Annotated in this window: 66 protein-coding genes (2 of these 66 cut by a window edge); 35 read left to right on the top strand and 31 right to left on the bottom strand. The window is 65.2% G+C overall.

What is annotated here, in order from left to right; genetic code table 11:
* Window positions 1-517 carry the 5' portion of a hypothetical protein gene (locus ACWW36_RS24540; protein ID WP_456138544.1) on the bottom strand. The gene continues 5 nt to the left of window position 1, outside the view, so 517 of the gene's 522 nt are visible here — the first part of the coding sequence; its start codon is at window positions 515-517; its stop codon lies beyond the left edge, outside the window.
* Between the two features lie 232 nt (window positions 518-749).
* Here ACWW36_RS24540 and ACWW36_RS24545 point away from each other — a divergent pair, with 232 nt between their 5' ends.
* On the top strand, window positions 750-1997 hold the full coding sequence (locus ACWW36_RS24545) for a cytochrome P450 (RefSeq protein ID WP_456138545.1): 1248 nt from the start codon (window positions 750-752) through the stop codon (window positions 1995-1997).
* 58 nt (window positions 1998-2055) lie between these two features.
* Here the strand turns inward: ACWW36_RS24545 and ACWW36_RS24550 are convergent, their stop codons facing one another.
* A complete protein-coding gene (locus tag ACWW36_RS24550) occupies window positions 2056-2337 on the bottom strand; it encodes a hypothetical protein (protein ID WP_456138546.1) in 282 nt (93 codons plus the stop codon).
* 131 nt (window positions 2338-2468) lie between these two features.
* Here ACWW36_RS24550 and ACWW36_RS24555 point away from each other — a divergent pair, with 131 nt between their 5' ends.
* Both ACWW36_RS24555 and ACWW36_RS24560 read left to right on the top strand, forming a co-directional pair.
* Entirely contained in the window at window positions 2469-3203 is a 735-nt protein-coding gene (locus ACWW36_RS24555; RefSeq protein WP_456142612.1) for an MmyB family transcriptional regulator, read from the top strand.
* Between the two features lie 41 nt (window positions 3204-3244).
* Complete coding sequence (locus tag ACWW36_RS24560) at window positions 3245-3667, top strand: lipoprotein LpqH (RefSeq protein WP_456138547.1); 423 nt, start codon at window positions 3245-3247, stop codon at window positions 3665-3667.
* Here the strand turns inward: ACWW36_RS24560 and ACWW36_RS24565 are convergent.
* Window positions 3633-4202, bottom strand: a complete 570-nt coding sequence (locus tag ACWW36_RS24565; RefSeq protein ID WP_456138548.1) for a PadR family transcriptional regulator — start codon at window positions 4200-4202, stop codon at window positions 3633-3635. The two genes, ACWW36_RS24560 and ACWW36_RS24565, sit on opposite strands and share 35 nt — an antisense overlap.
* A gap of 32 nt (window positions 4203-4234) precedes the next feature.
* Here ACWW36_RS24565 and ACWW36_RS24570 point away from each other — a divergent pair, with 32 nt between their 5' ends.
* From ACWW36_RS24570 to ACWW36_RS24580, 3 genes are read left to right on the top strand one after another with little or no spacing between them, the layout of a single operon-like run.
* Window positions 4235-4648 (top strand): nuclear transport factor 2 family protein, encoded by a 414-nt coding sequence (locus tag ACWW36_RS24570; protein WP_456138549.1) that lies wholly within the window; start codon window positions 4235-4237, stop codon window positions 4646-4648.
* Window positions 4649-4696: 48 nt separating this feature from the next.
* A complete protein-coding gene (locus tag ACWW36_RS24575) occupies window positions 4697-5419 on the top strand; it encodes a FadR/GntR family transcriptional regulator (RefSeq protein WP_456138550.1) in 723 nt (240 codons plus the stop codon).
* Window positions 5416-6081, top strand: coding sequence for a sterol desaturase family protein (locus tag ACWW36_RS24580; RefSeq protein ID WP_456138551.1), 666 nt, complete (start codon window positions 5416-5418; stop codon window positions 6079-6081). The genes ACWW36_RS24575 and ACWW36_RS24580 overlap by 4 nt, the downstream gene beginning before the upstream one ends.
* Window positions 6082-6084: 3 nt before the next feature.
* Here ACWW36_RS24580 and ACWW36_RS24585 read toward each other — a convergent pair whose 3' ends face one another.
* A complete protein-coding gene (locus ACWW36_RS24585) occupies window positions 6085-6846 on the bottom strand; it encodes a L,D-transpeptidase (RefSeq protein ID WP_456142613.1) in 762 nt (253 codons plus the stop codon).
* Between the two features lie 186 nt (window positions 6847-7032).
* Window positions 7033-8343, bottom strand: coding sequence for a DUF7159 family protein (locus tag ACWW36_RS24590; protein ID WP_456138552.1), 1311 nt, complete (start codon window positions 8341-8343; stop codon window positions 7033-7035).
* A 546-nt stretch (window positions 8344-8889) separates the two neighbouring features.
* Here ACWW36_RS24590 and ACWW36_RS24595 point away from each other — a divergent pair.
* Window positions 8890-9156 carry a hypothetical protein gene (locus ACWW36_RS24595; protein WP_456138553.1) on the top strand — a complete coding sequence of 89 codons (267 nt, stop codon included), beginning with the start codon at window positions 8890-8892 and terminating at the stop codon, window positions 9154-9156.
* On the opposite strand, the gene ACWW36_RS24600 is transcribed toward ACWW36_RS24595, so the two are convergent.
* The gene (locus ACWW36_RS24600) at window positions 9127-10074 is read right to left on the bottom strand and encodes a threonine ammonia-lyase (RefSeq protein WP_456142614.1); all 948 of its coding nucleotides are present in this window, start codon (window positions 10072-10074) and stop codon (window positions 9127-9129) included. The two genes, ACWW36_RS24595 and ACWW36_RS24600, sit on opposite strands and share 30 nt — an antisense overlap.
* Window positions 10075-10127: 53 nt before the next feature.
* Here ACWW36_RS24600 and ACWW36_RS24605 point away from each other — a divergent pair, with 53 nt between their 5' ends.
* From ACWW36_RS24605 to ACWW36_RS24630, 6 genes are all read left to right on the top strand, one after another.
* Window positions 10128-10547, top strand: coding sequence for an acyl-CoA thioesterase (locus ACWW36_RS24605; protein WP_456138554.1), 420 nt, complete (start codon window positions 10128-10130; stop codon window positions 10545-10547).
* The gene (locus ACWW36_RS24610) at window positions 10544-11218 is read left to right on the top strand and encodes a class I SAM-dependent methyltransferase (protein WP_456138555.1); all 675 of its coding nucleotides are present in this window, start codon (window positions 10544-10546) and stop codon (window positions 11216-11218) included. Before ACWW36_RS24605 ends, ACWW36_RS24610 begins: the two co-directional genes overlap by 4 nt.
* On the top strand, window positions 11202-12233 hold the full coding sequence (gene speB, locus ACWW36_RS24615) for an agmatinase (RefSeq protein ID WP_456138556.1): 1032 nt from the start codon (window positions 11202-11204) through the stop codon (window positions 12231-12233). The genes ACWW36_RS24610 and speB overlap by 17 nt, the downstream gene beginning before the upstream one ends.
* Before the next feature lie 147 nt (window positions 12234-12380).
* On the top strand, window positions 12381-13364 hold the full coding sequence (locus ACWW36_RS24620; protein WP_456138557.1) for an NAD(P)H-dependent flavin oxidoreductase: 984 nt from the start codon (window positions 12381-12383) through the stop codon (window positions 13362-13364).
* 11 nt (window positions 13365-13375) lie between these two features.
* Window positions 13376-13753, top strand: coding sequence for a thiol-disulfide oxidoreductase DCC family protein (locus tag ACWW36_RS24625; RefSeq protein WP_456138558.1), 378 nt, complete (start codon window positions 13376-13378; stop codon window positions 13751-13753).
* A 22-nt stretch (window positions 13754-13775) separates the two neighbouring features.
* Window positions 13776-14273 (top strand): N-acetyltransferase family protein, encoded by a 498-nt coding sequence (locus tag ACWW36_RS24630; RefSeq protein ID WP_456138559.1) that lies wholly within the window; start codon window positions 13776-13778, stop codon window positions 14271-14273.
* 6 nt (window positions 14274-14279) lie between these two features.
* Here the strand turns inward: ACWW36_RS24630 and ACWW36_RS24635 are convergent, their stop codons facing one another.
* Both ACWW36_RS24635 and soxR read right to left on the bottom strand, forming a co-directional pair.
* The gene (locus ACWW36_RS24635; RefSeq protein WP_456138560.1) at window positions 14280-14831 is read right to left on the bottom strand and encodes a hypothetical protein; all 552 of its coding nucleotides are present in this window, start codon (window positions 14829-14831) and stop codon (window positions 14280-14282) included.
* A gap of 12 nt (window positions 14832-14843) precedes the next feature.
* Entirely contained in the window at window positions 14844-15317 is a 474-nt protein-coding gene (gene soxR, locus ACWW36_RS24640) for a redox-sensitive transcriptional activator SoxR (protein WP_456138561.1), read from the bottom strand.
* A 47-nt stretch (window positions 15318-15364) separates the two neighbouring features.
* On the opposite strand from soxR, the gene ACWW36_RS24645 reads away from it, so the two are divergent.
* Together ACWW36_RS24645 and ACWW36_RS24650 are read left to right on the top strand one after the other, a co-directional pair.
* Window positions 15365-16084, top strand: a complete 720-nt coding sequence (locus tag ACWW36_RS24645; protein ID WP_456138562.1) for an SDR family NAD(P)-dependent oxidoreductase — start codon at window positions 15365-15367, stop codon at window positions 16082-16084.
* Window positions 16081-17145 carry an S-adenosylmethionine:tRNA ribosyltransferase-isomerase gene (locus ACWW36_RS24650; protein WP_456138563.1) on the top strand — a complete coding sequence of 355 codons (1065 nt, stop codon included), beginning with the start codon at window positions 16081-16083 and terminating at the stop codon, window positions 17143-17145. The genes ACWW36_RS24645 and ACWW36_RS24650 overlap by 4 nt, the downstream gene beginning before the upstream one ends.
* Here ACWW36_RS24650 and ACWW36_RS24655 read toward each other — a convergent pair.
* A complete protein-coding gene (locus ACWW36_RS24655) occupies window positions 17123-17755 on the bottom strand; it encodes a TetR/AcrR family transcriptional regulator (protein WP_456138564.1) in 633 nt (210 codons plus the stop codon). The genes ACWW36_RS24650 and ACWW36_RS24655 overlap by 23 nt on opposite strands.
* Window positions 17756-17812: 57 nt before the next feature.
* Here ACWW36_RS24655 and ACWW36_RS24660 point away from each other — a divergent pair, with 57 nt between their 5' ends.
* Complete coding sequence (locus ACWW36_RS24660) at window positions 17813-18667, top strand: alpha/beta fold hydrolase (RefSeq protein WP_456138565.1); 855 nt, start codon at window positions 17813-17815, stop codon at window positions 18665-18667.
* Here ACWW36_RS24660 and ACWW36_RS24665 read toward each other — a convergent pair.
* On the bottom strand, window positions 18654-19538 hold the full coding sequence (locus tag ACWW36_RS24665; protein ID WP_456138566.1) for a cyclopropane mycolic acid synthase family methyltransferase: 885 nt from the start codon (window positions 19536-19538) through the stop codon (window positions 18654-18656). The genes ACWW36_RS24660 and ACWW36_RS24665 overlap by 14 nt on opposite strands.
* Before the next feature lie 171 nt (window positions 19539-19709).
* On the opposite strand from ACWW36_RS24665, the gene ACWW36_RS24670 reads away from it, so the two are divergent.
* On the top strand, window positions 19710-20621 hold the full coding sequence (locus ACWW36_RS24670) for a bifunctional helix-turn-helix transcriptional regulator/GNAT family N-acetyltransferase (protein WP_456138567.1): 912 nt from the start codon (window positions 19710-19712) through the stop codon (window positions 20619-20621).
* Here the strand turns inward: ACWW36_RS24670 and ACWW36_RS24675 are convergent.
* A complete protein-coding gene (locus ACWW36_RS24675) occupies window positions 20618-21592 on the bottom strand; it encodes an esterase family protein (protein WP_456138568.1) in 975 nt (324 codons plus the stop codon). The two genes, ACWW36_RS24670 and ACWW36_RS24675, sit on opposite strands and share 4 nt — an antisense overlap.
* Window positions 21593-21734: 142 nt before the next feature.
* Here ACWW36_RS24675 and ACWW36_RS24680 point away from each other — a divergent pair, with 142 nt between their 5' ends.
* A complete protein-coding gene (locus ACWW36_RS24680) occupies window positions 21735-21959 on the top strand; it encodes a DUF1918 domain-containing protein (RefSeq protein ID WP_456138569.1) in 225 nt (74 codons plus the stop codon).
* A 43-nt stretch (window positions 21960-22002) separates the two neighbouring features.
* Window positions 22003-22209 carry a hypothetical protein gene (locus ACWW36_RS24685; protein WP_456138570.1) on the top strand — a complete coding sequence of 69 codons (207 nt, stop codon included), beginning with the start codon at window positions 22003-22005 and terminating at the stop codon, window positions 22207-22209.
* A gap of 8 nt (window positions 22210-22217) precedes the next feature.
* Here ACWW36_RS24685 and ACWW36_RS24690 read toward each other — a convergent pair whose 3' ends face one another.
* Window positions 22218-22445: a hypothetical protein gene (locus tag ACWW36_RS24690; RefSeq protein ID WP_456138571.1), complete on the bottom strand. Its 228-nt coding sequence runs from the start codon at window positions 22443-22445 to the stop codon at window positions 22218-22220.
* A gap of 332 nt (window positions 22446-22777) precedes the next feature.
* On the opposite strand from ACWW36_RS24690, the gene ACWW36_RS24695 reads away from it, so the two are divergent.
* A complete protein-coding gene (locus ACWW36_RS24695; RefSeq protein ID WP_456138572.1) occupies window positions 22778-23344 on the top strand; it encodes a chorismate mutase in 567 nt (188 codons plus the stop codon).
* A 5-nt stretch (window positions 23345-23349) separates the two neighbouring features.
* Here ACWW36_RS24695 and ACWW36_RS24700 read toward each other — a convergent pair whose 3' ends face one another.
* The gene (locus ACWW36_RS24700) at window positions 23350-23637 is read right to left on the bottom strand and encodes a putative quinol monooxygenase (RefSeq protein WP_456138573.1); all 288 of its coding nucleotides are present in this window, start codon (window positions 23635-23637) and stop codon (window positions 23350-23352) included.
* Window positions 23638-23727: 90 nt separating this feature from the next.
* Between ACWW36_RS24700 and ACWW36_RS24705 the strand changes: the two genes are divergently transcribed.
* Window positions 23728-24048, top strand: coding sequence for a hypothetical protein (locus tag ACWW36_RS24705; RefSeq protein ID WP_456138574.1), 321 nt, complete (start codon window positions 23728-23730; stop codon window positions 24046-24048).
* Here ACWW36_RS24705 and ACWW36_RS24710 read toward each other — a convergent pair.
* The 3 genes from ACWW36_RS24710 to ACWW36_RS24720 all read right to left on the bottom strand — a co-directional run bounded on the left by ACWW36_RS24710 (window position 23990) and on the right by ACWW36_RS24720 (window position 26391).
* Window positions 23990-24877 (bottom strand): cytochrome c biogenesis CcdA family protein, encoded by an 888-nt coding sequence (locus tag ACWW36_RS24710; protein ID WP_456138575.1) that lies wholly within the window; start codon window positions 24875-24877, stop codon window positions 23990-23992. The genes ACWW36_RS24705 and ACWW36_RS24710 overlap by 59 nt on opposite strands.
* Window positions 24878-24890: 13 nt before the next feature.
* Window positions 24891-25394, bottom strand: coding sequence for a protein disulfide oxidoreductase (locus ACWW36_RS24715; RefSeq protein ID WP_456138576.1), 504 nt, complete (start codon window positions 25392-25394; stop codon window positions 24891-24893).
* Between the two features lie 121 nt (window positions 25395-25515).
* On the bottom strand, window positions 25516-26391 hold the full coding sequence (locus ACWW36_RS24720) for a TIGR03854 family LLM class F420-dependent oxidoreductase (protein WP_456138577.1): 876 nt from the start codon (window positions 26389-26391) through the stop codon (window positions 25516-25518).
* Window positions 26392-26465: 74 nt separating this feature from the next.
* Here ACWW36_RS24720 and ACWW36_RS24725 point away from each other — a divergent pair, with 74 nt between their 5' ends.
* The 3 genes from ACWW36_RS24725 to ACWW36_RS24735 all read left to right on the top strand — a co-directional run bounded on the left by ACWW36_RS24725 (window position 26466) and on the right by ACWW36_RS24735 (window position 28681).
* The gene (locus tag ACWW36_RS24725) at window positions 26466-26879 is read left to right on the top strand and encodes a DUF6188 family protein (RefSeq protein ID WP_456138578.1); all 414 of its coding nucleotides are present in this window, start codon (window positions 26466-26468) and stop codon (window positions 26877-26879) included.
* A gap of 83 nt (window positions 26880-26962) precedes the next feature.
* Entirely contained in the window at window positions 26963-28198 is a 1236-nt protein-coding gene (locus tag ACWW36_RS24730) for a serine hydrolase domain-containing protein (protein ID WP_456138579.1), read from the top strand.
* Between the two features lie 21 nt (window positions 28199-28219).
* On the top strand, window positions 28220-28681 hold the full coding sequence (locus tag ACWW36_RS24735; RefSeq protein ID WP_456138580.1) for an SRPBCC family protein: 462 nt from the start codon (window positions 28220-28222) through the stop codon (window positions 28679-28681).
* On the opposite strand, the gene ACWW36_RS24740 is transcribed toward ACWW36_RS24735, so the two are convergent.
* Together ACWW36_RS24740 and ACWW36_RS24745 are read right to left on the bottom strand one after the other, a co-directional pair.
* Window positions 28678-29139, bottom strand: coding sequence for a hypothetical protein (locus ACWW36_RS24740; RefSeq protein WP_456138581.1), 462 nt, complete (start codon window positions 29137-29139; stop codon window positions 28678-28680). The genes ACWW36_RS24735 and ACWW36_RS24740 overlap by 4 nt on opposite strands.
* A 166-nt stretch (window positions 29140-29305) precedes the next feature.
* On the bottom strand, window positions 29306-30265 hold the full coding sequence (locus ACWW36_RS24745) for an alpha/beta hydrolase (RefSeq protein ID WP_456138582.1): 960 nt from the start codon (window positions 30263-30265) through the stop codon (window positions 29306-29308).
* 84 nt (window positions 30266-30349) lie between these two features.
* Here ACWW36_RS24745 and ACWW36_RS24750 point away from each other — a divergent pair, with 84 nt between their 5' ends.
* The gene (locus ACWW36_RS24750) at window positions 30350-30853 is read left to right on the top strand and encodes a nuclear transport factor 2 family protein (RefSeq protein ID WP_456138583.1); all 504 of its coding nucleotides are present in this window, start codon (window positions 30350-30352) and stop codon (window positions 30851-30853) included.
* Here the strand turns inward: ACWW36_RS24750 and ACWW36_RS24755 are convergent.
* Window positions 30850-32763 (bottom strand): flavin-containing monooxygenase, encoded by a 1914-nt coding sequence (locus ACWW36_RS24755; protein WP_456138584.1) that lies wholly within the window; start codon window positions 32761-32763, stop codon window positions 30850-30852. The two genes, ACWW36_RS24750 and ACWW36_RS24755, sit on opposite strands and share 4 nt — an antisense overlap.
* 87 nt (window positions 32764-32850) lie before the next feature.
* On the opposite strand from ACWW36_RS24755, the gene ACWW36_RS24760 reads away from it, so the two are divergent.
* Entirely contained in the window at window positions 32851-34134 is a 1284-nt protein-coding gene (locus tag ACWW36_RS24760; RefSeq protein ID WP_456138585.1) for a cytochrome P450, read from the top strand.
* Here ACWW36_RS24760 and ACWW36_RS24765 read toward each other — a convergent pair.
* Window positions 34097-35419, bottom strand: a complete 1323-nt coding sequence (locus ACWW36_RS24765) for an FAD-dependent oxidoreductase (protein WP_456138586.1) — start codon at window positions 35417-35419, stop codon at window positions 34097-34099. The genes ACWW36_RS24760 and ACWW36_RS24765 overlap by 38 nt on opposite strands.
* 55 nt (window positions 35420-35474) lie before the next feature.
* On the opposite strand from ACWW36_RS24765, the gene ACWW36_RS24770 reads away from it, so the two are divergent.
* Complete coding sequence (locus tag ACWW36_RS24770; RefSeq protein WP_456138587.1) at window positions 35475-36125, top strand: TetR/AcrR family transcriptional regulator; 651 nt, start codon at window positions 35475-35477, stop codon at window positions 36123-36125.
* Between the two features lie 29 nt (window positions 36126-36154).
* Here ACWW36_RS24770 and ACWW36_RS24775 read toward each other — a convergent pair whose 3' ends face one another.
* Entirely contained in the window at window positions 36155-36859 is a 705-nt protein-coding gene (locus ACWW36_RS24775; RefSeq protein WP_456138588.1) for an HAD family hydrolase, read from the bottom strand.
* Window positions 36856-37287 carry a hypothetical protein gene (locus ACWW36_RS24780; protein ID WP_456138589.1) on the bottom strand — a complete coding sequence of 144 codons (432 nt, stop codon included), beginning with the start codon at window positions 37285-37287 and terminating at the stop codon, window positions 36856-36858. Before ACWW36_RS24780 ends, ACWW36_RS24775 begins: the two co-directional genes overlap by 4 nt.
* 158 nt (window positions 37288-37445) lie before the next feature.
* Between ACWW36_RS24780 and ACWW36_RS24785 the strand changes: the two genes are divergently transcribed.
* A complete protein-coding gene (locus ACWW36_RS24785; protein ID WP_456138590.1) occupies window positions 37446-37808 on the top strand; it encodes a ClpX C4-type zinc finger protein in 363 nt (120 codons plus the stop codon).
* On the opposite strand, the gene ACWW36_RS24790 is transcribed toward ACWW36_RS24785, so the two are convergent.
* From ACWW36_RS24790 to ACWW36_RS24815, 6 genes are all read right to left on the bottom strand, one after another.
* Window positions 37801-38211, bottom strand: a complete 411-nt coding sequence (locus ACWW36_RS24790; RefSeq protein WP_456138591.1) for a cupredoxin domain-containing protein — start codon at window positions 38209-38211, stop codon at window positions 37801-37803. The genes ACWW36_RS24785 and ACWW36_RS24790 overlap by 8 nt on opposite strands.
* Window positions 38212-38312: 101 nt before the next feature.
* Complete coding sequence (locus ACWW36_RS24795; protein WP_456138592.1) at window positions 38313-39542, bottom strand: acyl-CoA dehydrogenase family protein; 1230 nt, start codon at window positions 39540-39542, stop codon at window positions 38313-38315.
* 14 nt (window positions 39543-39556) lie between these two features.
* Window positions 39557-39727, bottom strand: coding sequence for a hypothetical protein (locus tag ACWW36_RS24800; RefSeq protein WP_456138593.1), 171 nt, complete (start codon window positions 39725-39727; stop codon window positions 39557-39559).
* A 101-nt stretch (window positions 39728-39828) separates the two neighbouring features.
* The gene (locus tag ACWW36_RS24805; RefSeq protein ID WP_456138594.1) at window positions 39829-40572 is read right to left on the bottom strand and encodes an LLM class flavin-dependent oxidoreductase; all 744 of its coding nucleotides are present in this window, start codon (window positions 40570-40572) and stop codon (window positions 39829-39831) included.
* Entirely contained in the window at window positions 40569-41900 is a 1332-nt protein-coding gene (locus ACWW36_RS24810; protein WP_456138595.1) for a glutamine synthetase family protein, read from the bottom strand. The genes ACWW36_RS24805 and ACWW36_RS24810 overlap by 4 nt, the downstream gene beginning before the upstream one ends.
* Complete coding sequence (locus ACWW36_RS24815) at window positions 41897-43336, bottom strand: APC family permease (RefSeq protein ID WP_456138596.1); 1440 nt, start codon at window positions 43334-43336, stop codon at window positions 41897-41899. Before ACWW36_RS24815 ends, ACWW36_RS24810 begins: the two co-directional genes overlap by 4 nt.
* A 171-nt stretch (window positions 43337-43507) precedes the next feature.
* Here ACWW36_RS24815 and ACWW36_RS24820 point away from each other — a divergent pair, with 171 nt between their 5' ends.
* Both ACWW36_RS24820 and ACWW36_RS24825 read left to right on the top strand, forming a co-directional pair.
* Entirely contained in the window at window positions 43508-44260 is a 753-nt protein-coding gene (locus ACWW36_RS24820; RefSeq protein ID WP_456138597.1) for a MetQ/NlpA family ABC transporter substrate-binding protein, read from the top strand.
* Between the two features lie 60 nt (window positions 44261-44320).
* Entirely contained in the window at window positions 44321-44872 is a 552-nt protein-coding gene (locus tag ACWW36_RS24825) for a winged helix-turn-helix domain-containing protein (RefSeq protein ID WP_456138598.1), read from the top strand.
* A gap of 3 nt (window positions 44873-44875) precedes the next feature.
* On the opposite strand, the gene ACWW36_RS24830 is transcribed toward ACWW36_RS24825, so the two are convergent.
* From ACWW36_RS24830 to ACWW36_RS24840, 3 genes are all read right to left on the bottom strand, one after another.
* Complete coding sequence (locus ACWW36_RS24830; protein ID WP_456138599.1) at window positions 44876-45268, bottom strand: hypothetical protein; 393 nt, start codon at window positions 45266-45268, stop codon at window positions 44876-44878.
* Between the two features lie 102 nt (window positions 45269-45370).
* Window positions 45371-46477, bottom strand: coding sequence for a glycosyltransferase (locus ACWW36_RS24835; protein ID WP_456138600.1), 1107 nt, complete (start codon window positions 46475-46477; stop codon window positions 45371-45373).
* A 91-nt stretch (window positions 46478-46568) separates the two neighbouring features.
* Entirely contained in the window at window positions 46569-47480 is a 912-nt protein-coding gene (locus ACWW36_RS24840) for a dienelactone hydrolase family protein (protein WP_456138601.1), read from the bottom strand.
* An 18-nt stretch (window positions 47481-47498) separates the two neighbouring features.
* Here ACWW36_RS24840 and ACWW36_RS24845 point away from each other — a divergent pair, with 18 nt between their 5' ends.
* The 5 genes from ACWW36_RS24845 to ACWW36_RS24865 all read left to right on the top strand — a co-directional run.
* On the top strand, window positions 47499-48422 hold the full coding sequence (locus ACWW36_RS24845) for an SDR family oxidoreductase (RefSeq protein ID WP_456138602.1): 924 nt from the start codon (window positions 47499-47501) through the stop codon (window positions 48420-48422).
* A 241-nt stretch (window positions 48423-48663) separates the two neighbouring features.
* A complete protein-coding gene (locus ACWW36_RS24850) occupies window positions 48664-50109 on the top strand; it encodes a PE-PPE domain-containing protein (protein ID WP_456138603.1) in 1446 nt (481 codons plus the stop codon).
* Between the two features lie 125 nt (window positions 50110-50234).
* Entirely contained in the window at window positions 50235-52025 is a 1791-nt protein-coding gene (locus ACWW36_RS24855) for an N-acyl-D-amino-acid deacylase family protein (RefSeq protein ID WP_456138604.1), read from the top strand.
* Between the two features lie 16 nt (window positions 52026-52041).
* Window positions 52042-52458, top strand: coding sequence for a nuclear transport factor 2 family protein (locus ACWW36_RS24860; RefSeq protein ID WP_456138605.1), 417 nt, complete (start codon window positions 52042-52044; stop codon window positions 52456-52458).
* A gap of 9 nt (window positions 52459-52467) precedes the next feature.
* Window positions 52468-53514: the 5' portion of an N-acyl-D-amino-acid deacylase family protein gene (locus tag ACWW36_RS24865; RefSeq protein WP_456138606.1), read on the top strand. Its footprint extends 717 nt past the window's final position; the window shows 1047 of its 1764 coding nt (coding positions 1-1047); it begins with the start codon at window positions 52468-52470; the stop codon falls past the right edge of the window.

Consider the following 53514-nt stretch of genomic DNA (forward strand, 5'->3'; position numbering starts at 1 on the left):
GCGTCGGCGCCGCCTCGAGCGGGATCGGCGGCGTCGGATTCGCGGGCATGCCGGGCGGCGGCGCCGCATTCGCGTTCATGGGCCGCTGCGTCAGCAGCAGAAGCGCATCCTTGCCGCTGACTTCCTGCGTCTGCACCGCATGCCACAGGTCACGCAGATATCCCAGGCGGGGCTGAGCCGGGTCGACCGGAGTCTCGGTGGTGCCGGGCGGCAGGTTCTCGGGGCTCGGCAGGTGGGGTACCCCGTCCGGCGGCGTCGCGGGATCGGTGCCCGCGGCCTGGACCGTCGTGTCCTGCGGCGCCGGGGCGGCAGCGGCCGGGGCAGCAGCGGCCGGGTCGGCCGGCGCGGGGGGCGGCAATGGGACCAATGGAGCGGCAGCCACCGGATCGGCAGGCGCGGGAGGCGGTAGTGGGATGACCGTATCGGCCGAGGCGGGCGAGGCGAATATCAATGCCGCCACGACCCCCAGCCCGCCAACCACCACGGACAGTGCCTTCTTGTCGATGTCGATCGTCACCGATGCCCCTTTCGGTTACCGCGATCACGCGGCGCTATTGGGTGCTTCAGTCTGGGCAGCAAAATTGTTACACCTGTGCCCCTTGTGACCAAGCGGTCAATATAAGGAGGAGGGCCGGAACACGTTTCACTTCCGACTTTCGAGGACTTTCTGCAACCCGCCGCACCGGCCCCCATCAGTGGTGTAGCAATGGCGTATCGGTACTAGACAACGTCATATGAGGATTGCATCGATGCCGACTCCAAACCTTCCGCCCGGATTCGACTTCACCGACCCCGATATCTACGCCGAACGGCTACCTGTCGACGAATTAGCGCATATGCGCAAGGTCGCGCCGATCTGGTGGAACGAGCAACCGGCCGGCGTGGGCGCATTCCGCGACGGCGGCTACTGGGTGGTGACCAAGCACAAGGACGTCAAGGAGATCTCGCGCCGAAGCGACGTGTTCTCCAGTAACGCGAAGACCGCCTTGCCGCGGTACCGCGAGGACGCCGACCCCGAGTCGTTGGAGCGCGGAAAGGTGGTCCTGCTGAACCAGGACGCCCCCCACCACACCCATCTGCGCAAGATCATCTCGCGTGCGTTCACCCCTCGGGCCATCGAATGCCTGCGTGCGGAGCTCGACCAGCGCGCGCAGAACATCGTCAAGACGGCCGCGGCCGAGGGCTCCGGGGATTTCGTCGAGCAGGTGTCGTGCGAACTTCCGCTACAGGCCATCGCGGGGTTGATGGGCGTGCCGCAGGAAGACCGCAAGAAGCTGTTCGACTGGTCGAATCAGATGGTCGGCGACCAGGACCCGGAGTTCTCCACCAACGACCCGATGGCGGCCTCGATCGAGCTGATCATGTACGGGATGCAGATGGCCGCCGAACGGTCGAAGAACCCCGGCGACGACCTGGTGACCAAGCTGGTGCAGGCCGACGTCGAGGGCCACAAGCTCTCCGACGACGAGTTCGGCTTCTTCGTCATCCTGCTGGCGGTGGCGGGTAACGAGACGACGCGCAACTCGATCACCCAGGGCATGATGGCGTTCACCGAATTCCGCGATCAGTGGGAGCTGTTCAAGAAGGAACGCCCGGCCACCGCGGCCGACGAAATCGTCCGCTGGGCAACGCCTGTCACGTCGTTCCAGCGCACCGCGCTCGAGGACACCGAGCTGTCGGGAGTGAAGATCAAGAAGGGCGAGCGCGTCGTGATGTTCTATCGCTCGGCCAACTTCGACGAAGAGGTGTTCGAGGACCCGTACACATTCAACATTCTGCGAGATCCCAACCCGCACGTCGGTTTCGGCGGCACGGGTGCCCACTACTGCATCGGGGCCAATCTCGCCAGGATGACGATCGACCTGATCTTCAACGCGATCGCAGATCAGATGCCGGACATCACCCCGATTTCCAAGCCCGAACGGCTACGGTCCGGCTGGCTCAACGGCATCAAGCACTGGCAGGTGGACTACACCGGCGCCAGCGCTCGCGGATAACCGCTTGTGGGTTGTTTCCCGCGCTCAGCGCGGGTAGGTGCACAGAAGTCAGCGCTCGCTAATGCGGGTAGTCGATGATCGAACGCCAGTAATCCTCTGGAATCTCGGCGTTGGATCGTAGGACCATCGCCAGTCCAGCGGCCATCGCGATGCCGAGCAGGCCGAGCCAGAGCCCGGCGAGGCCGATGACGATCCAGAGCACCGCGGTGACCGCCGGCCACGGCGAGAGCACGGCGAGCAGCGGTGCGAAAAAGAACCCGGTCCCGACGTACCAGGCGGATCCGGTGCGATCGGAAATCAGAACGAAGCGCAGCCACCGGGGTATTGCTTGCTTGCCCATGACTCAACAGTGCCCCTCGGGGGTAAAGGGCACAATTACCTCAGGCGTAGTGGTCTCGCCCCCAACATTCCGCCACACTGGGGCGCGTGACCACCGCAGCACCTGTACAGAACCCGCCATTCGGTTTGCTGATGCGGGAGTGGCGCCAGCGGCGCCGGCTGTCTCAGCTTGATCTGGCGATCGAGGCGGAGGTCTCCCCCCGCCATGTGAGTTTCATCGAGACGGGGCGATCCACACCGAGCCGGGCGATGGTGTTGCGACTGGCGGGCGTCCTCGATGTGCCGCTGCGCGAGCAGAATCAGCTGCTGATGGCTGCGGGGTTGGCTCCGGTGTACCGCGAACGCTCCCTCGATGATCCCGACATGGCCCCGGTACGCGAAGGCGTCGAACGGGTTCTCAACGCATACAACCCATTTCCGTGTGTCGTGGTCGACCGGGGATGGCAGATCCTTCAGGCCAATGCCGGCGCCGCGGTACTGCTCGACGGGGTGGCACCGCACCTCCTCGAGCGGCCGAACGCGCTGCGCATCGCCGTACACCCTGACGGAATGGCACCACGCATCTGCAACCTCGCGCAGTGGCGCCACCATCTGATCGACCGATTGCGGCGCGAAGCGGCCGTCAGCGGCTCGACAGAGCTGTCCGATTTGTTGACCGAAATCGAGTCGTACCCGGGCGGTTTCGACGAAACCGCCAATCTCGGCGGCGTCGCGGTGCCACTCGAGCTGTACGGGCCGAAGGGAGAGCTGCTGACGTTCCTGAGCACCGTGACCACGTTCGGCACTGCACTCGACCTGACCGCCGCCGAACTGAGCATCGAGGCGTTCCTGCCCGCTGACGAGGCCACGGCCGCCGCGCTGCGCTGAAACGCACGTGCACACGCGCCAACATCAATAGAGTCGGCGCCATGGAGACCCGACACATTGCGGTGACCGCGGCCGTTCTCGTCGCGGGACTGGCCGGCTGCTCCTCGCAGCCGCCGGCTCTCGGCAGTACCACTGCGAAGGTGACCATCGACGGCAAGGACACCGGGAACCCGCACAACGTGGTGTGTTCGCAAACCGGGTGGGCTTGGACGATCGAAACCCCCGGCAAGGACAAGGGTTTCACCGCCGTTATTGACACCGGGGACAAACTGTCCGCGCGGTCGGTGGACTTCCGCGACATGGCGGGCTTCACCGGGACCTATTGGATTGACAACATCGGCAAGGCGGACGTGACCGGCAGCGCCGACGGCAAGTACACGATCACCGGTTCGGCCGACGGCGCCTTAGCCGACAATCCCAATCACAGCGTCACGGCGACGTTCCGGATCGAAGCCGACTGCTGAGCACCTCGAGCGCGGCGGTACACCAGCGGATGTTGGTCTGCTCGTACATGCGCCCGCCCATCAACGTCAGATAAGGCCCAATCCGCTCCGAGCCGCGTTCAAAGGCGTCCGCTTCCCGGCCGTCGAGCATCTCGTCGAGCAGGCGATCGTAGAGGGCGAGCTTTGCGTGGGCACGGTCCAGCCGTGCCAACAGGTCCTTGGTCACCGCATGGGCGTCACCGACATCGACGGCCTGCAGCTTGACCAGAAGCTCATCGCGCATCGCCACCGGCTTGGCCGGCAGACCCGTGAACCGATGAAGCTCCGCGCGGCCCTGATCGGTGAGGGTGAACACCCTCTTGTCGGGACGCCGTTGCTGGCGGACGAGTCGCGCCCGGACGAGCTTCTCGGCCTCGAGGCGGTCGAGCTCCCGATACAGCTGCTGAGGCGTCGCCGACCAGAAGTTGGCCACCGACACGTCGAACCGCTTCGCCAGCTGATAACCCGAAGCGTCGCCCTCGAGTAAGGCGGCGAGCACCGCGTGCCTCAACGCCATCTAGACGCTCCTCCCGGTCCGGCTTAGTATCAATGACACCTATTCAACAAATTGAGTATCGAGGTGGTCAAGTGGTGCACCCGTTCCGTAGCGCGATCGAAGCGCGTGATCTCGACGCAGCCATGGCCCTGATGCGCGACGACGTGGTCTTCCGCAGCCCAGCAGTGTTCAAGCCCTACCACGGCGTTGAAGCCCTGCGACGGATTCTGGAAGCCGTCATCGTCGTGTTCGAAGACTTCCGTTACACGCGTGAGATCGGTACCGCCGGCGCCCGGGACCACGCCCTGGTGTTCGAGGCCCGGGTCGGCGACAAGCAGGTTGAGGGCTGTGACTTCATCCAAACCGACGAGCAGGGCGCGATCACTGAACTGATGGTGATGATTCGGCCTCTTTCGGGCGCGATGGCGCTGGCCGAAGCGATGAAGGCGCAGTTGGCATCCGTCTAACTGGTCAGACCACTTGACCTCTGGCCAGCTCGCTGGCAGGCTGGGTTCATGGCCCTTCAACCGGTGAACCGCCGATCGGTGCCCGAAGACGTCTTCGAGCAGATCGTGTCCGAGGTGCTCAGCGGCGAGATGCAGCCCGGCCAGACGCTGCCAAGTGAGCGCCGGCTCGCCGAAGTCCTCGGTGTTTCGCGCCCCGCGGTCCGGGAAGCGCTCAAACGTCTCACCGCTGCCGGTCTGGTCGAGGTGCGCCAGGGCGATGCCACCACCGTGCGCGACTTCCGTCGCCACGCCGGACTGGACCTGCTTCCCCGGCTTCTTGTCCGCGGTGGCGAGTTGGACTTCTCCGTTGTCCGCAGCATCCTGGAAACGCGCCTGCACAACGGCCCAAAGGTCGCCGAGCTCGCCGCACAGCGCCGACGCACAGAGCTGTCGGGCCTGCTCGACGAGGTGCTGAAAAGACTTGCTGAAGAAGAAGACCCGGTCGAACGGCAGCGCCACGCGCTGACGTTCTGGGACCACGTCGTCGACGGCGCCGATTCCATCGCGTTTCGGCTGATGTACAACACGCTTCGGGCTACCTACGAGCCCGCCCTGCCAGCCCTGGCCACGGTGATGGCCGACGAGGTGGGCCGCCCACAGGCCTACCGCGACTTGGCCGACGCCATAACGGCCGGCGATCCGCCGCGCGCCAAACAAGCCGCACACGATCTGCTCGAACCCGCAACCACGGCGCTGCTGTCAGCGCTCGACAACCTCGAGGAGCAACGATGACCGCCACCGCGGCGCGCACGACCGCGCGAAGAGGATTCACGCTGTCGGATGCAGGGCGCGAATTCTGGAACCACCCCTCCCCCTGGATGATTGGTGCCACCTTGGCTGCGGCGCTGACTGCGCGCGTAGCCATCGGCGACTGGCAGATCACCGACGCGATCGTTCCGCTCGTGATGGTTGCGCTCTTCCCCTTCTTCGAGTGGATCATCCACGTGTTCATCCTGCACTGGCGGCCCAAGCACGTCGGCAGGCTGACTATCGACCCGTTGCTCGCCAGGGAGCATCGTGCTCACCACATGGACCCGCGCAACATTCCACTCATCTTCATCCCGTGGCGGGCCCTGTTGTGGGTGCTCCCGGTGACCATTTCTGTTGCGCTGCTGGCGTTTCCACGTCTCGGCATGGGGCTGACCTACCTCGTGTTCATCAGCATGCTCGGGATTGCCTATGAGTGGAGCCATTACCTCATCCACAGCGACTACAAGCCGATAACCCGCCTATATCGGGCAGTGTGGCGTAACCACCGCAATCACCACTACAAGAACGAGCACTATTGGTTCACGGTCACCAGTTCGGGCACCGCGGATCGGGTGCTCGGCACCTACCCCGATCCGTCGACCGTCGCGACCTCGCCGACCGCGAAAAACCTTCACGCCGCCTGACGACTACTCCTGAACGATAATCGGGTCGCCGATGTTCACGGTGTTGTAATACCAGTCCGCGTTGTCTGGGCTGAGGTTGATGCAGCCGTGGCTGACATTCGCATTGCCTTGCGACGCAACCGACCACGGCGCGGAATGGACGTAGACACCGCCCCAGGTGACCCGGACCGCGTCGGCGACCGTGAGCTTGTAACCCTCCGGATCATCCAGCGGAATGCCGATCGTGCGCGAATCCATGATGACGCTGGCCTGCTTCTCCAGGGCCGCGAAGGTTCCGATCGGGGTCGGGTGCCTGGGCTTGCCCATCGACGCGGGCATCTCCCGAACTGTTTGGCCGTCCATGCTGACGGTGAAGGTATGGGCACTGATATCGGCGACGCCCACCGTCTTCGCGCCAGTCTCGAACGTCGTCTTTGCGCCACCGGCCGTCACGGTGATGCTGGAATGCGCGGGCCAGAATCCACTTGGATTCGGATTCCATTGCACGACACGATCATTCAGCCACGTAAAGGTGCCCTGCGGCGTAGCCGGTGAACTGAAGTGGATCGTCTGCTCGGCGGCAGACCGGTTTGTAACGAACTGCGCGAAGGTGACCGTCACCGGATATGCGACACCGACTTTCTGCCCGGGCGTCGGTTGGATGCTCGCGACATCCGTCGGTTTGGTCACACCCGCCGAACTTGTGGCGACCGATCCCGTCATGGCGATCGTCGCGACGCCTACCAAGGCAAGCACATGTCGAACGGTTTTGGGCACTGCCTGCATTCGGCGAAGTCGGGCGTTCAGCACACTCCCATCGTAGTTGTTCACCGCGGCATGCCCCGGTAGCCACGCCACAGTCCGCAGTCGAACCTGCAGCTCAGAACGTTTCAGCCGGCGTCGAATGCGGCCGTTTCCAGCGTCGTGTTCACAACGAGCAACGTGTAAGCCGCACAATCACACAAGATGTGATCAGGGCGGGGGCAGAAGTGGCGGCGCGTCAGATGGCGGTGCCGGGGCGTCGGCGGGAGGCGGCGGCGCGAGCTCTGGTGCTTGCTGCACCTCGTCCTCCCTGCCGCCATGAAGCTTGTCCCTGATCCGTGACAGGATTCCCGGACGTTCGACCGGCGCCGGCGCTACCGGCGGCACGGCCTGATCCGGAAGCGGCGGCGGCAGCACCGGTGGCGGCGCGGCGGGCGGTTCGGCCGGCACACCGTCGACAGAAGGGGCGGCGGAGTCCGAGACTGGCGCCTCCGGAAGGCCGCCCGGCGGCTCACTGTAAACCGGCGGGGGCGCCACGACGGGCGGCGGCGCCTCGGTCACCGGGACCCGCGGAGTCGCCGCCGGCGGCGCAAGCACCGATGGAATCTGAGTGGCCGCGGCGGGTGTCTCAGACGTCGTCTTCGCCGCCGGGCGCGGCTCCGCGGCCGGAGCTTCTCTCTTCGGCGCGAGCTGCAGGCTGACCGCGACAGAAACTGAGGTCACGAAGGTCAGCACACCGGCGACCAGCAGGACCAGCGGGCCCGACTGTGACAGCGGCGCGCGCCGGCGGCTGTTCTTGCGGCGGTCTTCCCAATCGTCGGCTTCTTCTGTGAACACCGATTCGCTGCTCTGCGCCGACGCCAGCGCCGCGCCGCGGGCGAGTGCCAGCTGGGCTTCGGCGGGTGCAAAGACCGGCACGGAAAGAGCGTCTTCGAGGATCGGCATGATCTCGTCGTCACCGCCCGATCCGACGACCACCAAGGCCTCGGGCTGCCAGTCGGCGCGGGTGAACACCCTGCTCAGCCAGCGGATCAGGTCCTCTTCGGTGACGATGGTGTGGTTCATCGCCGTCTGCACCGCACGGTCGCGCGAATGGACGATCAGCACGATCACCGTTTCGGGCTCGATCACGCAGACCGCGGTGGTGTGGTAGCCGATGACGTCGGCGATACCCCGCGCCAGCGCCTCGGTGGCCTCGGGCATTCGGACCGGCACGACGTTGTCGAACCCTGAGTCGCTCAGCGACTTCAGCAGCAGCGAAGCCTCGGCGTCCGCGTCGTCACTCCAGGTCACGCCGATGGAATGCAGACGGTGGCCCCGTGTCGCGGCGATCGCTTCACTGCGCAACACAGCGGCCGCGGCCTGCTCGGAAGTCTTCAGAGGGCTCGATCGCCCCCTCGACCGGCTGGACCCAACGTCAAATGCGTCGCGGTCCATAGTGGCGCCGTCGGCGTCCTGTCCCTCGACAAGGACAAGGCCGACGGCGGACGGCGTCACCGATAAGCCCAGTACGGCGTCCACTCACACCCTTTCGGACGTCCACCTATCCGGGTGACACTACCTGCACGCGGCCCCTCCAGCTCACCGGGCATTCGGGTCATGGCCGACATAAGCGATGTGAAATGTGCTGTGCCGCATTAAAGTCCTGCAAACAGGGCGCCAGCACCTTTGCCGAAGCAATTTTCGACAGCGAACGGGGAACTTCGCCTGGTAGCGGCAGCGTCAGCGGTCGGTTGCGCCACCACCTTTGACGCTTGGGTCAATCTCGCCGCCACCACCACCAAGACGCATTCCATTTCCATCCGCGGTCGCTCTATTTGGAATCCTTTGCGGTGCAACGTAATAAGTCCGGCATGCAGGTGTCGACTCCACAACGGCCCTTTGCTGAATTGGTTGTGCATCGCGACATGCCTTGCGCCGGAAGGGCGATCGGCGTGGCCAAGTCGTGACCTGGTCGCAACCGAATTTGGCGTGAATCGCGGTCAGTATGGAACCGGAACGGAACCGGATCGCTTGCACGAGCGTCTGACATGACAACGAGGTCGGGTCGACGTAGGAGGCTAACGGATGACCCTCGCGGCACCTATCGACACCGGGATACTTCCGTGGCCAGACGTAGTCGCCCACGGGATTGTCGCCGTGCACGACTACGGATTCGCGCGTTCGACCGCCGTCTGCTCATGCGGATGGGCGGGCAAGCGTCGTTTTCTCAAGGCCGCCGCCGAGCAGGATGCGTGGCTGCATTCGATGCACGAGAAGTGCACGGTGTCAGTGCCGTTGGTCATCCCGGTATCCTGGACTGCCCTACTCCCCCAGGATCTCTTGCAGCAGTAGAGGTTCGATGTTGCCGCCCGACAGGATCATCACCGTGCGGCCCGGTGGCGTCGCGCCCTTGCGGTAGGCGGCCAGTGCGACCGCACCGCTGGGTTCGCTGACCAGATGACTCTTGTTGGCCAGCTCGCGCACCGCGGCCCGAATCTCGTTCTCCGACACGGTGATGACGCCGTCCAAAACCTTCTGCAGGTGAGCAAACGTCAGCTCCGATGGCTGCGAGCGCAACCCATCGGCGATCGTGCGGTTGCGGTCCTCGATAGACCAGTCCACCCGATGACCCAACCGAAGCGCCTCCGCAGTGTCCGCGGCCAGTTCGGGCTCGACGCCGAAAACCTGCGCGTTCGGGCACAGTGCCTTGATCGCCGTGCCGATGCCGGATGCCAGTCCGCCACCGCTGACCGGGACGAGGACGTTTTCGACCGCGGGCAGATCTTCGACAATCTCCAGGCCGATCGTCCCCTGTCCGGCGATGACGTCGGGGTGGTCGAACGGCGGCACGAGCACGCCGCCGGTCTGCTCCAGCACTTCTGCGGCCACCTTCTCCCGCTGGCCGGGCCCGCATAACACCACCTCGGCGCCGTGGCGCCGAGTCGCCTCAACCTTGACGTGCGGTGTCTCCTGCGGCATGACGATGTGCGCCGGTATCGCGTACACCGCCGCGGCGTACGCCACCGCCTGGGCGTGGTTTCCGCTCGAGTAGGCCACCACGCCCCGCGTCCGGACCGATTCGTCAAGGTGACCGATCGCGTTGAAGGCACCACGTACCTTGAACGCGCCGACCGTCTGCAGGTTCTCGGGTTTGATCCACAGCGGACGGTCGTCGTCGGCCCACCCGGCAGGGACGAGCGGCGTGCGCAGGACGTACGGGCGGATCAGCTCTGCGGCCGCGCGGATGTCATCGATCGATACCAGCTGCACACATCCAGTCTGCCCCGCGATGTCAGACACACGCCGGACATTACTGTGGTGCCGTGGACGCGTTTTCGCTGCCGGTCGTGCCGCGCTACGCGGAGGTCGATCAGCAGGGCGTGGTGTTCAATGGCCACTACCTCACCTGGTTCGACGAGGCGTGTACGGGGTTCCTCGACCATGTGGGCGTGACGAATCCGGGCCTGATCGCGACCGGACACGACGTGCAGGTGGTCCACAGCGAGATCGACTATCTGGCGCCGGTGCGGTGGCGCGACACAGTGCGCGTGGCTGTGCAGTGCGAACGGATCGGGTCGACGAGCTTCACACTCGCGTTCGTTGTGCTGCGGCGCAACGCGAACACCGAGGAGCAGGCGGCTGTGCGCGGCCGCAACGTGTATGTGGTGGTCTCCACCGACGACTGGGCCAAGCGCCCGATTCCAGATGACCTACGCGATGCGCTGGCGGCGCCAGCCACATGAGCGAGGACCGGGTCCGGTCCGGCTATGACGCCGTGGCTGCGACGTACGCCACCCAGTTCTCACACGAGCTCGACCATAAACCGTTGGAGCGCGGGCTGTTAACCGCGTTCTGCGAGATGACACCACCAGGACCCATCGCTGACATCGGTTGCGGCCCAGGCCATATCACTCGGTTCCTGGCCGACAAACGCACCGACGTAGTAGGGCTCGATCTATCACAGGAGATGATCGCCGTCGCCCGCCGGCACCATCCCGAGCTGTCGTTCGTCGTCGCGTCGATGCTCGACCTTCCCTATCCCGACGACGCATGGGCGGGTGCGGTCGCGATCTATTCGATCATCCATTTTGATCCCACCGATCGTTTGCGCGCGCTCTCCGAGTTCGCCAGGACGCTGCGGCCCGACGGTCTGTTGCTGCTTTCCTTTCACGTTGACGGGCCCGGTTTCGCGCCGGGTGATGTCAATCATCTGCAGTCCTTCCTCGGTCACCGGGTCGAAATGGACGGCTACTTCCTCGACCCCGACGTGATGGAGCGGGACTTGGTTACCAACGGATTTCGCATCCAGGCGCGGCTGGACCGCGAACCGATCGCCGACATCGAGTTCGGCAGCCGGCGCTGCTACATGCTGGCCCGCCTGGCGGTACGGTCGTCGGATGGGCCACGATCATGACCATCAGCGAGACCTTCCGCCTGGTATGGCCGAGCAGCTCGGGCTCGCCCACGCCGGCATGGCCTCCTTCGGGCACCGGCCGTTTCTGACCGAGGTCGACCAACTCGAATCGTGGCGGCCGGATGTGGCAATCGTCGGTGCGCCGTTCGACATTTCGACGACCAACCGGCCTGGGGCACGGTTCGGGCCGCGCGCCATCCGGGCCACCGCCTACGAACCCGGCACCTACCACATGGACCTCGGCCTGGAGATCTTCGACTGGATCGAGGTCGTGGACTTCGGCGACGCCTACTGCCCGCACGGCCAGACAGAGGTCTCGCACACCAACATTCGCGAGCGTGTGCATGCGATCGCGTCGCGCGGCATCGTGCCCGTCATCCTTGGCGGTGATCACTCGATCACCTGGCCCGCGGCGACCGCGGTGGCCGATGTGCACGGTTACGGCAACGTCGGCATCGTCCATTTCGACGCGCACGCCGACACCGCAGATGAGATCGAGGGCAACCTTGCCAGCCACGGCACACCGATGCGCAGGCTCATCGAATCGGGTGCGGTCCCGGGCACGCATTTCGTGCAGGTCGGCCTTCGCGGTTACTGGCCGCCGCAGGACACCTTCGAGTGGATGCTCGAGCAGGGCATGACCTGGCACACCATGCAGGAAATCTGGGAGCGCGGCTTCAAAGACGTGATGCGCGACGCGGTCGGCGAGGCGCTGGCCAAGGCCGACAAGTTGTACGTATCGGTCGACATCGACGTGCTCGACCCCGCACACGCACCGGGCACCGGCACTCCCGAGCCCGGTGGCATCACCAGCGCCGACTTGCTGCGGATGGTGCGTCAGCTCTGCTACGAACACGACGTCGCCGGTGTCGACGTGGTCGAGGTGGCCCCCGCCTACGACCACGCCGAGCTGACCGTCAACGCCGCGCACCGCGTCGTGTTCGAGGCGCTCGCCGGCATGGCCGCCCGCCGCCGCGACGCCGCCAATGCCAAACCGGGACCACCCGCGCGCTGATGCCGTGCCACACAGACGTCAAGTAGCTTCAAACCGCTTGTCGTATAGCACATTTCGAGCAATTCCCGCAGTGTCGACGAGGCCGGCGAGATCTCGAGAAAGATATCCGGATAGGCGACGCAAGGCGTGAGCGGTAGCGTGCCGGTTGTGGACCTGCTGGACCGGCTGCGACTCGATGTTCCGGTGGTGCAGGCCGGCATGGGGGGTGGGCTGGCCGGCGCGGAACTGGCGGCGGCGGTCGCGGCCGCAGGCGGTTTGGGCACACTCGGGCTGGCGCCTCCGGATCGACTGGTCGAGGCGGTCGCCGCCGTGCGCGATGCCGCGCCCGGCCGCTCCGTCGCGGTCAATCTGCTGATGCCGTTCGTCACGCGCAGCCACGTCGAGGCATGCCTGCGCTCGCGAATCGACGTGGCTGTCATGGCCTTTGGTCTTGATCGCGCGCTGATCCGTCAGTTGACGGACGCGGGTGTGTTCGTGTTCGTCATGGTCGGCACGCCGTTGCAGGCTCGCCGCGCGGTCGACGCCGGCGCCGGGGGCCTGATCGCCCAAGGGGTCGAAGCGGGCGGTCACCTCAGCGGGGACACGACGGCCATGACGTTTCTGCCGCGGGCGCTGGACGTGGCCGACGGTCGGCCGGTGCTGCTCGCCGGCGGCATCGCCACGGCCGCCGACAGCCGCGCGGCGCTGGCGAGCGGGGCAAGCGGCGTGGTCGCGGGAACGCGTTTCCTGCTGACCCATGAAGCGCGTGCCCATCCCGAATATCAGCGCCGAATCCTCGCCGCCGACAAAACCTTTCGCACCACACTATTTGGACTGGCGTGGCCGGCCCCGCACCGCGTGGTCGCGAACGCCGCGACCCGGCATTGGTGTCACGAGGACGGAAGCGCCAAGCTGGCGCCGCGGCTGATCAACGCGCGCAGCGGCGTGCTCGCCAAACTTCCCGATCGCGCGACGGCCCATGTGGTGCGCCTGCAAGCACCGCGGCTACCGCTGTTCTCCCCTGTCGCACCGACCATCGACATGCCGGCGTCGTCGGTGGAGCGGGCGGCGCTGTACGCCGGTGAAACCGTGCTGAGGCTCACATCTGTGATCTCGGCCCGTCAGGCTGTCGAAGAACTCACGCCCGGGTGAACAATGGAGGTATGTCCGGGGTCTTCTTCTTCGACGGGGTCTGCGGAGTATGCACGCGGGCGCGCAATTTCCTCGTACGGCACAACAGGACGGGCGATCTACGTACGGAGACGTTCCAGTCGCCAGGCTCTGCCGAACGCCTCGGCGTCCCCGAGGCACGGATGTTCGAGATGTCGTGGTGGCTGGATGATTCGGGTGAGGTGTACGGCGGCGCCGAGGCGGTGAACGCCGCGCTGTCGGTGGCCCTTGGCACGCCACTGCCCCTGCGGATCTACCGCATCCCGGCAATCCGCGCGGTACAGGAAGCCGTGTATCGCTGGGTAGCCGGCCACCGCTACCGCTTCCGCGGCACGACACCGTATTGCGAGTCGCACCCGGTGGCCTGCTGACGTCGTCGTGGCCGCATTCGACATGACGATTCGACCCACGGAGACCGACGATCTCGACGCGATAGCCGACATCTACGCACACCACGTTCGCACCGGAGTGGCCACTTTTGAACTCGACGCGCCCGACGTGCCGGAACTGCGCCGACGATTCGACGCGGTCAAGGCCGTCGAGCTGCCGTTTCTGACCGCAGAGCTCGGCGGCGAGGTGGCCGGCTACGCGTACTGCACGCCGTGGAAGACCCGACCCGCCTACCGGCACACCGTCGAGGACTCCGTCTACCTCGCCCCGCATGCGGTGGGGCGAGGCCTCGGCGGTCGTCTGCTCGACAAGCTGGTGGACGACTGCGCCCGAGCCGGCATACGCGAGATCATCGCCGTCATTGTCGCTGCGGATGGTGACGCGTCGCTCGCATTGCATCGCGGCCGCGGGTTCGTCGACGCTGGGCGGCTGCGAGCAGTGGGATTCAAGCACGGCCGCTGGCTCGACACCGTGCTGCTGCAACGGAGCCTCGCCGACTGATCGTCGTCAGCCCAGCTGCGTGACCTCGGTCCACACCGGGTCGTCGTGGCGGTGGTCGGCGGCGACGCGGCACTCGCCGTAGAGGCGCATGTTGCCGAAGTTCGCGTCGTTTGGGTCGCGGTAAAAGATCGACGTGACGCCGTTATTGGTCAGCTTGTAGCCGAAATTCTCGGCCGCCGACGGAGCGTTGGACCACCCGTTGGCGATCATCGCGGCCGCAACGTCGTGCAGATACTTCGTCGAATCGCCCTGTGGTAGATGGAAATTCATGTACAGGGCGACTTGATACGGTGGCTCGCTCTCATTTCGGCACGACATGAACGCGTAGCCACCGGTGACGTCCCGCAACTGCGCCACATTCACGATCTGCTTGGCCGAGCCGACGACCGCAGCGGCGGCCTGCGCGTCGGTCATGGCGTCTTGGACGCCGACCGCGTCGGCGCCCCGATTGTCGATCACCACAAAGACGGTTCCCAGCACCAACGATGTCAGCAATGCGGCGAAAGCCAACGCCGTGAACCATGGCGAACGAAGCCAGGTAGCTCTGCTGCTGTTCATCGTGGACCACCGCTACGCCGGACGCCCTACAGGCGCTCGGCGCAAAGATTTCGGCAGGTAAACCGCGCCGGGTCCCGCGACCGCTGCGCTGTCTGCGGGGTTCGAGATCGCGCATCTCTTCAGCGACAGGCAGCCGCAGCCGATACACGAGTCGAGGCTGTCGCGCAGCGCCATCAAACCCGCGATCTGGCTGTCGAGGCGTTCTCGCCACTCCTTGGACAACCGCGCCCAGTCCACCCGTGTCGGCGTGCGGCTGTCGGGCAACGTTTCCAGTGCCGCCGCGATCTCGTCCAGAGTCAACCCGACATTACGGGCGGCGCGAATAAATGCCAACCGGCGCAACATGTTTCGCTCGAAGCGCCGCTGGCCGCCGCTTGTCCGCGTCGCGGTGATCAACCCTTCTTTGTCGTAGAAGCGGATCGCCGATGGCGCGAAGCCGCTGCGATCGGCGACCTCGCTGACCGTCAACAAATCTCGGCTTTCCATGCTCTCCCCTTGACTTAAAGTTAACTTCAACTACCAGTATGCCTGGTATGACTGCTTTCCAGAACACCTCTTCCGTCGCTGTCGTCACCGGCGGCTCCAAGGGATTCGGCCGCGCACTGACTGCCGCTCTCCTCGACCGCGGCTGGACCGTGATTACCGACGCCAGGCACGCCGCCGACCTGGCCGCCACCGCCGAGGAGCTGAACTCGTCGCGGCTGATCACCGTGCCCGGCGATGTCACCGACCCGGCGCATCGCGCCGCACTCATCGTCGCCGCCATGGATGCAGGACCACTTCGACTTCTCGTCAACAACGCCAGTCGCCTCGGCCCTAGCCCGCAGCCGGCACTCGTCGATTACCTGGCTGCCGATCTACGGGAGGTGTACACCACAAACGTCTTCGCTCCCCTGGCCCTGATCCAGGCCGCGTTGCCGGCGCTGACCGCCAATGACGGTGCCGTCGTCAACCTCAGCTCAGACGCGGCCGTTGAGCCCTATGAAGGTTGGGGCGGCTACGGGTCCTCGAAGGCGGCGCTCGACCACCTCACCGCCATCCTCGCTGCGGAGAACCCTGCCGTCGGTGTGTATGCGTTTGACCCGGGCGACATGCGCACCGAGATGCACCAGGCGGCATTCCCCGGCGAGGACATTTCCGATCGCGCCGAACCCGAGTCGGTCGTGCCCGCGCTGCTTCGGCTGCTTGACGCCAGGCCGGTGGCGGGCCGCTACCGCGCATCGGACCTGTTGGCCGTCGGAGCCGACGCATGACCCACGCGGTCCCGCACACACGCTTCGAACGTCCTCCCGCGTCGGACGCGGTCGAGCCGCCGGAGGCGCACGGCGTCGCTCGTGACGGCGTCAAACTACTTGTCGCCACGCCCGATGGCGTCGCACACGACCGGTTCGCCGATCTCGTCAACCACCTGCGGCCCGGCGATCTGCTCGTCGTGAACAACTCCGCGACCCTGCCCGCCGCCGTGGACGGTTACCGCGGCGCAACGCCGATCGTGGTGCATTTCTCCGCCGCGCTCGCCGACCACCTGTGGGTGGCCGAGTTGCGGCCTGCCGCGGATGCCATGGGCCCATTGCCCGACGTCGAGCCCGGCGACCGCATCGGGCTCCCCGACGGGGCGGCGCTCGTCGTCGTGGCTTCCTATCCCAGGCGTGGTGTCGCAGGCAGCCGGCTGTGGACGTCGCGGGTGGCGATCGAGGGGGACGTCACGTCCTACCTGAACCGTCACGGACGCCCTATTCGCTACGGCTACGTGCCGCGGCGCTGGCCTCTGAGCAGCTACCAGACGGTGTTCGCGCGGAGGCCGGGCAGTGCCGAGATGGCCAGCGCGGCAAGGCCGTTCAGCACCAAACTCGTGACGGAGCTGATCGCGGCCGGAATCATGATCGCGCCGATCACGCTGCACGCCGGCGTCTCTTCCGCAGGCCCCGGGGAGCCGCCGGCTCCAGAACCCTTCGAGGTCCCGCCCGCGACGGCTCGGCTGGTGAACATGACTCACGCGGCGAGGGGACGAGTGATCGCGGTCGGGACAACAGTGACCCGAGCGCTGGAATCGGCGGCCACGACCGGCGGTCGGGTCCATGCCGCGACGGGTTGGACCGATTTGGTGCTCGGGCCGGACCGGCCGGTGCGGGTGGTCGACGGCCTGATCACCGGCTGGCACGACGCGGGCGCGTCGCACTTGCTGCTGCTCGAGGCCGTCGCCGGCCCCGAAATGGTCAGCACCGCATATCGCGAAGCCGTCACGCAGGGCTACCTGTGGCACGAGTTCGGCGACAGCGCGCTGTTGCTGCCTACCGCCCGGCGATCCCGCTGATCAGCCGATCGCATACCGCATCCATCTCCCTGCGGGCCTGGTCGCGGTTCGTCGCGCGGGATACGAACAAAGCTGCCTCGTCGAGCGCACCGAGCAGCACATGCGCGGTCGGACGCAGCGGCTGCTCCGGTATCACGCCCTCGGCGATCGCGTGGGCCAGCATGCCCTCGATCACGCCGAGTCCGTATTTCACGCCGACCGCGCGCCATTGATCCCAGCCGAGCACCGCAGGAGCGTCGATCAGCACGATCTGCTGCACGTCCGGCGCCGAACAGCGATCCAGAAACAGCCGGGCCCCGACACGCATCGCCTCTAATGGGTTCGCCGGCTGGTCGTCGGCGATCTGCCGCGCGATATCGGAGACAAGGTCACGCTCGACCTCTTCGTACACGGCGGCGAACAGTCCCGCCTTGTCGTCGAACTGGTGATAAAGCGCACCGCGTGTGACACCCGCCGCCTCAACGATCGCCTGCGTGGATACCTCGGCAAAACCCTTCTCCGCAAACAGCTTTCGCGCGGCGCTGATCAGCAGGGCTCGGGTGGCCGCGGTGCGCTCGGCCTGCGTGCGCCTGCCGGAAGCGGCGCCAACCACCTCGTCATTGACTTTCATACAGTCTGCACGTAACTTTCATACCGCATGTTTGTAAGTACTGGAAGGATAGCGAAGATGCCACAGATGAGGCTGGATCAGGCCACGATCGATTACCGCGTGTTGGGCCCAGAGGACTCACCTCACCCGCCAGTGGTGTTTGTGCACGGGATCCTGGTCGACAGCCGGCTATGGGACCGAGTGGCCGAAGGCCTCGCCCGGCTGGGCTTTCGTTGCTATCTGCCGAACTGGCCGCTGGGCTCGCACACCATCCCAGTCGACGACCCAGCCGTGCTTTCGCCCCGCGGCGTCGCGACGATGATCCGCGATTTCATCACTGCACTCGGCCTTTCGGACGTGACGCTCGTCGGCAATGACACCGGTGGTGGCTTGTGCCAGTTGGTGATCGACGCCTACCCGGAGCACATAGGCCGGCTGGTGCTGACCAACTGCGACGCGTTCGACAAGTTTCCGCCGTTCCCGTTCACGCTCGTCTTCGCGCTGTTGCGAGGTCCGGTTTCGATCAAGCTGCTTTTCGAACAGATGCGGCTGAAGCCTCTGCGTCACTCCCCGCTCGGCTTCGGGCTGCTGATGCAACCGAACCCGCAGCTGACGAACTCGTGGCTCGAACCCGCCCGCAGGGACGTGCGTATCCGGCGCGACCTGGCCCAACTGCTCCGGCAGGTGGCCAAGACCGACCTGACCGATGTGTCAACGCGATTGGGACGGTTCACCAAACCGGTGACGATCGTGTGGGGCCAGCGCGATCGTTGCTTCACCCCTGCACTGGGCCGCCGGCTGGCAGCTCTGTTCCCCAACTCGACCTTGATCGAGGTGCCGGACGCGAAAACGTTTGTCTCGCTGGATAACCCGGGTGCCGTGGTCGACGCGGTCGCGACCGCCGGCGCGAAGAACTCGCCTAGCTCTTCGTGAGCGTGAACTGGCACACGTCGGTGTAGCCGTCGCGGAACAGGTCGGCGCAGCCGGTCAGATACTTCATGTACCGGTCGTAGACCTCTTGCGACTGGATCGCGATGGCTTCATCCTTGTGCGCCTCGAGCGCCGCGGCCCAGATGTCCAGCGTCCGGGCATAGTGCAACCGCAGCCGCTGGGCCAGCTTGAGCTCGAAACCGGCCTTGGCCGCATGTTGCTCGACGACATCGGGTTTCGGCAGGTCACCCCCGGGAAAGATTTCTTCCATGATGAACTTCGAGAACCGAAGGATGCGCATGGTCAGCGGTAGGCCGCTGGCGGCGAATTCCTCGTCGCTCGGCTTGATGATGGTGTGCAACATCATCACCCCGTCGTCGGGCAGCACCTGATACGCCATCTTGAAGAAGTCGTCGTAGCGATCGCGACCGAAATGCTCGAACGCGCCGACGGACACGATGCGGTCGACCGGCTCGTCGAACTGCTCCCAACCCTGCAACAGCACGCGCTTGGACCGCGCGCTCGGCTGTTGGTCCAGAAGCCGCTGAACATGTGCCTGCTGATTGCGGCTCAACGTCAGTCCCACGACGTTGACGTCGTACTTCTCCAGGGCTCGATTGATCGTTGCGCCCCAGCCGCAGCCGACGTCCAACAGCGTCATTCCCGGCTCGAGGCCGAGCTTGCCCAGTGAGAGGTCGATCTTGGCGATCTGCGCCTCTTCGAGCGTCATGTCGTCGCGCTCGAAGTAGGCACAGCTGTAGGTCTGGGTCGGGTCGAGGAAGAGCCGGAAGAAGTCATCGGACAGGTCGTAGTGCGCCTGGACATCTTCGAAGTGCGGCGTCAAGTCTTGGGTGTCGCTCGTTTTTTCTGGCACAGTACAGCCCTTTGACGTGTGGTTTTGATGTTGTTTGAGGGCTCCCCGTTGTTCGAGAGCCTCCCCCGTCGTCTGCGCAGTTTACGCACAGTATCCGTGAACAGATCCCAGAGACTGTCAGCGGCACGAAACTTGTTGACACCGTCAACGATTTGATTGACGATGTCAACTATGGCAGCCGTTGTCGACGATGTCCGCGGTTTCAACCGCTTCTACACCCGCGTGCTGGGCCTATTGAGGCCGAATCTCGCCGGCTCCGCGTTCGGGCTCACCGAAGCACGAGTGCTGTTCGAGCTGGCCCACGGCGACGACGTTTCGGTATCGGACCTACGCCGCCAGCTCGACCTTGACGCCGGATACCTGAGCCGCATCCTCTCCGGATTCACCGAGTCCGGCCTGATCACCCGCGAGCAGTCCGCGACCGACGGGCGCCGCCAGGTCGTCCGGCTCACACCCGATGGGCGCACGGCGTTCGAGGAACTCGACCGCTTGCAGGCCGACGCGATCGATGACCTGCTGACGCCGTTGGACGATGCTCAGCGCTCGGATCTCGTCACCGCGATGGGTCGCATCCGGCGCACGCTCGGCGACGAACGGTCCCGGAGGGCTCTGGTCATTCGCCCGCCTGCACCGGGTGATCTCGGTTGGGTGGTCGAACGCCACGGTGCGCGCTATGCAGCCGAGTACGGCTGGGACACCACGTTCGAGACGCTGGTCGCCCGCATCGTCGCTGACTTCGCCGAACGGGCCGATACCAAACGCGAAGCGGCATGGATCGCCGAAGTGGACGGTGAGCGGGTCGGCAGTGTGTTCTGCACCGCCGCCGACACGGACACGGCCGCGCTGCGCTTGCTGCTGGTCGAGCCGTCGGCACGTGGCACCGGTGTCGGCACCCGGCTGGTAGACGAGTGTCTCGAGTTCGCCCGCAGGTCCTCCTACAAGCGAATCACGTTGTGGACCAACGATGTTCTACTTGCCGCACGGCGGATCTACGAGCGGGCCGGATTTCGCTGCGACCGCCGCGAGCCGCACCACAGCTTCGGCCATGACCTCGTCGGCGAGTACTGGTCGCGAGACCTCTAGGCCGCAGGCGCCGCGCCGAGCACCCGCTGGATGTCGGGCTTCATGGCCTGCAGCTGGCCGCCCCAGTAGCCCCAGCTATGCGTGCCGTTTGGCGGGAAGTTGAACACGCCGTTGCGTCCGCCGGCCCGGGTGTAGGCGGCCTGGAAATCCTTGTTCGTCCGGATTGTCAGGCCCTCCAGGAACTGGGCGGGTATCTGCGCGTTGCCCAAGCCCGCGTCGAGATCCGTCGGGTTCCCGTTGCCGCTGTACACCCAGATGCGAGTGCCGTTGCCGACCAGATTCCCGATGTGCAGCATGGGGTCGTTGCGCTGCCATGCCGGGCCGCCATACGGGCCCCACATGTCGAGCGCATTGAACCCGCCTGCATCGCCCATCGCGACGCCCACGAGCACGGGCCACAGGCCGGCCGACAAGTTGAGGAAGCCCGACAGTGAGCCGGCGTAGACGAACTGGCCGGGGTGGTAGGCCGCCAGGATCAGGGCGGCACTGCCCGACATCGACAGCCCGACCACGGCATTGCCGCTCGAGCTCACGCCTTTGTTGGCCGCCAGCCAGGCAGGCAGCTCCGACGTCAGGAAGGTCTCCCACTTGTACGTCTGGGTGGTGCCGTTGCCAACCGCAGGCCGATACCAGTCGGTGTAGAAGCTGGACATTCCGCCGACAGGTGCGACAACCGATAGCCCGGAGCCGTCGAACCACTGAAACGCGCCGGTCTCGATGTCCCATCCGTTGCGGTCATCGCGTGCCCGCAGCCCGTCGAGAAGGTAGACCGCTTTCGGGCCGCCGCCCTGGAACTGAACAGTGATGTCGCGGCCCATCGACGGCGACGGCACGCTGAGAACTTCGACCGCCGCCCCGGCCGTCGGCGTGCCACCGAAAACCCCGATCAGTGCGGGCAGCATTGCCGCCGCCACCGCTGCCGCCGAGATCCGGCGGAACCATTTACTGCCTGCCTGGTGATTTCTGCTCATAGCCCTTCGTCCCGTCGTGCGTATACGGAATTAATCGCTGGCCCCCAGCGGTCGGTTACACCTCGACGGTGGGCGCGATGAGAGGACAATTGCCTACGTATTCCACGTTCGATCCGGCTGATACAACGGAAGGGAGCGGGCGATGAAGGCCAAAGTGGGCGACTTCCTGGTGGTCAAGGGAACCACCGTCGAGCAGCACGATCAGCGGGGAGTGATCACCGAAGTCCGCTCGGCCGACGGTTCACCGCCGTATGTGGTTCGGTGGCTGAACACCGATCACATCGCGACGGTGTATCCGGGCCCGGACGCACTCGTGGTCACCGCCGCCGAACAAGAAGCGGCAGACGCACGGGCACGGCAGCGCTAGCTCGTACTTCAGTGGCCACTTCGACAAGCAACGGAGGCCGTTCATGACCGAACCCGGTGGTCACACATTCGACGACGACGCACCCGAAGCCGATGCGGCAGAACAACTGATCCCGGTGGCTGCCGACGACGAAGACACCTGGCGGGACGCGGAGCGTGTTACGAGCGCACGGGATTGGGACGCCAACGAGGCCGACCTCATCGATCAGGCCATCGCCGTTCCAAGCGACGATGCGGAATTCGACCGTTAACCGGCCGATCAGTTGCGCGCGACGGTGTCTTCCTTGAGAAGCAGCCCATAGCCGTTGCACTGCATGCTGACCCGCAGCATCTTGTTCGCCGGATGGCTGGCGAGCCAGGCGCGCAATGCGGGTTTCTGTTTTTCGATCGACGCCTGCTTGAGCCCGAGTTCCCGAAGCAACGCCGACAGGGTCGCGGGCTGCGCTTCGTTCTCGACTTCGATTCGATGCGGGATTGAGACGGTCATGACGATCCCCCGGTGTCGTGCTCTACTGCCCCACAAACTCAATGTAGCGCGCGCGACAATATCGCAAGCAGGTTTGCTCCAACTGAGCGCGGTGACGAGGACTGCGGATTGAGACGAAGCCGGGTATTGGACATCCGGTCACTGGTCACGGTGTAAACGGCCAAATATTCGCGGCTCAATGCGGCACCCACCCGCGGCGAATCCCATATCCGGAAACGCGTTAGCTAGCCGCCTGCGAGGTAGGCGTCGTCAAGGATCGGCTGTACATCTGGCTTCCCCACCGCACCTCCCCTGACGATGACAGGATGGTCGCGGGAGACGAGGTGCTGTCAATGAGCAAACGAAGCGTGGCGACGTGGTGCATGACGATGGCTGTGGTGACGATGACGCTGTCAGCGCCCGCGCGCGCCGACGACGCCAACCCACTCGTTCCGTTGGTCGACGCCGCGGCGCAACGGTTAGAGACCGCCGATCCGGTCGCTGCGACCAAGTGGTGGTCGCACGACCCGATCGAAGATCCGCAGCGGGTCCAGCAGGTGCTGGGGGCGGTGGGTGCCGACGCCGCTAACCGGGGAATCGACCCCGACGACGTCACCCGCATCTTCACCGATCAGATAAACGCCACGGAGGCAATCGAATACACGAGATTCGCGCAATGGAAGTTTGACCCTGCCAGCGCCCCGACCACGGCGCCGGACCTATCCGCGTCACGCGCGACCATCGACCGCCTCAACAAGGCGATGGTCGAACAGCTCGCGATCGTGTGGCCCCAGCTGCACTCGCTCGATTGCGCAGGCCGGCTCGACGACGCGAGAAACGCCGTTATAGATGCGCGAGGTTTGGATCAGCTGTACCAACAGGCACTTTCGTTCGTCACGCGGTCCTACTGCCAGTCGTGACGGCATCAGAAGAGATCGCGCTGTTCGGTGACGTCGTACTCGCAGACGGTGGCGGCCACGAGCGCGGCGCCCTGTTCGTCGCTGGGTCCGCCGCCCCGAAAAGCCTCCACCGCGGCTTGCGATTCCCAGCGTTCGAAGACGTTGATCCGGCCCGGTTCGATCGGATCGGCCGATATCGCGAAGTCGAGGCATCCGGGTGCGCGCCGGCCCTGCCTCAGCACGTCGATGCATCCGCGCAGATAGTCCTCGCGCCCTCCCGGGTCGACCACGACGTGCCCCGCGACAATCACCATCAGGACCCTCCTATCCGGCATCTGATGACACGATCACTTACTAGGACTGCACTACGGTTCGTAATTCATCGACGATCGACGGAGGACGGCATGAATCTTCGAGAGGCACGCCAGGTCATCGACTCGCTGGACGTCGACACCGACGCCTCGCGCCTGTTCGGCCAGCCGTACGAAACCCCCGACGGCGCAACCGTCATCTCGTGCACGAAGGTGCGCAGCGGCCGCGCCAAACCGGCCGGTGTGTTCGTGATCAAAGACGCAAAAGTGACCTTCGTGCCCGCGGTCGACGGCGAGCGCATTGCGATGATGGGCATCCTGGTCGGGCTCGTGTCCGCAGCCCTCGCCGGCGTCGCTATGATCCGTCGCCCGCCGTGGCCCGATCTGCACGGCGAGATTTCGCGGCGAATCTAGCCCGCCACACCGCGCCGGCCGCGGCGACGAGCAACACCGCCAGCACGGCGACCCATGGCCACCCACCGTGTTGGTGGACGCAACCGGCGATCAAGCCTTGGATGCGTCCGGCAGCCTCGATCACCGGGTCCCGCGGGTTGCCGTTGGCGCTGAACAATCGAACCTCGTAGACGCCGTAGTAGCCGACATAGAGGCCGACCACGACCAGCAGCGCGCCGCTGATTCGGTTGACATACGGCACAATTCGGCGCATTCGATCGACCACCGTCGAAGTCGTCATCGCCGCGGCGACGGCGAGCGCACCGACCACTACCGTGAAACCGGCGGCGTACGCGAGGTAGATCGCCACGCCGCCGATGACCGAACCACCCCGCACCCCGGCTCCAGTTACAGCGAGAAATGGTGCGATGGTGCATGACAGCGACGCGAGGGCGTAACTCAGTCCGTAGGTGAACATCGAGCCCAGCCGCGCAGTGGGCGCCAACCGCACAGAAGGTTTCGGAGCGCGCACGGTGAGCTCTCGACCACTCAACAGCCAAATGCCAAGGGCGACAAGCACAATGCCGATCACTACCGTGACGTAGGGCAGGTAGCGCTGCACTGTCGCGGCTGCCGATACCGTGAGCAGACCGAAGCCGCCGAACACGGCGACAAATCCGGCGGCCATCGCGGCGGTAGCCGCCAATGCCCGGCCCACCGCCGCCAGTTGACCGCCTCGTTCACCGCGCACCACCAATGCCAGGTATGCGGGCAGCATCGCGAAGCCACACGGATTCAGCGCCGCCACAAGTCCGGCACCGAAGGCCAAGCCGAGCAGCTCTTGGTCCACGGCGCGACGGAGCCTAGGTGAGTGCGGCCACCCGATCGGACAGCTCCTGCAAAGGCATGGCCGCCGTCGGGTTGTTCACGAACGTCGACGAACCGTCGGCACGGTAGAACACGTAGGCCGGTTGCCACGGGACGTCGTACCGCGCCCAGATCGAACCGTCGGCATCGTTGAGGTTCGTGAAGTTCAGGTTGTACTTCGAAACGAAGCCCTGCATGTCCGCCACATCGGAACGCGCGGCCACGCCGACGAACGTGACCTTCGGATTGGCAGCCGCCACCTGGCTCACACTGGGTGCTTCGGCGTTGCAGAACGGGCACCACGGCGTCCAGAACCACAGCACCGCCGGCTTGCCGACCAAGCTGGCTCCAGTGAACGGCGCGCCCGACAGCGTCGTTCCGGTGAATTGCAGGCGCTCGTCGGCCACGGCGGTCGGCGCGCCAACGAGGCCCACCACCAGCCCGGCAGCCGCCAGCACCAGCGCGAGCGATTTGGATATGCCTGAAATTCGACCCTTCATCCCCCATCTCCTTTCACCCAGCCTGCGTTGCGAGTGACCGGAGGCCACACCCGTTGACACGGTGGCTACAACCACGCGGTTCAAGCAGCAGGGCGCCGGGTACGCCTAGCGAATGGGTGCCCTAGTTCTGCCGCGGCAACAGTTCTGCGACGAACCGATCGATGAAGTCCTCGATCGGCGTCCGTTGTGCGGGCCGAATGACGAACTTGGTCAACCCGGCGGCCAGGTACGCGTCGAGGTGGCGATGTAGGTGCGACCAGTCCTCGGCCACGAGTTCGGCAGGGTCAACGTCGGGTCTGCGGCGCTTCACCGCAGCGACCAACTCGTCCGACAGCTCACCTACCGCAAGGTTGATACCGAAGTGATCGGGCTCGATTTCACGGCCCGATTCGGCCGCCGCCCGCTGGATCTGTTCGCGGCCGCGGCGTGCTTCGTCGGGCGTGACAAAGCTCCCCAGCCAGCCGTCGGCGAGCCGCCCAATCCGGCGAAAAGCCGCGGGCGCGGATCCACCAAGCCAGATGTCCAGCGGCTTGGCAGGACGCGGTTGGACACCGACGGAACTGACCGCGAAATAGTCGCCCGCAAACGCGACATCGCCGTTTTCCAGAACAGATCTGAGCAACTCCAGCGATTCGTCGAACACCGCGGCGCGCTCCCCCTCCGGAACGACGAAGATTTCGCGTTCGGCCGGAATCGCCGAGCGCAGACCGAATACCGGAAGCACCCGCTTCGGGGCCAGACCGGCCAGCGACGCCAGCTGCTTGGCGACCAATACCGGATGGCGCCCCGGCAGCACGACCACCGACGTGCCCACCTTCAAGTTCGTCGTCCTGGCCAGTGCGAAACTCATGCCCACGAACGGGTCCACGGCCTTGGAGTACACGAGTTCGGAGAACCACAGCGAATCAACGCCGGTCGCTTCCAAGTGGTCGACGATGGCCGCCAACTGATCGGGGCCGGTGTCGGCGCCGAGGCCGACGCCGAAGCGGATCTTCACATGCACCTCCAGGCCCCGACGCCAATGCTACGGAAACGCTTGTGCGCACTTGCGCGAGCGACCAGAGTGAAAAAATGACCGGACCGTGGATCCGAGGCTGCGTGGTGCAGCGCATCATGTTCCGCGACGGTCTCGTGCTCAAACTCGACGACAACGAACTCGTCATTTCAGTGCCGTTCCATCTCACGCTGCCCGCGACCGACCGCGACGACGAAGAGGCGGTGCTCATCGACCCGAACGCGGCACGGGACGTGGAACGTGCGCTGTTCGACTTCGCGGGATCGACGTGCACGCACGCCGGTTGGGACGAGGACGGCAGTTTGCATCTGCGGTTCTCGGACGGACACGAGATCCATGCCCACAGCGACGAAACCCGCACGGCGTGGGAGTTGTACGGAAAACTTCACGGATATGCGGCCTGCCTGCCCCGTGGTCGCGTGCGGGTCGTCAGGCACGACTTACCCGAGGACGAGTCGGCCGAGCGCTAACGCTCGAACCGGAGCGCGCGAGCCGAAGGACAGTCAGCCAAATGGCATTCGGCGACAGTGTAGGTGCGCATAGTGTGGCAGCGATGACGGCACGGGTGAAGGCGCTTTCGGTCATAGCGGCATTGGCGCTCGTGCTGTCGGGCTGTGCGGGCGAGCCGAAACCGGCGTCGTCGCCAACGGCTGCCAGCTCATCCACCGCCGGAGCCGACAAACCCGTCGACGACGCGCTGGCGCAGCGCCTCGACGCAGCGATCAACGAAGCCATGACGGCGGCCGCCGTTCCCGGTGCGATCGTCGGCATATGGGGACCCGACGGCACCTACGTGCGAGCGTTCGGCGTGGCGGACAAAGCTACTCACGCGCCGATGAAGACCGACTTCTACAGCCGAATCGGTAGTGTGACAAAGACATTCACGGTCACCGGCATCCTGCAACTTGCCGACCAGGGCAAGCTCGGGCTCGACGATCCGATCGCGAAGTACATCGGCGGCGTTCCCGAGGGCGACAAGATCACACTGCGTCAGCTGGCTCGTATGCAGAGCGGATTGTTCAACTACTCCGCCTCGACGGCGTTCCAGAATGCGCTGGTCGCCGATCCTCGGCGTCCGTTCACCCCGCAGGAGCTTCTCGGCTACGCGTTCGCCGAGCCCAACGTGTTCCCGCCAGGGCAGGGATTTCTCTACTGCAATACCAATACCGTCCTGCTTGGCCTCGTCGTGGAAAAGCTCAGCGGTCAACCGTTGCACGAGTACATCCGCGACCACATCTTGACGCCATTAGGCATGGGCCACACCAGCTTTCCGACCACCAACGCGTTCCCCGACCCTCATGCGCAGGGATACACCGACACGACGGCCGACGGGAGCCAGACCACCGCAACCGATTGGGACCCATCATGGGGATGGGCGGCGGGCGCAATGATCTCGACGCTCGATGACATGCACATCTGGGCGCCCGCCCTGGCGAGCGGGAAGCTGCTCACACCGGAGATGCAGAAACAGCGGCTGCAGACGGTCGGTGCTCCCGGTATGCCGGCGCAGGACGGATACGGCCTGGGCATCTTCAATCTCGGCGGCTGGATCGGACACAACGGCAGCCTGCCCGGCTATCAAACCGTGACGGTGTATCTGCCCGAAAAGCAAACGACGCTCGTCATGTTCACCAATACCGACATCGAGTATCGGGGCAGCGAGCCGAGTACCACCCTGGCCACGGCCATCACCGCTGTCATCACGCCGGACCACATCTACAAACTCGGCGCGCAGGTGCAGGACCCCGACGCGACGCCGTCGCCGCCGACGACCACAAAGCCACGCTGAACGCTGCAAAGGAGATTGACCATGGATGGCTCTGCAACCGTGTCGATGGCCGCACCGGCCGACAAGATATGGAACCTGATCGCCGATGTCCGCAATACCGGGCGGTTCTCCCCCGAGACGTTCGACGCCGAATGGCTCGACGGCGCCACCGGGCCGGCACTCGGCGCGAAGTTCCGCGGACATGTGCGGCGCAACGAGATCGGCCCGGTGTACTGGACCACCTGCCGAGTCACGGCCTGCGAACCAGGCCGTGAGTTCGGCTTCGAAGTGCTGGTCGGCGACAGGCCGGTCAACAACTGGCACTACCAGCTGAGCCCGGTCGACGGCGGCACCGATGTCACCGAGTCATTCCGGATGAACGACAGCGCCTTCACCAAGCTCTACTCGGTGTTGGGCGGCCAGCTCCGGCGCCGTCGCAACATCCGTGACATGCGCAAGACGCTCGAACGGATCAAGGCCGTCGTCGAATCGGACCAGGCCTAGGTGACGCCGATACCGAAGACCGGAATCCAGAGCCCGAACAGCCAGATGCCCCACTGGTGGAAGCCGTCGTCCCACACGGGGTTCACGTCGTAACCCCAGTAGTTGAACGGCCGCGGCGGACCGCCATCCCACTGGTACGCGGGCGGCGGGCCCCAACCCCACGGCGGCGGGCCGTTGTTGTCGTCCCACCACGCATGGTTGTTGCTCGCCCACCACGGTCCCTTGTCACCGTCCCAGCCCTTGAAGTCCGGGCCGTTACCGTTTCCATGGCCGTTGCCGTTGCCGTTGCCGTTGCCGTTTCCGCACCACGGCGGGCACCAGTCGTCGTTTCCGTGCCCTGGCTTCAGCGGCGCTGGAACAGCCGGACCTGCCGACGCCACGGCCATGCCGGGCCCGATCGCACCAAATCCGAGCGCTCCGACGATCACGGCTGCTGACATGATCTTTGTCAGCGTCATCGTTAACTCCTACCTTCAGACCCCGACGTCGTATTCGACGCTGGTCCGTCGTCATTCATTCCCGCGTCAATGACGGAAAGACGCTGACCCCGAATAAAACGTATACCTTTGCGGCCGAACGCGTTAAGTCGAGCTGTCGGCTGCTATCACCACGCTTTTGCGGTGCCTAAAGGGTTCGCAGGCGACGCAGTCGATCGTCAGTTGCTCGCCGGGAGACATCGGCCGTCGGGGTGAACGCGTCGAATCCGTGTGGGCATCCCGGGTGCAGGTGAAGCTCGGTGGCCACGCCTGCATCCGACAGGCGTCGCGCATAGGTGATGTCCTCGTCGCGGAAAATGTCCAGGTCGCCGACGTCGATGTATGTCTCGGGCAGCCCGCTCAGGTCTCCAGCCCGGGCGGGTGCGGCGTACGGCGACACCGCATCGGTGCCCGCGCGATCGGCGAGCAACGCGTCCCAACCGGTGATGTTGTCGTCATAGGTCCAGGTCAGAAATGGCACTAGCTGCGGATCGGGTGTCCGCGTGCGGTCGTCGAGCATCGGGTAGATCAGCAGCTGCTGGGCGACCGCCGGTCCGCCGCGGTCACGCGCCAGCAAGCACACCCCGGCCGTCAGGCCACCGCCTGCGCTGTCGCCCATGACAGCGACACGTGCGGGATCGACGCCTAGCGACGGTGAATTCCCGGCCAGCCAGAGCAAAGCCGAGTAACAGTCCTCAACCGGTGTGGGGTGAGGATGCTCGGGCGCAACCCGATAGTCGACCATCAGCATCGGCACACCCGACATCGCCACGTAATCACGCACGGCCAAGTCGTACACGCGGCCGATGTGCTCGAGGCCGAAGATCATGCCACCGCCGTGCAGGTACAGCACAGCGCTTCCGGGCTGCGCGGCGTCGGTGTGATACCACCGAGCTTGCAGCTCCGCTCCGTCGGAGGCAGCAATGGTGTGGAGGTCGACTTCGACGCCGGCTGCAGGTGCCCGTTGACTCGCGACGTAGTCGAACATCCGATGACCGTTGACGCGTCGGCCCTCGACATCACCGACGGGTGGGGGCTCCGCCTCCCCAATCGCCTCGAGCAACGGAGCCAGTTCGGCGAGCACTTGCGGGTCGATACCGAGGGTCACGGCGCTGACGATAACGCGGACAACGCAATCGGTGGGCTGGTAGAACAAGTTCTAGTTTTCACCAACGAGCCGAAGGAGTCTCCGATGGGCCAATGGTCACGCGACGAACTCGAGGCCGCGTTCAAACAGCACGAAGAAGTCGTGGTCGGGATCGGAAACACCTGGGACTGGTCGCGATACGCCGACGAGTTCACCGAGGATGCCACCTACGTCGAGCATGTCTACGGACGGTTCGAAGGTCGCGAGAACATCCGCGAGTGGATCGTCTCGACCATGAACACCTTCCCCGGCAGCGAGATGCCGCTCTACCCGACGTCGTGGCATGCCATCGACGAGGAAAAGGGCTGGGTGTTCAGCGAGGTCCTCAACACCATGCGCGACCCCGGCGACGGCAGCGTGCACCAGAGGCCCAACATCACCATCCTCAAGTACGCCGGTGACGGGCTGTGGAGCTACGAGGAAGACGCGTACAACCCGATGAACTTCATGGTCATGGTCTCCGAGTACATCCAGCGGTGCCACAAGCTGGGAACGCTCTCTGACGACGCCCGAGCGTTTGCCAAGAACATGAATTGGGAACTGGGCTAACGGATTACGAAGTCTTTCGGGTCCGGCTCGCGGGTCCAGCTCCAGTAGTCGACCAGGCGCCAGGGGCTCAGGCCGTACACCTCGCCGTACTTGTTCTTGTAGAACGAGTGCTTGATCGTGGGTTGTGACCACACCATCTTGCGCATCTCAGCCTGGGTGCGTTCGTGCCAATCCGCCAGCTTTTCCACGCGGGGCTCGATCGAGGCGTGCCCGTCGGCTATCAACAGTTCCAAACACTCTGTGATGTAGCGCATTTGGCATTCGGAGTGGAATATCAGGCTGCCACCGCTCGCGAGGTTGGTACCCGGACCATACATACAGAAGAAATTCGGATATCCGGGAATAGTGATGCCGAGGTAGGCCGTCGGGCGCTCACCCCAACGCTCGGCGAGGATTTCGCCGCCTCGCCCTGAAATGGTCATCGGCCACAGCATCTTGCTGGCCTGAAAACCCGTGGCGTACACGATGATATCGGCCGGGTACCGCGTGCCATCGACGGTGACCACCGCGTCGGCCTCGATGTGGTCGATTGCCGTGCGAACCAAGTCGACATTGTCACGGGTCAGCGTGCGCAGCCAGCTGCCGTTGTCCTGCAGTGTGCGTTTACCGGTGGCCGGGTAGTCCGGCACCACCTTGGCCAGCAGATCCGGATCGTCGCCGACCTGGCTGGTGATCCACTCGGTGAACATGATTCGGGTGATCTCGTTGATCTCGCTGACCGCCTTCTGCTGATCCGGATAGTCCGGGTCGACGTAGGCGGCGGCCAGGCCTTTGTCGCAGCCAGGCCAGAACAACAGGAACCGGTACCAGCGGCCGTAGAACGGCAAATGCCGCAGCGCCCACTGCACGCCAGGGCCGACCGCTGCGTGATAGTTCGGGTTCGGGAACATCCACTGCGCGGTGCGCTGGAAGACGGTCAGTCGCTCGACGTCGCCCGCGATCGTGGGCGCGATCTGAAAGCCGCTGGCGCCCGCGCCGATCATCGCGACCCGCTTGCCGTGCAGATCGACCGAATGGTCCCACTCCGAGGAGTGAAACGCCGGGCCCGTGAAGTCGTCCTGGCCGTCGATCACTGGCAGGTGCGGCCGGTTGAGCTGTCCGACGGCGCTGATCACCGCCCGCGCGGTCAACGTCGTCATCTCTCCGCTGCGGCTACGGGCATGAACGGTCCACGTCGCCGCGTCGTCGTCCCAGGACGCCTCGGTCACCTCCGTCTCCCACAGCACGTGCCTGCCGATGTCGTACTTGTCCATCACGCTTTGGAAGTAGGCCTGCAGCTCGGGCTGCTCGGCGAAGAAGTGAGTCCACTGGTCTGTCGGCTCGAAGCTGTAGCAGTAGAAGTGGTTGCCAACGTCGACGCGGGCGCCGGGGTAGGTGTTCTGCCACCACGTGCCGCCGACGCCGGCGTTCTTCTCGACGATCGTGAACGGGATACCGGCCTCTTTCAGCCGAATGCCCGCCAGCAAGCCCGACTCGCCGCAGCCGATGACGACCACTGGGAAGTCGGCAGGTGTGCCACCCACCGCGCGCGCATCGCGGCCGTCGAGCTCCATCTCCTCGAGCAGCATCGGCACGTACTCGTCGGGCACCGGCTCGCAGACCAGCCACTGCATCATCTCGTGCAGTAGCTGTGGGCCGATCGGCTCGGGCTCCGGGCAACCACGGTCGCGGTAGTCGGTGATGACCTCTAGCGCGATCTTGCGCACGGCGGCCTTGTCCTCCTCGGACATGTAGCCCTGCACCTCGTTGAGGAACAGGCCGGCGGGCTTGAGGTCGCCGCGAATCAAGCTCGGATCGCCCGACATGTGCACCAGCGACAACATCAACGTGGGAATGCTGACGTCGAGTAACGCTTCGGCGATCTGGACGTCGGACGTCGTAAAGGGTTGCCCTGCATGTGGGTTACGCACCATGGAAGTGCATCACGCCGGATTGCCGATTGGAACATGTTTCAGAAATCCGTGCCAGCGGCTCGGCCGGAACCTACGCTCGCAGATATGGGTATCGCGACTCGCAGGAACGGCGCCGCTCCCCCGGATGTGCCCCTGTCCGATATCGACCTGGGCTCGTGGAAGTTCTGGGTGCAAGACGACGACCTGCGCGACGGGGCGTTCGCGACGCTGCGCCGTGAGGCGCCGATCTCCTTCCACCCTCCGCTCGAGACGCCTGGGGTCCAGGAGGGGCCGGGACACTGGGCGCTGACGAGATACGACGACGTGTGGTACGCCAGCCGACATCCACACATCTTCAGCTCGCGGCCGAGCATCACCATCAACGATGCGAATCCCGAGGTGTCGGAATTCTTCGGGTCGATGATCGTGATGGACGACCCGCGGCATCTGCGCCTGCGCAACATCGTCAGCCGGGCGTTCACCCCCAAGGTCGTCGCCCGCACGGAGGCCTCGGTGCGCGATCGGGCACGGCGCCTGGTCGAGACGATGATCGCCGAGCATCCCGACGGCACCGGCGAGGTGGTCACGGAACTGGCCGGCCCGCTGCCCCTGCAGGTCATCTGCGACATGATGGGCATCCCCGAGGAAGACCACCAGCGGATCTTCCACTGGACCAACGTGATTCTCGGCTTCGGGGACAAGGACATCGCCACCGACTACGAGGAGTTCGTGAAGGTCTCGATGGACATCGGCGCGTACGCGACCGCGATGGCCGATGACCGCCGGGTCAACCCGCACGACGATCTGACGTCCGCGCTGGTGCAGGCCGAAGTCGACGGCGAGCGGCTGACGTCAGCCGAGGTCGCGTCGTTTTTCATCCTGCTGGTGGTCGCCGGCAACGAGACCACCCGCAACGCGATCAGCCATGGCGTCCTCGCGCTGACCCGCTACCCCGAAGAACGCGCGAAATGGTGGGCCGACTACGAGGCCATCGCGCCAACGGCGGTCGAGGAGATCGTGCGGTGGGCGTCGCCGGTGATCTACATGCGCCGCACGCTGACCGAGGATTTCGAGCTCTCCGGCGTGAAGATGGCTGCGGGCGACAAGGCGACGTTGTGGTACTGCTCGGCCAACCGCGACGAGAGCAAATTCGACGACCCGTGGACCTTCGACGTTTCGCGCACACCCAATCCGCATGTCGGCTTCGGCGGCGGCGGCGCGCACTTTTGCCTCGGCGCCAATCTGGCCCGCCGCGAGGTCAGTGTCATGTTCGAAGAACTGCACCGCCAGATGCCCGACATCGCTGCGACCGAAGAACCGGCGCGCCTGCTATCGCCGTTCATCCACGGCATCAAGCGGCTGCCGGTGTCCTGGACACCGCCGCGCTGAGCTGCTCCCGCGTCGGACCGTCAGGAACCGACGGCCGCCAACCGCGAGCGTAGATCGCTCTGGCGCGAGCTTGAGCCGCCGCCAGGCTGACGGGCAGTGCATCCATGGTCGTGTACGGGCCGACAAGGTTTCTCAGCGTGGGGTCGGCTTCGGCCGCCGCGACGATCAGGTCTGACGGCAGCGGACGGCTGACATCGACGTCCCCGCCGGACCATCGACGCACCCGATCGGTGTCGGTGTAACGATGGTCATCGAACCACGGCCGGATATTCGTTGTGCACCAATGGTCGAATTGCGTTGTCGCCGTTACGATATCAGCGCCATTCATCTCAAGGGCGCGAACGAGTTCGCGTGCCTGCATGAGCGCCAACGTCACACCGCGGCCGGCCAGCGGTGTCGTTGTGCATACCGCGTCGCCAACCGAGATCAGACCGACCAGCGCTGGACGACCCGCGCCGTCGAGCTGTCCGCGGTAGGTGTTGTACAACCGGCCGCCGGGTTGCACCGGCGAAATGGGTTGTGCGCGTGACGGATCGATCCAGTCGGCGAGCGTCGGGATGGTGCCCATCGCGTCGTCGAATACCTCGTCACGACGCAGCAGGCGCAACCGCTTGTCGGTGCCGTCGTGGGTCAAGGTAATCGAAAAAGCTCCGTTGTCATGCAGGAACGCGATAGCGAGGTAGCCCACGAAGCTCAGCGACAAGCCGATCGGCGAGTTCATCGGACCGGTGTCGGCGCTGTCGAACAGCTGATACTGCCGCGTGACGTAAACCGCTCCGCAGTCGCCGCCCTCGGCGGACGGGCGGATGCCATGGGTGAACCGACTGGACCGTCCCGACGCGTCGATCACCAAGTCTGCTGGCAGGGTTCGGCCGTCGACCGTGACCCCGACTATCCGGCCATGGTCATGGGTGACCCCGTCAACATGTCCGCAGACAAGCTCCAAATTCTGCGCCTCCGCCGCGCGCCTCCACATGATGCGTTCGAATGTCGCCCGCCGACACAACAGTGCGAGCGGTCGGCCCTCGGCGGTCGCGATCCTCGCCCCAGCGGCGATGAGGTCATCCAGTACGGGCGGCATCTCATCCCGCAGCACGTCGACGACCTGACCCCGGAAGGTGTGTGCGTGATGGAACTGCATGACGCCCTTGCGGGGCCACACGGCCGTCGGATCCGACGGTGGTCCCGGATCGCGGTCGACCACAGTCACCTTGTAGCCGCGACGCGCCAGCGCGATCGCGGTGAACAGACCGGTCGGACCCGCTCCGACGACAACTGTTCGCACGTGGACCTCAATTAAGGTAGTGTTAGATGTAATGAATACACTCAAAGTTACCTAAATGCCCGTCGGTGTCAAGCGCGGGTACCGCTCCGACTTACGGGCGGCCCAAGCACTCCAGACGCGACGATCCATCGTGGCCGCCGCGAGTCGACTCTTCGTCGAAGTCGGCTACGGGGCGACGACGATCGATGCGGTGGCCGGTGCCGCAGGAGTCAGCCGCAAGACGGTATTCACCGCGGTCGGAGGCAAGCTCGAACTGCTCAAGCTCGCGCTGGATTGGGCCGTCGCGGGCGACGACGAATCAGTCGCATTGGCCGACCGCGCCGCGATCCGCCGGTGGATGGACCAGCCGGATCCACGCGGGGTGCTCACCGGATTCGCGGGCTTGCAGGCCGACATCGGCGCGCGGGTCGGGCCGCTGTACAGCGCCCTCGAGATCGCTGCCGGGACGGACTCCGCCGCTCTTGCACTCCTCACGGAGTCGCAGCGACGCCGCTTGGACGATGCACGCAAGGTGGTCCGGAGGCTTCGCGACCTGAAGGCTCTCGCCACCGACATCACGCATCACGAGGCCGCCGACTTGGTCTGGCTCGCGATGGATCCCGCACTGTTCGACCGCCTCGTCCGGATACGTGGATGGTCGACGAGCCGATTCGGGGAATGGCTTGGCGAGAGCCTCTGCCGTCAGCTGCTCGACGGGTTAACTTGATGATCCGATCCGGCCCTGCGCCGCGCTGATCAGGCGGTCTGCGCCGCCTTGGCGAGTGTGGCGATCGGCGTGTCGTCCAGGTGCTCGCACAGCTCACGAGCATTCTCGAAAACGCCTTTCGCTCCGGCATTCTCGAGTTCGCCGCGGGATATTCCGCCGGACAGTACGCCGATCGTCTGCACACCGGCGCGCTCGCACGCTTCGACGTCCCACACGGCGTCGCCGACGAAAACGGCATCGGTAGCGTCCACCCCCGCGCGGTCGAGCGCAACCTCGATGATGTCGGGTTTTGGCTTGGCGGTGTCGACATCCTTTGATGACGTCATCGCATCGACAATGTCGTCACTGTCCAGGACCTTGCGCAAAATCTCGAGCTCGTCATCAGGTGCCGATGTCGCGAATACCACTTGCAGTCCAAGGCTTTTGACGCGCTGCAGCAGTTCTTGTGCACCAGGCAGCGGGCGCAGCATCGACGCGGTCTCTTTGTAGTAGCGCGAATGCAGGTCCTTGGCGCGTGACCGGGTGTCGTCATCGGCCCGCTCGGCGAGCGTTTCGAGGAGCGTTGAGCCGTCCATGCCGATCGAACGGTGGATGCGCCACGCCTCGACCTGGTATCCGGCGTCCTCGAACGCCCGATACCAGGCGTGCACATGCAGATAGTTCGAGTCGACCAATGTGCCGTCGATGTCGAACAGCACCGCCGGTGGCCGGTCGCGGTGACCGTCGGCCGTCACGACGGATGCTGCTCGCGGGCCGTGCTCTGTGTCGGTGCGTCCTGCGTCATGGGCTCGTGCTTGCCTTCGTCGGAGTCGCGTCGCTTCGGATCGAGCGCGTCGGCGCGCTCGCGCTGCGCATCGAGTTCTTCGCGCTTGCTGGTGGCCGCTTCGCGATGAGACGCGGCTTTATCCTGCAGCCTGGCGGCTTCCGCGGCCTTCGCCTCGGCTTCGGCCTGCGCGGCCCGCGCCTTGGCCTCGGTCTCGTCGGCGAATGCTTCGCGCTTCTCGATGTGCTGCGTGTGGTGGTCGACCTCCTCGCGAATGCGCTCCGCCTCCACGTGGCGGCGCCGGTTGCGGACGTTGCGCGCCAGGATCGCCAGGACGGCGATGACGATGATCGCGACGACGACCGCGACGACGATCCAGATCACGGTGTTGGTAGTCATGTCGATTTCCTTCGGTCGGTCGGGTCAGGTGATTGACGAACCCGCTAATTCAGGCGAGTGCCCTCGCGCGGCGGCGTCTAAACGTTGGCGATCGCCGCTGTCAGGTGTAGCCTTACAAAAGACGTCAGGAATTACCTGACATCAGCAGGAGGCCCGCAATGCCCGTCAAGGAATCCGAATGGCGCTGTTCGTTCTGCGGCCGACCGCACACCGAGGTCGCCAGTCTGGTCGCAGGCCCGGGCGTGTACATCTGCGACACCTGCGTCGACCTGTGCGTCGGCGTGATCGCCCAGGCGAAGACCGCCGAACCGCCGTCTGTCCCGGAGTGGGCAACGTTGTCGGATGACCAACTGCTGCAACGGATTCCGTTCATCGCCCAATCGGCATCCAACATCGAAGCCGGCCTTCGCGACCGTATCAACGAGCTGCGCGAGCGCGGCGTTTCGTGGGCGCGCATCGGCCAAGCGCTGGGGATGACGCGGCAGTCGGCGTGGGAAAGGTTCTCCCGCGCGGCTACTTGACCGTCAGAGTGCCGTGCATCGACGGGTGGTACTTGCAATGGAACGCATAGTCACCCGGCTCCGTCGGCGCGGTGAGTGTGGCCTGCCCCTTGCCGTCGATCTCGACGTCGAACTTGCCGGCCGTATCCGAGGTCACCGAATGCTCGGCGGAGTCGTCGTTCTTGATGGTGACCTGCGCCCCCGGTGACACCGTGAGCGGTTGGCCGAACTTCATATCCGCGATCGTGATGGTCGCGCCGGCCGCCTGAGGCGGGGCGCTTGCCTTTCCTTCACTCGCCGTCGGGCTGGCAGTGGCCGTCGCCGTTCCGCTCTGCCCTTGTGTGGAACTGTTCGAACCGCCGCACGCCGTGGCCGTGGCCACTACAAGACATACAGCCGCACAGAACAAGCCAAATCTTTTCATCGTGACCCCTTCGATCGCTCCATTGCGAGAGACACGATTATCAGCCCGAATTGGTTCAAATAGGGCCGATTTCGGGGTATACGTGCGTGGTCGGCAAAAGCCTAGAAGTAGCCGTTGGCAGGTGGCCACACTCCGTTGACGGCGAAATTCCCAGCAGCATAGGCCTTGTAGGCCAACGGGCTATGGCTTGCTACCGTCCGAGTGTTGCGCCAATGTCTGTCCAAATTCAGTTTGCGGGCGGTCGCCGATGCACCTCCGGTGTCGAACAACCGCTCAGCGGCTGCCAGGGTTAATCGTTCAGCCACCAGCTGGGCCTTGGCAACGGTGATCGCCACTTCGGCAAGCGCATCGGCATCGGCCTGACGGCCCGAGTCGACCAGGGCGTCGATCGCGTCGGCCGCCGCGAGCACGACCGCCGCGGCCGCGGAGGCGTCGGCCGCGATGTCCCCCACTGCCTGCAGTACGAACGGGTCACCCGACGCGGTGTCGGCCAGCGAGTGCGCGGCCGGACGCGCCTTGTCCCTCACGAAGGCGACCGCGTCGTCGAGCACTGCTTGTGCGACTCCAGCCGCCACCGCTGCCAGGTAAAGCTGAAGGAACGCAGTCGAGTGCCCGAGGTGTCTGCCGTCGGACACCGTGGTCACCTCGACGGGATGCACGACCACATCGGTGAACCGGGTGCCGCCGCTTGCGGTGAGCCGCTGACCAAAACCATCCCAATCGTCGTAAAGCTCCACCCCCGCCCGGTCGGTCGGGACGATCGCCTGCAGATCCCTGCCATCGGCGTCGATCGCCGACACCGCGATGAGGTCGGCGAACAGTGTTCCGGTGGAATAGAACTTGTAGCCGTTGAGGCGAAGGACACCTTCGGAATCCGCGAGCAATGTCGTGTCCGAGCTCGACGGCGACTTCCCCTGTGCATCGGTGACCGCATTGCCGAACACACGGCCGGCGTTGACGGACGGATACCACTGCACCCTTTCGGCTTCGGTCGCACGATTACTCAGTAACCGTTCCGAAAAGCCGAAGTGTGGTCGAAGCGCCTGCGCCACATTGGAACTGCCGCGGCCGATCTGGATGACCACACTGAGCACATCCCGCACGCTCGCGCCGGGGCCGCCGTAACGCGTCGGCACCCGCAGGCTCAACAACCCAGCCTGCCGCAGTTGCGCGACAGCACCATACTGCAGCACGCGGTCGCGTTCGGCCGCCGCGTCGGTGCGGCGCAACTCATCGACGATCGCGGGCAGACGCGCGAGCCGTTGCGCTGTCGAGCCGCCCAGCGGCTCTTCGGAATAGGCCGGGCGCGCGGCCACCACATCTAGGGTCATGTCGTCTCCTGCATTCAGCGGAAATGCGGAATTATCTTGTCTGCGAAGCGTTCCAGCTCTGATTCCAGCGGCTGGAACTGAAGCATGAACAAGTCGATACCGGCTGCGTGGAACTCCTGAATACGCTCGATCACCTGGCTGTAGCTGCCCACCAGGCCAGCGAGCGTTCCGCCGTTCGATCCCACCCGCCTGGTGCCCGATAGCACCTTGTACATCTGCGTTTTCGGGTCGGTGCCCGACGAGATCTCTTGGCGCTTCTCGGCGTCGACGAGGGACTGCAGATTGTTCAGCTCGGCGGTCGCTTCGGCCTCGGTGTCGCGGGGATCACGAAGGCGGACAGACCGAACCGCACCGGGCCGCGGTCGCGCGGTCGTGCGCGCAGATCCTCGATCACCTCCACGGTGTCGGGCAGCGGCCGGCCGTTGATGAAGAACACGTCGGCATGCTGTGCGGCGAGGCGTCTGCCCGGCTCGGACTCGCCGCCGACGTAAACCGGAGGCAGCGCATCAGGCGTCGGGCGCACCAGCGCCGGCTGACCGCCTGGCGCGCCGATGTCGACGTGCTTTCCCGTCCACAAGTCGAGCACCGTCTCCAACCACGTACGGGTGTAGGTGTATCTGTCGTCGTGATCGGAAGCGTCCAGCCCCAGCGCCTCGAGTTCCGGTAGAAACCAGCCGCTGACCACATTGATCGATAACCGCCCGCTGGAAATATCGGCGATGTTGGCTGCGATCTTGGCGAACACCAGCGGGTTGATCAGCAACGGCTTGATGGCGCCGATCAGCTCGATGCGCCTGGTCGCCTCGGCCAGCGCCGCCAGCGTCGACCACGTCTCGAGCACATCGTCTTCGGTGTTGCTGGGATGAATCACGTGCTGAGCCACCAGCGTTGCGTCGTACCCAGCCTCCTCGGCGCGGACTATCACGTCTCGGGTGCGGCGGTAACGCGCGTTTGGCGCATCGGCCGGATGGTTGCGGGCGCCGTGGTTTCCGTAGACGGGCGCCCACACACCAAAGCGTGGCGAGCTCATGAACTGGCCAAGTAGCGCTGGCGCTCCCAGTCACTGACGTGAGCGGAGTACTGCAGCCATTCACTGCGGGCAATCGCCGCGAAATCGCGCACGGACTCGGAACCGAGTATGTCGAGGATGGTGTCGTCCTGGGTGGCGAGGGCGAGCGCAACGCCAAGCGACTCGGGCAACGGAGTGCCCGTGAAGTAGAGGTTTCCCCCTTCTGCCTCCGGCGGCGTGCGACCGGCTTCCAGCCCTGCGACCACGCCCGCCAGCGCCGATGCGACCAACCAATACGGGTTGGCGTCGGAAGCGCCGCTACGTAACTCGATTCGGGTGGCTGACGGGTCGGCATCGACCAGCGAACGGACTGCGGCACTGCGGTTGTCACGGCTCCAGGTCACGGTCGCGGGCGCGAACGAATCCGGGACGAATCGGCGATAGGCGTTGACGGTGTGCGCACCGAAGAGCGTGATCGATGGCAGGTGTTCGAGAAGCCCGGCGATGGCATGCAACGCCGCGTCGTTCTCGGCGCCGTCATCCGAAGCGAAAGCGGCTTCCCCGTCACGCCACAACGAGATGTGTACATGCTGCGAGCTGCCGGAATGTTCGGAGAACGGCTTGGCCATGAAGCTGGCGAGCTTGCCGTGCTTGCGGGCGACCTCCTTGGCTGCGTACTTGAGCCGCGCCGCGTCGTCGGCGGCCTCCAAGGCATCGGTGTAGACCAGATTCGTCTCGACCTGGCCTGGCCCATATTCGGTTTGGATACCTTCCAATCTGGTGAAGGCGGACAGTGTTTCGTTGAGGTCCGTCAGCACAGGATCGAGGGCGTTGGCATTCTCCAGCGAGTACGCATGGATATCGTGATTGAATGCCGATCCATCGGGATTGAGCAGGTAGAACTCGAGCTCCACGCCAACCTTGGCGGTATAGCCGAGGCCGGCCAATCGAGCGAGCACCCGTTTGAGCACCGCCCGCGGATCGAGCAGAGACGGATTGCGGTCGTGCGCAACGATATCCGAGACCACGTGTCCGATCCCCTGCCGCCACGGCAGGACCCGAAACGTGGTGAAGTCCGGTACGGCGAAGACGTCGGGATATCCGCTTTCCCAGTTGGTCAGCTCCAACCCGTCGATGACCGTGCCGTCGGTGTTCCAGCCCAACGATGCTTCGCAGAAGGCGAACCCCTGCCCACGCGCGCGTTCGAGGAACTGCGCGGCGGGTATCCGCTTGCCCTGGGCGTGGCCGAACGGGTCGCTCCACGCCACCTCGATTTCGGTGAGTGAGCCGTCGGCGATGCCCGCCAGCAGTTCCTGCTCCGCTGCGGACGCGTCCACCGTCTGAGTCATGCTGCGGCCACCGAATTGTCGGAAACCCTGGTGCCGACGACCGTGCCGCCCGCGAAGGCCACGACGAGTAGGCCGACGATCACCCACGCGAGAATGCTTGAGCCGCCAACCAAGTCCTTGAGGTTGGCCAGGATCAGGATCAGCGACCCCACCAGGCCGACGAGGCCGAGTGCGGGCGCGACGCGGACCCGCCACTGCGAGTGCCCGCGCCGGTCATGGGCGAAGTAGACCAGCACCGCCACGCTGGTGGCGATCATCAGGATCACGACGCCGACCGTCGTCGCCCCCGCGAACCAGGTGTAGAACTGTGCGGCCGGGTCGAGGCTGAAGACCACGGCGAGAATCACGCTGACCGCCACCACACCGGATATCCACAACGAAGCCTGATGTGGCGAGCCGTGCCGTGCGTGCGGGCGGCTCAAGCCCTCCGGCAGCACCGCACGCTGTGACAGGGCGAACACGTAGCGCGAAACCACGTTGTGGAAGGACAGGATGCAGGCGAACAGGCTGGTGAAGTACAGCACCGTGATGATGTCGGCGCCGAATGTGCCGAGGTAGCGGTGCGCGGTATCGCCCAGGAACGTCGAGCCGGAGTCCGTCGCCTTGGCGACGGCCTGCTCGTCGCCCCAGCCCGAGATCAGCGCCCAGCTGGTGACGGCGTAGAACACACCGATCAGGATCAGGGCCAGGTAGGTCGCGCGGGGAATGGTGCGCTCCGGAGTGCCCGCCTCGTCGCGGAAGATCGCCGTGGCTTCGAAGCCGACGTAGCTGATGATCGCGAAAAGCAGTCCGATGCCCAGCGATCCGGAGAAGATCGCACTCGGATTGACGATGCCTGTCGACAGCCCGTGGTCCCCGCCCTGCCCGACGATGACGATGTCCAGCACCGCCACGATCGCGATCTCGGCCGTCAGCAGCACCGCCAGCACGCGGCTGGAGAGCTCGATGTGACGGTATCCGAGGTAGGTCGTGACCACGAACGCCGCCGCCGCAAACAGCCACCAGGGCAATGTCGGTCCGCCGAACAACTCGACGATGCTGACGCCTGCCGGTCCGAGTAGGCCGTAGACGCCCGCCTCGATCGCCAAGTAGCTGACGATCGCCACAAATGCGATGCCGATGCCCGTCGGAAAACCGAGTGATTTGCGCACATATGAGAAGAAGGCGCCAGCTTCTTCGACGTACGGCGTCATCGCGGTGAAGCCGACGGCGAAGAACAGCAGCACTACGGTCGAAACGATGAAGGTGGCAGGGAAGCCGGCGCCGTTGCCCGATGCGATACCCAGCGGGACGACACCGCCGATGACGCCCAGCGGTGCGGCCGCCGCGACGACCATGAACACGATGGAGGCGACGCCGAGATTGCCGTGCAGTTTGCGTACCGGATTGGGGGACTTCTCCCCCAAACTATCTGGGGTGGTGGTGATTTCGGACATCGGTGACCGCCTTAGGGTGACTGCTGTGGGGACGTTACCTCGGACCATAGGGGTAACCCGATGTGCGGCACCACATCTGGAGTCACCGTGAGTCATACGCTGTAACAATTGGACACAATTGCCCGATGCGCTGCGCTTGCGGCAGATCATGTCGTCGGTAGTGTTCGGTCGGTGAGCAGCTCGGTGCGTGCCATGAGGACCAAGGGCAAGCTGCCGTTGCGCGTCGGCGCCACCCCGGTGCCGCATGCAGAAATACTCGACTACGTCCGCGGGCCGTTGGCGGCATGCGACATCGACCTGCAGATCGAGATCTTCGAAAGCTTCGACGAGCCGAACGATCTGCTGGTCGCCGGCCGGCTGCACGCGAACTTCTTCCAGTACCTGCCGTTCCTTGACGATTTCAACCGCCGCACCGGCAATCGGCTCGTGCCGGTCGTGCCAGTGCACATCGAGCCGTTCGGGCTGTACTCGACGTGGATACGGCACCTGGACGCGATACCCGACTATGCCGAAGTCGCGTTGCCATCCGACCCGGTGAACGTGGACAGGTCGCTGGTGATGCTCGATCAACTCGGCTTGATCGAGTGCGCGCCCGCGAGGCGGTGCTTGGCCACCGTCGACGACATTCGGTCGAATCCACGCCGCTTGGTGTTCAAAGAGCTGACCAGTTGGCTGCTGGCCAGTGTGCGGGCGGACTTCGACGTGGTGTTCCTGTTCGGCAATCAGGCGATGGAATGGGGCGTGGACACCGGGAGCGCCCTGCATTGCGATCATGGCAATCCCGCCTACGCCGAATACCTTGTCGCGCGGCCCGACAACTACGACAGCTTCGCAATGGGTTCGCTCGCCGAGGCGCTGAACGGCGAATCGACCCGCCGGTTCATCGCCGAGACGTACGCCGGACAGGTGCTGGCTGCGTTCTGAGTTGCGCTCAGGGAGACGCAAACCCTGTCGGGATCAGCCCCGGCGCGCGACAGTGATCGGGTGTATCAAGCCGCGGCGCCGCCGTCGAGGCCACCGGTCAACACCGTCCGGGTGGTACTGGTGCTCGACGTGCCCGCCGGATCGCCGGAATTGCCAAGCCGCACAGCACAACTCGCAGACGAGTTCGGCCGGCTGATCGCGCACTCGGTTCCGGGGGTGCGCGCCCGCAAGTCGGTAGTCTCTGTGGGACCGCAGCTCGCCGCTGCCGCGGTTCGTGCAGAGGGCTTGACGATCGACGTCCGCAAGCGCGACGTGCGCATCGACGGGCGGCCGCTACGCCTGACCTACCGTGAATTCGAGCTGCTGTGCTACCTCGCCAGCGTGCCGCGCCGGCCGGTGTCGCGTGCCGAACTCATGCGCGAGGTCTGGCACGACCGCGCTCCCGGCAGCGACGTGTCCTTCCGAACCGTAGACACCCACGTGCGCAGGCTGAGGGCGAAGCTCGACGCTTACGCGAGCGTGCTCACCACGGTTCGCGGCCGCGGTTACCGCTTCGATCCCCGGCCCGACGTCCACTGTCTCGCCGCGGACCTGGGTGCTTGCCCCGCGTGATGTCTACAGCGTTGCCGTGACGGGGCCCAAGGGCTGGCAGACGGGCTTGGGTGGATTGCCGGTGTTGGCGCATCCCCTGCCGGTGGCGATGTACGTCGCACCTGGACGGTATGGCTGGTAGAACACCTGAGCCATCAGAATTCCGTTCTGCTGCGCGCATTGGCCGGGGCCGTCGCTGCCCTGCAATTGCACGCAGGCGACCGTCATGTACGCGACGGAACGGTCACAACCTGCAGGCGAGAGCGTCGCGGTGACCGTGTTGGTGCCCGAAAGCTGGACGACTTGTGGTCCCGACAACGTGTAGGAGCACGGCGGTTGGGCCGGCTCGGCCTTGGCCGGCGCGGCTCCGGCGAGTGCCATCGCCACCGTGACGGCGAGAACGATCGACCGGATCATTCCTGGATCGTAGTTCACCGCAGGCGTCTCTCATCGACGATGAACAGACTCAGGTGAGCGACTTGTTGCACGACAACAGCGCAACCAGGGCGAACGCGGCGCCTACCCGGCGCCCAGCACGTTGAGCATGCCCGCGGCCGAACGTGGCCAGGTGAACTGTTCGGCGCGCCTGCGTGCGCTGTTGCGGCGCAGATGTTCTGGCCGACTGATGACCGAGGTGACCGCGCGCGCAATCGCATCCGGGTGGTTGTCGGCGGCTGCTCCGCTGTCAGCCGTCAGGATCTCGGCCAGCGCGGAGGTGCGCGACACCACGGCCGGCGTCCCGGACGCGAGTGCCTCCAGCGCTGCCAGTCCGAACGTTTCATGCGGCCCGGGTGCAAGTGCGACGTCGGCCGTCGCAAGGATGGTCGCGACGGTGTCGCGGCAGCCGATGTAACCGGTGAAGTCCACAGGCAGGCGGGCGGCTTGGCGCTCGAGCCGGGCTCGCAGTGGTCCCTCTCCGACGACCACCAGCCTGGCGTCGACACCTGAATCCCGCAGTGCGGCAATGGTGTCGATGCTGCGGTGTGCGTGTTTTTCCACAGACAGCCGACCGCAATGCACGAGCAACGTTTGTTCGGGACGGGCCCACTGCTGGCGCATCGTCACCGACCGGCGGCGGGGGTGAAACTGGTCGAGGTCCACACCGAGAGGCACCGTGACGACGTTCGGGGCATGGATCCGGTCGAACTCTTCACGAGCGAACGCCGTCGTGCACACCACAGTGTCGTAGCTGGCGGCGGTGCGGCGGTTCGCAGCGTCGGCGATCGACCGCGCCAAGCCGCCCGGAAGTATTTGTCCGACAAGCCGATCGAGGCGTTCGTGCGAGATCATCACGGTGGCGACGTCGTGTCTGCGGCCCCAGCCGCCGAGCGATCTCAGGGTCAGACGGTCGGACACTTCGATCGCGTCGGGCGCGAGTTGTTCCAGCAGCGCTGTGACCGGGCCCGGCAGCACCGCCCGATAGCCGCCGGTAAACGGAATCAGCTTGGCGGGCAAGCAAATACGGACAACGCCCGACGGGAGTTCGTGCCACTCGGAATGCCCTCCCGGTACGACGAGGAAGACCTCGTGTCCGGCGGCGCAGTACTCCGCGCCCAGACGGTCGACCGCTGTGCGCAGGCCCCCCGAGCGCGGGCCGTAGAAATTCGCGACCTGAACAACCCGCATGAGCTGAATCAGAACCGGCACGCGTGTGCGGTCAACAACGCCTGCTCAACCGATAGGCAAACGTCCCGTGAACGTGCGACCTAGAACCTGCTCATCCGACGTATTTGGTGAGCCAGTCCTGCACGCGGCGCCAGGCGTCGTCGGCGGCGGTGGCGCTGTATCGGTCTCCGGTGTCGTTGAAGAACGCATGGTTGGCGTTGGGTTCGGTGACGAGGTCATGGACGAGGCCCGCCTTTTCGAGGGCCGCCTTGACGACGGGCTCGGTCGCGTTCACACGCTGATCCTGTTCGCCGTAAAACGCCAGCACCGCAACGTCTTTGGAGCCGGAGAAGTCGGGGGTTTCCGGCGCGGGTCCGTAGAACGGAAACGCGGCGGCCAGTTGCGGCGCCCCCGCGGCGAGCAATTGCCACACGAGTCCGCCGCCCATGCAGAAGCCGACGACTGCGATCTTGCGGTCCGGCACTCGCCGTTGCAGCTCGTCGATGCCCGACTTGAGATTGGCGATGAACTCGGCGGGCGGAATCTTGCCCAGCGCGGCAGTCGCCTCAGCCGGATCGGCGAACTTCGCCGTGCCGCCCTGCCCCGACAACAAATCGATCGCGAGGGCCGAATAGCCGATGCCGGCGAACCGGCCTGCGACCGAACGCACCCAGTCGTTCAATCCCTTGTTCTCATGGATGACCAGCACGCCTCCCCTGGCGTTTGACGCTTCCGCCCAGGCCGCCTGCAGATCGCCCTGCGGACCGGGCCAGGTGATCGGGGTGGTGGGCAGCGCCTTGTCCGTTCCCGGCGGCGCAGCGCTGGACGTCGCGGGGCCACTAGAGGTGACCGGCGCATTCGACGTCGGCTTCTTCTCCTCGCTGCACGCGGCGATCAAGGCCGTCGCCGCCGCGGTGCCGACCCCGAGCAGTGCCAGCCGGCGCAGGGCTTCGCGTCTGGACAACAAACCGTCAACATGATCGGTGGCGATTTCTTCGGCGATATAGCGCTGTAAGGGTGTCACATTCGCGAGTATGCCCTCATGGACTGGACACCGGATGGGGATGCGCTACGTGACCGGGTGGCCGTGGTTGCGGGCGGGACGCGGGGCGCGGGGCGAGGCATAGCGGCGGCTCTCGGTGAGGCGGGCGCGACGGTCATCTGCACCGGGCGCAGCAGCATCACAGGAAACGCGCAGTCCGACTACGACCGCCCCGAAACCATCGAGCAGACCGCCGATTTGGTCACCCAGCTGGGCGGCAAAGGCATCCCGATCCAGGTAGACCACCTCGACATCGCCCAGGTGCGCGGGCTTCGCGACCGGATCCAACGCGAACACGGCGCGATCGACATCCTCGTCAACGACATTTGGGGCGCGGAGGTCCTCAAGGGCCCTCCACCGTCGTGGAATCGACCCATATGGGAGCACGACCTCGCCGACGGGCTGCGAATACTTCGGCTCGGCATCGATACCCACGTGATCACCTCACATTGCCTACTGCCACTGTTGGTTACGCGGCCGGGAGGTCTGCTCGTCGAAGTGACCGACGGGACAAAGGAATACAACGACGACACATACCGGATCTCTGTCTTCTACGACTTGACCAAAGTGGCCGTGAACCGGCTCGCCTACAGTCACGGGCACGAACTCCAAGCGTTCGACGCCACCGCGGTCGCCGTGACGCCGGGCTGGTTGCGTTCGGAGATGATGCTCGACAACTGGGGCGTCACGGAGGACAACTGGCAGGCGGCCATGGATCCGGGCCGATCCGATGGCCCCACCGCTCCCCCCGGATTCGCCGAATCGGAGACACCGCGATACGTCGGGCGGGGCATCGCCGCGATCGCCGCGGACGAGGGCCGGTCGCGGTGGAACCAGAGATCGGTCACGTCTGCCGAACTTGCGCGCGAGTACGGCTTCACCGACGTCGACGGACGCCGGCCGGACGGCTGGGCGGGGATATAGCGACCACGATCGGATTGCGCACGGGTTCAGCCCTTGCAAATGCAACAATGTTTGCCAGAAAACGCAGGGAGTGGTCGACACAGGCGTAGGCGTTGGTGCAAACTGCTGGTGTAGCGAGACGTAGCGTCATCAAAGCTCCTCTCGCACACCACAAGTAGTCGCCGCGGTCGGGGGAAAGGTCCGCATGCGCGTTTTCGTCCGCTCCGTAGCCATGTCCGTGCTGGCTCTCAGTGCAGCAATCTTGTTAGCCCTCACGTCCGCAGCGCCCAACGTCTACACGCTGACGGCCGCGCTCTACATCGTCAAGGGCACCAACAGCGCCTTCAACCAGATCCCGGACTCGGCGTATCCGCCGTTTGCGGGCGCATATTTAGCCCTCGTCGGGGTGCCGGACCCGTCGGGTCCCGGTAACCCGCCCGTCCTCGTCCCATACCCGGCGGCGTTCTTCCCGATATCGCCACCCGGGTACATCTTCGCGCCGACGTATGACCAGTCGGTGGCCGCGGGTGTCACCTCACTCGAGTCGCTGCGGCCTCTGTCATCGACGTCAGCCGGGGACGTTCTGTGGGGATACTCGCAGGGCGCGGCGGTGGTCTCCCAGTACAAGAAGGACTACAACGCCGCATATCCGGGAACCGGCACAACGCCACCGGTTCCTCCCACATTCGTGCTCGTTGCCAACCCGAACCGACCCAACGGGGGAATCCTCGAGCGCGGCGTGGCCCTCGGCACCATCCCCGTGTTGGGAGTGACGTTCAACGGTGCGACACCGACCAGCACGGCAGGCGTGCCGGACGGCACGATCACGACCTACGACGTCGCGCGCCAGTACGACGGGATTGCCGACGCCCCGACGAATCCGCTCAATGCCGTCGCCGATGTCAACGCCATCATGGGTTTCGCCTTGCTTCACGGTCAGTACCCGAACGCCGATTTGAGCACCGCGATCGACCAGGGCACATTCGGAGACACGCAGTACTACTTGATCCCCACCTACCCGCTTCCACTGCTGATGCCGGTGACGTCGGTGCCACTGATCGGGCCCATCGCTGCCGACATGCTGGATCCGGCACTGCGCGTGCTCGTCGAAGCCGGCTACGACCGCACCACCAGCCCTGGACAGCCGACGCCGTTCAATCCCCTGTACTTCCCTGACCCGACGGCGTTCACCACGAACCTTCTCGTCGCCGTCCCGACCGGCCTGGACAACGGCCTTCAGGATCTGGGCCTTGGCCGCGCAGCGGGAACGGCGCCGGTGACCAATCCGTTCGGGGTCGGCGGCCCGGCAGCCAACACATCACCCACGCCTGCAATGGTCAGCAGCACAAACGAGCCTGCAGTCGTCGATCCAACGCCGGACACGGCTTCGCCGAACGACCGGCAAGCGGGCACAAGCACCTCGACGACGAGCGTCACGACGCCACAGGACGCACTGCCAGCGATACCCAAACCGCCGACCACATTGGTCAGCAGGCCGCAGCCGCTTCTTCGCGGCCCGATCGGTGGATCGCCGCCTTCGCCAGGAGTAGATGGTGTCGCCTCATCGATCGCCGGCGTCGTCAACCGGACGACGACAGCGATCAGCAATGCAGTCGGCTCGGTCACCACAGCCGCAGGCGATGCGGTGTCCGCTGTCAGCGGCGGGTCAGCCCAAAGCGGCGCGTCGGGCGGCGACGTCAGTCACTAGCGGCTGGGCACTGATGGCTGTGCATTTCGCCCGACAGCACCCCGCATGAGACGGAGTAGACATTTTTTGAAATCTGTTCACAGATTTCGTTGACACCCGCCGAGCGTGCACTGTTCTATGACTTGGTGACCTACGACACGATCATTCGCGGCGGCCGCTGGTTCGACGGCACCGGCGCCCCGTCCGCGGTGCGCAACATCGGTATCCGCGACGGCCACGTCGTAGCGATCACAGCCGGCGAATTGGACGACAAGGGTTGCCCGCAGATCATCGACGCGACCGATAAGTGGGTCATGCCCGGCATGCTCGACATCCATACGCACTACGACGTCGAAGTCCTCAACGGGCCGTCGCTGGCGGAGTCGCTGCGGCACGGCGTGACCACTGTGATGCTCGGGTCGTGCTCGCTGTCGACCATCCATGTCGACGGTGTTGACGCCGGCGACATCTTCGGTCGCGTCGAGGCGATACCCCGCGAACACGTCATCACCGCGGTGGACGAGCACAAGACGTGGACGAATGCCGAGGAGTACATCGCCGCGCTCGAGGCCCGGCCCCTCGGCCCGAACCTTGCCGCCTTCATCGGGCACTCCGATATGCGTGCCGCCACCATGGGTCTGGACCGGGCGACGCGGAACGGCGAACGACCGACCAAGAGCGAACAGGCGCAGATGGAGCGCATGCTCTCGGAAGCCTTGCGCGCCGGATTTGTTGGAATGTCTTCGCAACAACTGCTTTTCGACAAACTCGACGGCGAGGTCTGCCGCTCACGCACGCTTCCGTCGACCTACGCGAAACCGCGGGAGCTGCGCCGGCTGAAGTCCTTGCTCCGGCGGGCCGGCCGGATCCTGCAGTCGGGGCCCGACATTCAGAATCCGCTCAACCTCGGATCGCAACTCGTCCAGTCGCTTGGATTCTTCCGCAATCCGCTCAAGACCAGCCTGCTCTCGGCGGCCGACGTCAAATCCAACCCGTACAGCATCCATGCTCTCGGGCCGGCTGCCCGGTTGATAAATCGGCTCGGCGGCAACTTCCGGTGGCAGCACCTTCCGGTGCCCTTCGAGGTTTACGCCGACGGGATCGACCTCGTCGTGTTCGAGGAGTTCGGCGCCGGTGCCGCCGCTCTGCACCTGCTTGACGAAGTCGAGCGCAACGATCTGATGCGCGATGCGGCCTACCGGCGGCAGTTCCGGAAGGACTACGAGAGCAAGTTCGGCATCCGGGTGTGGCAGCGGGATTTCTTCGACACCGAGATCGTCGACTGCCCCGATGCTTCGGTGATCGGCAAGTCCTTCGGCCAAGTCGGGCAGGACCGTGGCGGCCTGCACCCGGTGGACGCATTCCTGGACCTCGTGCTCGAGCACGGCAAAGCATTGCGGTGGCGCACAACCATTTCGAACCATCGGGCCGAGGTGCTCAAGAAGCTGGCGCGCGACTCCGGCATACAGATGGGCTTCTCCGATGCCGGTGCGCATCTTCGGAACATGGCGTTCTACAACATGGGGCTGCGTCTGTTGCGCCATGTGCGGGATGCCGAGAAAGCCGGCAAGCCGTTCATGACGATCGAACATGCGGTGCACCGCCTGACGGGTGAACTCGCGGACTGGTATCGCATCGATGCCGGCCACCTGCGCATCGGCGACCGCGCCGATGTGGTGGTGCTCGACCCGGAGCGACTGGACGCGTCGCTGGACGATTACGCCGAGGACACCGTCGACCAGTACGGCGGCATGTCGCGCATGGTGAACCGCAACGACGACACCGTCAACGCGGTGTTCGTCGGTGGCCGTGCGGTGTTCCTCGACGGCAAGCCGACCGACCTCGTCGGCAAGCAGCGCACAGGGCGATTCTTGCGCGCGGCGCACAAGGCACCCGCAGTCGCGGTTCAGGAAAGTGAGTTCGCCAGTGTCAGTTGAGGATACGGTCATTGGTATGTGGAAGGCCCTGTCGGCTCGCGACTGGGATTCGGTGAAGACGTTCCTGTCCGACGACTGCATCTATCTGGATGTACCGGTCGGTCCGACGGCGGCTGCGCGCGGCCCCGAAGACATCGTGAAACGACTCAAGATCGGTCTCGAGCCGTTGGCCTCCTATGAGAACTTCGACGGCCTGATGCTCGATAACGGCATCGACGTCATGTATGAGCATCACGAGGAATGGCACTGGCCCACAGGGGAATCGGCGGTCTTGAAGTTCGTCAGCGTGCACCGTGTCGAGAACGGCACGATCACGCTGTGGAAAGACTACTGGGACATGGGGGCGTTGGCCAACTTCGCCCCACCCAGCTGGATGGAGGACTTCGCGAACGCGGACATGTCCTGGGTGTTCGACGCGACCGGTCTGGTCTGAGGAGGAGCGATGTTCGACCTGAAGATCACCGGCGGCACGGTCGTCGACGGAACGGGCGCCGACCGATTCCGCGCGGACATCGGCATCAAGGACGGTCGGATCGTCGAGGTGCGCAGGCGAAACGGTGACGATGTCGGCCTAGAGGGCGACGCGGCGGAGACCCTCGACGCGACGGGTCGCATCGTGGCACCGGGCTTCGTCGACATCCATACCCACTACGACGGGCAGGTCAGCTGGGATCCGCTGTTGGAGCCGTCGAGCCTGCACGGTGTCACCACCGTCGTCGGTGGGAACTGTGGTGTGGGATTCGCACCGGTCGCTCCCGGCCGCGAACAGTGGCTCATCGAGTTGATGGAGGGCGTCGAGGACATTCCCGGCTCCGCGCTAGCCGAGGGCATCACGTGGGGCTGGGAAACGTTCCCCGAATACCTCGACGCCGTCGAAAAGCGCCCGCTCGCCGTCGATTTCGGCACCCAGATCCCTCATGGCACGGTGCGTGGCTACGCGATGGGCGACCGCGGTGCCCGCAACGAGGAAGCCACCGGCGAGGACATCGACGCGATGGCCCGGATCGTCCAGGAGGCCATCGAGGCCGGGGCGCTCGGCTTCTCCACCTCACGCACCGAAGGGCACCGTGCCATCGACGGTGAGGCGGTCCCCGGGACCTACGCCGCTGAACAAGAGCTATTCGGCCTGGGCCGAGCGATGGCCGCGGGCGGTCGCGCCGTCTTCGAAGTGGCGCCGCAGGGTGTCGCCGGAGAAAGCCCGGCCGAGGCGTCGATCCGCGAACTCGAGTGGATGACCAAACTGGCCGCGGAGATCGAACGGCCCGTGTCGTTCGCCTTGATCCAGACGCCCGGAGCCCCCGACCTGTGGAAGGAGATGCTGGAGCGTGCCGGCAAGGCGCTCGAGAACGGGATCGAGGTCTACGCACAGATCGCGGCCCGGCCGTTCGGCATGTTGTTCGGCTTCCCCGGATATCACGCATTCACGCACCGCCCCACCTACCGCAAGTTGAAGGCAGAACTGCATCGCGACGAGTTGGCGCGACGCCTG

This window comes from Mycobacterium sp. MMS18-G62, from assembly GCF_053877835.1.

Coding starts and splice junctions, on each gene's coding strand:
- ACWW36_RS24635 (WP_456138560.1), bottom strand. CDS start 14,831: ATGAACAGCAGCAGAGCTACCTGGCTTCGTTCGCCATGGTTCACGGCG.
- ACWW36_RS24725 (WP_456138578.1), top strand. CDS start 26,466: ATGACCGGACCGTGGATCCGAGGCTGCGTGGTGCAGCGCATCATGTTC.
- ACWW36_RS24805 (WP_456138594.1), bottom strand. CDS start 40,572: ATGAGCTCGCCACGCTTTGGTGTGTGGGCGCCCGTCTACGGAAACCAC.
- ACWW36_RS24790 (WP_456138591.1), bottom strand. CDS start 38,211: ATGAAAAGATTTGGCTTGTTCTGTGCGGCTGTATGTCTTGTAGTGGCC.
- ACWW36_RS24810 (WP_456138595.1), bottom strand. CDS start 41,900: ATGACTCAGACGGTGGACGCGTCCGCAGCGGAGCAGGAACTGCTGGCG.
- ACWW36_RS24760 (WP_456138585.1), top strand. CDS start 32,851: ATGGGTATCGCGACTCGCAGGAACGGCGCCGCTCCCCCGGATGTGCCC.
- ACWW36_RS24830 (WP_456138599.1), bottom strand. CDS start 45,268: ATGATCCGGTCGATCGTTCTCGCCGTCACGGTGGCGATGGCACTCGCC.
- ACWW36_RS24670 (WP_456138567.1), top strand. CDS start 19,710: ATGGCAGCCGTTGTCGACGATGTCCGCGGTTTCAACCGCTTCTACACC.
- ACWW36_RS24645 (WP_456138562.1), top strand. CDS start 15,365: ATGACTGCTTTCCAGAACACCTCTTCCGTCGCTGTCGTCACCGGCGGC.
- ACWW36_RS24570 (WP_456138549.1), top strand. CDS start 4,235: ATGACACCTATTCAACAAATTGAGTATCGAGGTGGTCAAGTGGTGCAC.
- ACWW36_RS24845 (WP_456138602.1), top strand. CDS start 47,499: ATGGACTGGACACCGGATGGGGATGCGCTACGTGACCGGGTGGCCGTG.
- ACWW36_RS24565 (WP_456138548.1), bottom strand. CDS start 4,202: ATGGCGTTGAGGCACGCGGTGCTCGCCGCCTTACTCGAGGGCGACGCT.
- ACWW36_RS24580 (WP_456138551.1), top strand. CDS start 5,416: ATGACCGCCACCGCGGCGCGCACGACCGCGCGAAGAGGATTCACGCTG.
- ACWW36_RS24750 (WP_456138583.1), top strand. CDS start 30,350: ATGGGCCAATGGTCACGCGACGAACTCGAGGCCGCGTTCAAACAGCAC.
- ACWW36_RS24585 (WP_456142613.1), bottom strand. CDS start 6,846: ATGCAGGCAGTGCCCAAAACCGTTCGACATGTGCTTGCCTTGGTAGGC.
- ACWW36_RS24730 (WP_456138579.1), top strand. CDS start 26,963: ATGACGGCACGGGTGAAGGCGCTTTCGGTCATAGCGGCATTGGCGCTC.
- ACWW36_RS24695 (WP_456138572.1), top strand. CDS start 22,778: ATGAGCAAACGAAGCGTGGCGACGTGGTGCATGACGATGGCTGTGGTG.
- ACWW36_RS24630 (WP_456138559.1), top strand. CDS start 13,776: ATGACGATTCGACCCACGGAGACCGACGATCTCGACGCGATAGCCGAC.
- ACWW36_RS24815 (WP_456138596.1), bottom strand. CDS start 43,336: ATGTCCGAAATCACCACCACCCCAGATAGTTTGGGGGAGAAGTCCCCC.
- ACWW36_RS24610 (WP_456138555.1), top strand. CDS start 10,544: ATGAGCGAGGACCGGGTCCGGTCCGGCTATGACGCCGTGGCTGCGACG.
- ACWW36_RS24705 (WP_456138574.1), top strand. CDS start 23,728: ATGAATCTTCGAGAGGCACGCCAGGTCATCGACTCGCTGGACGTCGAC.
- ACWW36_RS24555 (WP_456142612.1), top strand. CDS start 2,469: ATGCGGGAGTGGCGCCAGCGGCGCCGGCTGTCTCAGCTTGATCTGGCG.
- ACWW36_RS24550 (WP_456138546.1), bottom strand. CDS start 2,337: ATGGGCAAGCAAGCAATACCCCGGTGGCTGCGCTTCGTTCTGATTTCC.
- ACWW36_RS24545 (WP_456138545.1), top strand. CDS start 750: ATGCCGACTCCAAACCTTCCGCCCGGATTCGACTTCACCGACCCCGAT.
- ACWW36_RS24575 (WP_456138550.1), top strand. CDS start 4,697: ATGGCCCTTCAACCGGTGAACCGCCGATCGGTGCCCGAAGACGTCTTC.
- ACWW36_RS24860 (WP_456138605.1), top strand. CDS start 52,042: ATGTGGAAGGCCCTGTCGGCTCGCGACTGGGATTCGGTGAAGACGTTC.
- ACWW36_RS24595 (WP_456138553.1), top strand. CDS start 8,890: ATGACCCTCGCGGCACCTATCGACACCGGGATACTTCCGTGGCCAGAC.
- ACWW36_RS24700 (WP_456138573.1), bottom strand. CDS start 23,637: ATGGTGATTGTCGCGGGGCACGTCGTGGTCGACCCGGGAGGGCGCGAG.
- ACWW36_RS24625 (WP_456138558.1), top strand. CDS start 13,376: ATGTCCGGGGTCTTCTTCTTCGACGGGGTCTGCGGAGTATGCACGCGG.
- ACWW36_RS24795 (WP_456138592.1), bottom strand. CDS start 39,542: ATGACCCTAGATGTGGTGGCCGCGCGCCCGGCCTATTCCGAAGAGCCG.
- ACWW36_RS24770 (WP_456138587.1), top strand. CDS start 35,475: ATGCCCGTCGGTGTCAAGCGCGGGTACCGCTCCGACTTACGGGCGGCC.
- ACWW36_RS24690 (WP_456138571.1), bottom strand. CDS start 22,445: ATGACCGTCTCAATCCCGCATCGAATCGAAGTCGAGAACGAAGCGCAG.
- ACWW36_RS24685 (WP_456138570.1), top strand. CDS start 22,003: ATGACCGAACCCGGTGGTCACACATTCGACGACGACGCACCCGAAGCC.
- ACWW36_RS24740 (WP_456138581.1), bottom strand. CDS start 29,139: ATGACGCTGACAAAGATCATGTCAGCAGCCGTGATCGTCGGAGCGCTC.
- speB (WP_456138556.1), top strand. CDS start 11,202: ATGGGCCACGATCATGACCATCAGCGAGACCTTCCGCCTGGTATGGCC.
- ACWW36_RS24835 (WP_456138600.1), bottom strand. CDS start 46,477: ATGCGGGTTGTTCAGGTCGCGAATTTCTACGGCCCGCGCTCGGGGGGC.
- ACWW36_RS24715 (WP_456138576.1), bottom strand. CDS start 25,394: ATGAAGGGTCGAATTTCAGGCATATCCAAATCGCTCGCGCTGGTGCTG.
- ACWW36_RS24655 (WP_456138564.1), bottom strand. CDS start 17,755: ATGAAAGTCAATGACGAGGTGGTTGGCGCCGCTTCCGGCAGGCGCACG.
- ACWW36_RS24680 (WP_456138569.1), top strand. CDS start 21,735: ATGAAGGCCAAAGTGGGCGACTTCCTGGTGGTCAAGGGAACCACCGTC.
- ACWW36_RS24675 (WP_456138568.1), bottom strand. CDS start 21,592: ATGAGCAGAAATCACCAGGCAGGCAGTAAATGGTTCCGCCGGATCTCG.
- ACWW36_RS24650 (WP_456138563.1), top strand. CDS start 16,081: ATGACCCACGCGGTCCCGCACACACGCTTCGAACGTCCTCCCGCGTCG.
- ACWW36_RS24785 (WP_456138590.1), top strand. CDS start 37,446: ATGCCCGTCAAGGAATCCGAATGGCGCTGTTCGTTCTGCGGCCGACCG.
- ACWW36_RS24560 (WP_456138547.1), top strand. CDS start 3,245: ATGGAGACCCGACACATTGCGGTGACCGCGGCCGTTCTCGTCGCGGGA.
- ACWW36_RS24780 (WP_456138589.1), bottom strand. CDS start 37,287: ATGACTACCAACACCGTGATCTGGATCGTCGTCGCGGTCGTCGTCGCG.
- ACWW36_RS24660 (WP_456138565.1), top strand. CDS start 17,813: ATGCCACAGATGAGGCTGGATCAGGCCACGATCGATTACCGCGTGTTG.
- ACWW36_RS24735 (WP_456138580.1), top strand. CDS start 28,220: ATGGATGGCTCTGCAACCGTGTCGATGGCCGCACCGGCCGACAAGATA.
- soxR (WP_456138561.1), bottom strand. CDS start 15,317: ATGGAAAGCCGAGATTTGTTGACGGTCAGCGAGGTCGCCGATCGCAGC.